63 protein-coding genes and 1 tRNA gene (2 of these 64 cut by a window edge) are annotated in these 56,071 nt (G+C 52.0%); 18 read left to right on the top strand and 46 right to left on the bottom strand.

Annotation, left to right across the window (positions count from 1 at the left end):
* A protein-coding gene (locus ACW44H_RS08430; protein WP_457508414.1) for a recombination-associated protein RdgC crosses the window boundary here: on the bottom strand, positions 1-395 show its 5' portion. 535 nt of this gene lie to the left of the window's left edge; only the first 395 of its 930 coding nucleotides appear in the window; it begins with the start codon at positions 393-395; its stop codon lies off the left edge, out of view.
* 176 nt (positions 396-571) lie between these two features.
* Here ACW44H_RS08430 and ACW44H_RS08435 point away from each other — a divergent pair, with 176 nt between their 5' ends.
* The 9 genes from ACW44H_RS08435 to ACW44H_RS08475 all read left to right on the top strand — a co-directional run bounded on the left by ACW44H_RS08435 (position 572) and on the right by ACW44H_RS08475 (position 13,184).
* Positions 572-1,006: an acyl-CoA thioesterase gene (locus ACW44H_RS08435; RefSeq protein ID WP_113267948.1), complete on the top strand. Its 435-nt coding sequence runs from the start codon at positions 572-574 to the stop codon at positions 1,004-1,006.
* Positions 1,007-1,158: 152 nt separating this feature from the next.
* On the top strand, positions 1,159-3,873 hold the full coding sequence (gene gyrA, locus ACW44H_RS08440) for a DNA gyrase subunit A (protein ID WP_457508416.1): 2,715 nt from the start codon (positions 1,159-1,161) through the stop codon (positions 3,871-3,873).
* Positions 3,857-4,960: a 3-phosphoserine/phosphohydroxythreonine transaminase gene (serC, locus tag ACW44H_RS08445; protein WP_457508418.1), complete on the top strand. Its 1,104-nt coding sequence runs from the start codon at positions 3,857-3,859 to the stop codon at positions 4,958-4,960. Before gyrA ends, serC begins: the two co-directional genes overlap by 17 nt.
* Before the next feature lie 6 nt (positions 4,961-4,966).
* Positions 4,967-6,058 carry a prephenate dehydratase gene (pheA, locus tag ACW44H_RS08450; RefSeq protein WP_457508420.1) on the top strand — a complete coding sequence of 364 codons (1,092 nt, stop codon included), beginning with the start codon at positions 4,967-4,969 and terminating at the stop codon, positions 6,056-6,058.
* Between the two features lie 5 nt (positions 6,059-6,063).
* On the top strand, positions 6,064-8,343 hold the full coding sequence (locus ACW44H_RS08455; RefSeq protein ID WP_457508422.1) for a bifunctional prephenate dehydrogenase/3-phosphoshikimate 1-carboxyvinyltransferase: 2,280 nt from the start codon (positions 6,064-6,066) through the stop codon (positions 8,341-8,343).
* Entirely contained in the window at positions 8,336-9,040 is a 705-nt protein-coding gene (cmk, locus tag ACW44H_RS08460; RefSeq protein ID WP_457508424.1) for a (d)CMP kinase, read from the top strand. The genes ACW44H_RS08455 and cmk overlap by 8 nt, the downstream gene beginning before the upstream one ends.
* 183 nt (positions 9,041-9,223) lie before the next feature.
* Positions 9,224-10,903 (top strand): 30S ribosomal protein S1, encoded by a 1,680-nt coding sequence (rpsA, locus tag ACW44H_RS08465; protein ID WP_113267942.1) that lies wholly within the window; start codon positions 9,224-9,226, stop codon positions 10,901-10,903.
* Positions 10,904-11,209: 306 nt separating this feature from the next.
* Complete coding sequence (locus ACW44H_RS08470) at positions 11,210-11,584, top strand: histone-like nucleoid-structuring protein, MvaT/MvaU family (RefSeq protein ID WP_447044023.1); 375 nt, start codon at positions 11,210-11,212, stop codon at positions 11,582-11,584.
* A 1,258-nt stretch (positions 11,585-12,842) separates the two neighbouring features.
* Positions 12,843-13,184, top strand: coding sequence for a hypothetical protein (locus ACW44H_RS08475; protein WP_113267940.1), 342 nt, complete (start codon positions 12,843-12,845; stop codon positions 13,182-13,184).
* A gap of 30 nt (positions 13,185-13,214) precedes the next feature.
* Here the strand turns inward: ACW44H_RS08475 and ACW44H_RS08480 are convergent, their stop codons facing one another.
* From ACW44H_RS08480 to pilB, 6 genes are all read right to left on the bottom strand, one after another.
* Entirely contained in the window at positions 13,215-14,090 is an 876-nt protein-coding gene (locus ACW44H_RS08480) for a DNA replication terminus site-binding protein (RefSeq protein ID WP_113267939.1), read from the bottom strand.
* A 66-nt stretch (positions 14,091-14,156) separates the two neighbouring features.
* Positions 14,157-14,390, bottom strand: coding sequence for a DNA gyrase inhibitor YacG (yacG, locus tag ACW44H_RS08485; RefSeq protein ID WP_113267938.1), 234 nt, complete (start codon positions 14,388-14,390; stop codon positions 14,157-14,159).
* A 32-nt stretch (positions 14,391-14,422) separates the two neighbouring features.
* On the bottom strand, positions 14,423-15,025 hold the full coding sequence (coaE, locus tag ACW44H_RS08490) for a dephospho-CoA kinase (RefSeq protein ID WP_457508427.1): 603 nt from the start codon (positions 15,023-15,025) through the stop codon (positions 14,423-14,425).
* 68 nt (positions 15,026-15,093) lie between these two features.
* On the bottom strand, positions 15,094-15,939 hold the full coding sequence (locus tag ACW44H_RS08495) for a prepilin peptidase (protein WP_457508429.1): 846 nt from the start codon (positions 15,937-15,939) through the stop codon (positions 15,094-15,096).
* A gap of 33 nt (positions 15,940-15,972) precedes the next feature.
* Entirely contained in the window at positions 15,973-17,205 is a 1,233-nt protein-coding gene (locus ACW44H_RS08500; RefSeq protein WP_457508431.1) for a type II secretion system F family protein, read from the bottom strand.
* 3 nt (positions 17,206-17,208) lie between these two features.
* A complete protein-coding gene (gene pilB / locus ACW44H_RS08505) occupies positions 17,209-18,963 on the bottom strand; it encodes a type IV-A pilus assembly ATPase PilB (protein ID WP_457508433.1) in 1,755 nt (584 codons plus the stop codon).
* A gap of 238 nt (positions 18,964-19,201) precedes the next feature.
* Here pilB and ACW44H_RS08510 point away from each other — a divergent pair, with 238 nt between their 5' ends.
* The 7 genes from ACW44H_RS08510 to ACW44H_RS08540 all read left to right on the top strand — a co-directional run bounded on the left by ACW44H_RS08510 (position 19,202) and on the right by ACW44H_RS08540 (position 24,264).
* A complete protein-coding gene (locus ACW44H_RS08510; RefSeq protein ID WP_457508435.1) occupies positions 19,202-19,681 on the top strand; it encodes a pilin in 480 nt (159 codons plus the stop codon).
* A gap of 68 nt (positions 19,682-19,749) precedes the next feature.
* On the top strand, positions 19,750-20,205 hold the full coding sequence (locus tag ACW44H_RS08515; RefSeq protein ID WP_457508437.1) for a pilin: 456 nt from the start codon (positions 19,750-19,752) through the stop codon (positions 20,203-20,205).
* A 76-nt stretch (positions 20,206-20,281) separates the two neighbouring features.
* Entirely contained in the window at positions 20,282-20,710 is a 429-nt protein-coding gene (locus ACW44H_RS08520; RefSeq protein WP_457508439.1) for an anti-virulence regulator CigR family protein, read from the top strand.
* A gap of 94 nt (positions 20,711-20,804) precedes the next feature.
* Positions 20,805-21,620 carry an inositol monophosphatase family protein gene (locus tag ACW44H_RS08525; RefSeq protein WP_457508441.1) on the top strand — a complete coding sequence of 272 codons (816 nt, stop codon included), beginning with the start codon at positions 20,805-20,807 and terminating at the stop codon, positions 21,618-21,620.
* Between the two features lie 136 nt (positions 21,621-21,756).
* Positions 21,757-21,833, top strand: a tRNA-Pro gene (locus tag ACW44H_RS08530).
* Between the two features lie 221 nt (positions 21,834-22,054).
* Entirely contained in the window at positions 22,055-23,407 is a 1,353-nt protein-coding gene (locus tag ACW44H_RS08535; protein ID WP_457508443.1) for a tyrosine-type recombinase/integrase, read from the top strand.
* 281 nt (positions 23,408-23,688) lie between these two features.
* Positions 23,689-24,264 (top strand): hypothetical protein, encoded by a 576-nt coding sequence (locus tag ACW44H_RS08540; protein ID WP_457508445.1) that lies wholly within the window; start codon positions 23,689-23,691, stop codon positions 24,262-24,264.
* 42 nt (positions 24,265-24,306) lie between these two features.
* On the opposite strand, the gene ACW44H_RS08545 is transcribed toward ACW44H_RS08540, so the two are convergent.
* The 20 genes from ACW44H_RS08545 to ACW44H_RS08640 form a co-directional block, all read right to left on the bottom strand.
* Positions 24,307-25,635, bottom strand: a complete 1,329-nt coding sequence (locus ACW44H_RS08545) for an ATP-dependent DNA ligase (protein ID WP_457508447.1) — start codon at positions 25,633-25,635, stop codon at positions 24,307-24,309.
* Between the two features lie 24 nt (positions 25,636-25,659).
* Positions 25,660-25,947, bottom strand: a complete 288-nt coding sequence (locus tag ACW44H_RS08550; RefSeq protein ID WP_457508449.1) for a hypothetical protein — start codon at positions 25,945-25,947, stop codon at positions 25,660-25,662.
* A 4-nt stretch (positions 25,948-25,951) separates the two neighbouring features.
* Positions 25,952-26,395 (bottom strand): hypothetical protein, encoded by a 444-nt coding sequence (locus ACW44H_RS08555; RefSeq protein WP_457508451.1) that lies wholly within the window; start codon positions 26,393-26,395, stop codon positions 25,952-25,954.
* A gap of 8 nt (positions 26,396-26,403) precedes the next feature.
* A complete protein-coding gene (locus ACW44H_RS08560) occupies positions 26,404-26,637 on the bottom strand; it encodes a hypothetical protein (protein WP_457508453.1) in 234 nt (77 codons plus the stop codon).
* 15 nt (positions 26,638-26,652) lie between these two features.
* Positions 26,653-26,949, bottom strand: coding sequence for a hypothetical protein (locus ACW44H_RS08565; protein ID WP_457508455.1), 297 nt, complete (start codon positions 26,947-26,949; stop codon positions 26,653-26,655).
* A gap of 55 nt (positions 26,950-27,004) precedes the next feature.
* Positions 27,005-27,838 (bottom strand): TAXI family TRAP transporter solute-binding subunit, encoded by an 834-nt coding sequence (locus tag ACW44H_RS08570; protein ID WP_457508457.1) that lies wholly within the window; start codon positions 27,836-27,838, stop codon positions 27,005-27,007.
* A complete protein-coding gene (locus ACW44H_RS08575; protein ID WP_457508458.1) occupies positions 27,835-28,026 on the bottom strand; it encodes a hypothetical protein in 192 nt (63 codons plus the stop codon). Before ACW44H_RS08575 ends, ACW44H_RS08570 begins: the two co-directional genes overlap by 4 nt.
* Before the next feature lie 47 nt (positions 28,027-28,073).
* Positions 28,074-28,748, bottom strand: coding sequence for an Nmad5 family putative nucleotide modification protein (locus tag ACW44H_RS08580; RefSeq protein WP_457508460.1), 675 nt, complete (start codon positions 28,746-28,748; stop codon positions 28,074-28,076).
* 81 nt (positions 28,749-28,829) lie between these two features.
* Positions 28,830-28,997, bottom strand: coding sequence for a hypothetical protein (locus ACW44H_RS08585; protein WP_457508461.1), 168 nt, complete (start codon positions 28,995-28,997; stop codon positions 28,830-28,832).
* Positions 28,994-29,260, bottom strand: a complete 267-nt coding sequence (locus tag ACW44H_RS08590) for a hypothetical protein (RefSeq protein WP_457508463.1) — start codon at positions 29,258-29,260, stop codon at positions 28,994-28,996. Before ACW44H_RS08590 ends, ACW44H_RS08585 begins: the two co-directional genes overlap by 4 nt.
* A 3-nt stretch (positions 29,261-29,263) precedes the next feature.
* Entirely contained in the window at positions 29,264-29,389 is a 126-nt protein-coding gene (locus ACW44H_RS08595) for a hypothetical protein (protein ID WP_457508465.1), read from the bottom strand.
* An 85-nt stretch (positions 29,390-29,474) separates the two neighbouring features.
* Positions 29,475-29,972, bottom strand: a complete 498-nt coding sequence (locus ACW44H_RS08600; protein ID WP_457508467.1) for a hypothetical protein — start codon at positions 29,970-29,972, stop codon at positions 29,475-29,477.
* Positions 29,973-29,974: 2 nt separating this feature from the next.
* On the bottom strand, positions 29,975-30,772 hold the full coding sequence (locus ACW44H_RS08605) for a hypothetical protein (protein WP_457508469.1): 798 nt from the start codon (positions 30,770-30,772) through the stop codon (positions 29,975-29,977).
* A gap of 68 nt (positions 30,773-30,840) precedes the next feature.
* On the bottom strand, positions 30,841-31,920 hold the full coding sequence (locus ACW44H_RS08610; protein ID WP_457508471.1) for a toprim domain-containing protein: 1,080 nt from the start codon (positions 31,918-31,920) through the stop codon (positions 30,841-30,843).
* Positions 31,921-32,238: 318 nt separating this feature from the next.
* Positions 32,239-32,835 carry a class I SAM-dependent methyltransferase gene (locus tag ACW44H_RS08615; RefSeq protein WP_457508473.1) on the bottom strand — a complete coding sequence of 199 codons (597 nt, stop codon included), beginning with the start codon at positions 32,833-32,835 and terminating at the stop codon, positions 32,239-32,241.
* Between the two features lie 29 nt (positions 32,836-32,864).
* Positions 32,865-33,155 carry a hypothetical protein gene (locus tag ACW44H_RS08620; protein WP_457508475.1) on the bottom strand — a complete coding sequence of 97 codons (291 nt, stop codon included), beginning with the start codon at positions 33,153-33,155 and terminating at the stop codon, positions 32,865-32,867.
* Between the two features lie 153 nt (positions 33,156-33,308).
* Positions 33,309-33,518, bottom strand: a complete 210-nt coding sequence (locus tag ACW44H_RS08625) for a hypothetical protein (RefSeq protein ID WP_457508477.1) — start codon at positions 33,516-33,518, stop codon at positions 33,309-33,311.
* Positions 33,519-33,534: 16 nt separating this feature from the next.
* A complete protein-coding gene (locus ACW44H_RS08630) occupies positions 33,535-34,923 on the bottom strand; it encodes a DnaB-like helicase C-terminal domain-containing protein (RefSeq protein ID WP_457508479.1) in 1,389 nt (462 codons plus the stop codon).
* Between the two features lie 6 nt (positions 34,924-34,929).
* On the bottom strand, positions 34,930-35,253 hold the full coding sequence (locus ACW44H_RS08635; RefSeq protein ID WP_457508481.1) for an RNA chaperone Hfq: 324 nt from the start codon (positions 35,251-35,253) through the stop codon (positions 34,930-34,932).
* A 65-nt stretch (positions 35,254-35,318) separates the two neighbouring features.
* Entirely contained in the window at positions 35,319-36,137 is an 819-nt protein-coding gene (locus ACW44H_RS08640; protein WP_457508482.1) for a hypothetical protein, read from the bottom strand.
* Between the two features lie 215 nt (positions 36,138-36,352).
* Here ACW44H_RS08640 and ACW44H_RS08645 point away from each other — a divergent pair, with 215 nt between their 5' ends.
* Positions 36,353-37,012: a hypothetical protein gene (locus ACW44H_RS08645; RefSeq protein WP_457508484.1), complete on the top strand. Its 660-nt coding sequence runs from the start codon at positions 36,353-36,355 to the stop codon at positions 37,010-37,012.
* Between the two features lie 156 nt (positions 37,013-37,168).
* On the opposite strand, the gene ACW44H_RS08650 is transcribed toward ACW44H_RS08645, so the two are convergent.
* The 7 genes from ACW44H_RS08650 to ACW44H_RS08680 all read right to left on the bottom strand — a co-directional run bounded on the left by ACW44H_RS08650 (position 37,169) and on the right by ACW44H_RS08680 (position 42,383).
* On the bottom strand, positions 37,169-38,002 hold the full coding sequence (locus ACW44H_RS08650; protein WP_457508486.1) for a PhoH family protein: 834 nt from the start codon (positions 38,000-38,002) through the stop codon (positions 37,169-37,171).
* 40 nt (positions 38,003-38,042) lie between these two features.
* Entirely contained in the window at positions 38,043-38,210 is a 168-nt protein-coding gene (locus ACW44H_RS08655) for a hypothetical protein (RefSeq protein WP_457508488.1), read from the bottom strand.
* A 97-nt stretch (positions 38,211-38,307) separates the two neighbouring features.
* Entirely contained in the window at positions 38,308-39,612 is a 1,305-nt protein-coding gene (locus tag ACW44H_RS08660) for a radical SAM protein (protein ID WP_457508490.1), read from the bottom strand.
* A gap of 1 nt (position 39,613) precedes the next feature.
* Positions 39,614-40,534, bottom strand: coding sequence for a hypothetical protein (locus ACW44H_RS08665; protein WP_457508492.1), 921 nt, complete (start codon positions 40,532-40,534; stop codon positions 39,614-39,616).
* The gene (locus ACW44H_RS08670) at positions 40,527-41,351 is read right to left on the bottom strand and encodes a hypothetical protein (RefSeq protein WP_457508494.1); all 825 of its coding nucleotides are present in this window, start codon (positions 41,349-41,351) and stop codon (positions 40,527-40,529) included. The genes ACW44H_RS08665 and ACW44H_RS08670 overlap by 8 nt, the downstream gene beginning before the upstream one ends.
* Positions 41,335-41,526 (bottom strand): hypothetical protein, encoded by a 192-nt coding sequence (locus ACW44H_RS08675; protein ID WP_457508496.1) that lies wholly within the window; start codon positions 41,524-41,526, stop codon positions 41,335-41,337. The genes ACW44H_RS08670 and ACW44H_RS08675 overlap by 17 nt, the downstream gene beginning before the upstream one ends.
* Entirely contained in the window at positions 41,523-42,383 is an 861-nt protein-coding gene (locus ACW44H_RS08680) for a Hint domain-containing protein (RefSeq protein ID WP_457508498.1), read from the bottom strand. The genes ACW44H_RS08675 and ACW44H_RS08680 overlap by 4 nt, the downstream gene beginning before the upstream one ends.
* A gap of 16 nt (positions 42,384-42,399) precedes the next feature.
* On the opposite strand from ACW44H_RS08680, the gene ACW44H_RS08685 reads away from it, so the two are divergent.
* Entirely contained in the window at positions 42,400-42,633 is a 234-nt protein-coding gene (locus ACW44H_RS08685) for a hypothetical protein (RefSeq protein WP_457508500.1), read from the top strand.
* Here the strand turns inward: ACW44H_RS08685 and ACW44H_RS08690 are convergent.
* The 12 genes from ACW44H_RS08690 to ACW44H_RS08745 form a co-directional block, all read right to left on the bottom strand.
* Complete coding sequence (locus tag ACW44H_RS08690; protein WP_457508502.1) at positions 42,575-44,983, bottom strand: tail fiber domain-containing protein; 2,409 nt, start codon at positions 44,981-44,983, stop codon at positions 42,575-42,577. The two genes, ACW44H_RS08685 and ACW44H_RS08690, sit on opposite strands and share 59 nt — an antisense overlap.
* Before the next feature lie 103 nt (positions 44,984-45,086).
* A complete protein-coding gene (locus tag ACW44H_RS08695; RefSeq protein WP_457508503.1) occupies positions 45,087-45,461 on the bottom strand; it encodes a hypothetical protein in 375 nt (124 codons plus the stop codon).
* Positions 45,462-45,534: 73 nt separating this feature from the next.
* The gene (locus ACW44H_RS08700; protein WP_457508505.1) at positions 45,535-46,011 is read right to left on the bottom strand and encodes a D-Ala-D-Ala carboxypeptidase family metallohydrolase; all 477 of its coding nucleotides are present in this window, start codon (positions 46,009-46,011) and stop codon (positions 45,535-45,537) included.
* Positions 46,012-46,023: 12 nt separating this feature from the next.
* A complete protein-coding gene (locus ACW44H_RS08705) occupies positions 46,024-46,344 on the bottom strand; it encodes a hypothetical protein (protein ID WP_457508507.1) in 321 nt (106 codons plus the stop codon).
* Positions 46,345-46,426: 82 nt separating this feature from the next.
* Positions 46,427-47,722 carry a radical SAM protein gene (locus ACW44H_RS08710; RefSeq protein WP_457508509.1) on the bottom strand — a complete coding sequence of 432 codons (1,296 nt, stop codon included), beginning with the start codon at positions 47,720-47,722 and terminating at the stop codon, positions 46,427-46,429.
* A gap of 97 nt (positions 47,723-47,819) precedes the next feature.
* On the bottom strand, positions 47,820-48,653 hold the full coding sequence (locus tag ACW44H_RS08715) for a hypothetical protein (protein ID WP_457508511.1): 834 nt from the start codon (positions 48,651-48,653) through the stop codon (positions 47,820-47,822).
* The gene (locus ACW44H_RS08720) at positions 48,650-49,381 is read right to left on the bottom strand and encodes a hypothetical protein (RefSeq protein ID WP_457508513.1); all 732 of its coding nucleotides are present in this window, start codon (positions 49,379-49,381) and stop codon (positions 48,650-48,652) included. The genes ACW44H_RS08715 and ACW44H_RS08720 overlap by 4 nt, the downstream gene beginning before the upstream one ends.
* A gap of 256 nt (positions 49,382-49,637) precedes the next feature.
* Positions 49,638-50,516: a tail fiber domain-containing protein gene (locus ACW44H_RS08725; protein WP_457508515.1), complete on the bottom strand. Its 879-nt coding sequence runs from the start codon at positions 50,514-50,516 to the stop codon at positions 49,638-49,640.
* Between the two features lie 4 nt (positions 50,517-50,520).
* On the bottom strand, positions 50,521-50,982 hold the full coding sequence (locus tag ACW44H_RS08730) for a hypothetical protein (RefSeq protein WP_457508517.1): 462 nt from the start codon (positions 50,980-50,982) through the stop codon (positions 50,521-50,523).
* Between the two features lie 35 nt (positions 50,983-51,017).
* A complete protein-coding gene (gpJ, locus tag ACW44H_RS08735) occupies positions 51,018-55,481 on the bottom strand; it encodes a TipJ family phage tail tip protein (protein ID WP_457508519.1) in 4,464 nt (1,487 codons plus the stop codon).
* Positions 55,456-55,911 (bottom strand): NlpC/P60 family protein, encoded by a 456-nt coding sequence (locus tag ACW44H_RS08740; RefSeq protein WP_457508521.1) that lies wholly within the window; start codon positions 55,909-55,911, stop codon positions 55,456-55,458. Before ACW44H_RS08740 ends, gpJ begins: the two co-directional genes overlap by 26 nt.
* A gap of 15 nt (positions 55,912-55,926) precedes the next feature.
* On the bottom strand, positions 55,927-56,071 hold the 3' portion of the coding sequence (locus tag ACW44H_RS08745; protein ID WP_457508523.1) for a hypothetical protein. Its footprint extends 479 nt past the window's final position; only the last 145 of its 624 coding nucleotides appear in the window; its start codon lies off the right edge, out of view; the stop codon is at positions 55,927-55,929.

Raw genomic sequence — 56,071 nt, forward strand, 5'->3', positions numbered from 1 at the left:
GTATCCCACCATAGGTCGATTTTCTGACTGCGGACAAAGGCACGCGGCAGTAAGTTTTCGGTGACCTGCTCTTTTAATGCGGTCTTCTCTTTGCGGGTCACTTTGCGGCTTTCGCTGGCTTCAATATCGGCGACTAGCTCGTCAACTTCTTCTTTTACCACGGAAGCAGGCAATAGACGCTCTTGGCGCAGCGCGGAAAGCAGGCGATGTGCTTGAATTTCGTGAACGAGCTGACCACCGCCTAAACGTCCTGCTGGCGCCGTCCAACCTAGGCGGCGCGCATCGGCGTTGCCAAGTGGTTTGGCGGCATGCTCTTGTAAGGCGCTAGCGAGCGCATCGCTGGTTATCTCGGGCGCGTCGTGTAGCCGGTATAAATGCAAGTGCTTAAACCACATGGAGCCAATCCTGTTCAAAAGGTGGCACATTATGGCGAAAGCGAGGCATTCCTACCAGCGGCTGGCGCCAATCGGTTTTGTTGCGTGTGTTTAAAACTTATGTTTGATTATGGTTTTGGTAATCACTGCTTTTTTCTAACCTTTATTTTCTCTCCAATCTAAACAAAGGAGCTGTTATGACTGCATCACTCTCTAGAGTGCAATTGCGCGTCCGAGGCTATCACCTGGATGGCTATGGCCATGTTAATAACGCTCGTTACCTGGAGTTTATGGAAGAAGGGCGTTGGGACTTTTTTGATCATCACCCTGAGATGATCAAAGAGCTTCATCAAGCCGGGCGAGCGTTCGTCGTCGTCAATTTGAATATTGATTATTTGGCCGCTGCACGTCACGGGGATGATTTAGAGATAATGACGGGGATTGTTGAGGTCGGTGAGCGCAGCGGGCTCTGTCATCACCGTATTGTGCGCAAGGATGGCACCGTAATAGCCCAGGCGGATTTAACCTTCGTTCTGTTGGATATGCGGGCTAATAAGGCCGCTGCCATTGAGGGAGAGGTGCGTGAGGCATTAGCTGCATTAACGTTGGCGAAAGAGGCATTTACCCCCTAAATGGCTTTGGTGAGCTCCCTGGCTGCCCTTGCCGCTTTTGCGGTGGTATGATGGCGTCGTATTTGCGCGCTGTTCTATTGTTTTAATAGGGCGGTGTTTTTAAGCGCTTTCAACTCTCGCAGTGCCAATGCAGTGCAAAGGATCTAACTTTCATGGGTGACATCGCCAGAGAAATCTTGCCCGTCAATATTGAAGACGAGCTCAAACAGTCGTATCTCGACTATGCGATGAGCGTCATTATCGGTCGCGCGCTTCCTGATGTGCGGGATGGCCTTAAACCGGTTCACCGGCGTGTGCTGTTTGCCATGCATGAACTGGGTAATGATTGGAATAAACCGTACAAGAAGTCGGCGCGTGTCGTCGGCGATGTCATCGGTAAATACCATCCGCACGGCGATAGCGCGGTATACGACACCATCGTACGGATGGCGCAGCACTTTTCGATGCGCCATGTGCTGGTCGACGGCCAGGGTAACTTCGGTTCAATTGATGGGGATAACGCAGCCGCCATGCGTTACACCGAGGTGCGTATGTCGCGCCTTGCCCATGAGCTGCTCGCTGACCTGGAAAAAGATACCGTCGATTGGGTGGATAACTACGACGGCACCGAGCGTATCCCCGCCGTATTACCTACTAAAGTACCCAACCTGCTGATCAACGGCTCGTCGGGTATCGCCGTCGGCATGGCGACCAATATACCGCCGCATAATATGCGTGAAGTGATTGACGGCTGTTTGGCGTTAATCGATGACTATACGCTGTCGGTGGATGATTTAATGGAATACATCCCCGGTCCTGACTTTCCTACCGGCGCGATCATCAATGGCCGTGCGGGCATTTTGTCCGCCTACAGAACAGGCCGTGGGCGCATTTATGTGCGTGCTTGTCATACCATCGAGCACCACGATAAAACCGGTCGTGATCACATCATCATTACCGAGCTACCTTACCAGGTGAACAAGGCGCGGTTGATCGAGAAGATCGCCGAGCTGGTGAAAGAGAAGAAGATCGAAGGCATCGCCGAATTGCGCGATGAGTCGGATAAAGATGGCCTGCGCGTAGTAATTGAAATCAAGCGCGGCGAGTCCGGTGAAGTCGTGGTCAATAACCTGTTTGCTCAAACACAGCTGCAGAATGTGTTCGGCATTAACATGGTGGCGCTGGAAAATGGTCAGCCGCGCACGCTCAATCTGAAAGAAATGCTGGAAGCCTTTATTCGCCACCGGCGCGAAGTGGTGACCCGGCGTACACTGTATGAGCTGAAAAAAGCCCGTGAGCGTGGGCATTTGTTGGAAGGTTTGGCTGTCGCGATCTCTAATATCGACGAAGTCATTGAGTTGATTAAAGCCTCGCCCAACGCGGCAGAAGCGCGTGAAAAACTGCTCGCCAAGACGTGGCAGCCGGGCCAAGTAACCGCCATGTTGGAGCGGGCAGGGGCTACCTCTTGCAAGCCGGAAGAGTTGGATGAAGGGTTTGGTTTAAACACCGCAGCTACTTCTTATCGGCTTTCGCCTGCTCAGGCGCAGGCGATTCTTGAGCTACGTCTGCACCGCTTGACGGGGCTTGAGACCGAGAAGCTGCTCGACGAATACTTAAATATTCTTGAAAAAATTGCCGAGCTCACCGAGATTTTGGCGTCTGCGGACCGCTTGATGGAAGTGATTCGTGAAGAGCTGCACGCCGTACGTGATCAGTTTGGTGATGATCGCCGCACTGAAATTCAGGCCAGCCATTTAGATCTTTCCATTGAAGACTTGATCGCCGAAGAAGACATGGTCGTGACCGTGTCGCGCTCAGGCTATGCCAAAACTCAGCCGCTGTCCGATTATCAGGCTCAGCGTCGTGGCGGCCGTGGTAAGTCTGCCACCGCAATGAAAGATGAAGACGTCATTGAGCACCTGCTGGTCGCGTCTACTCACGATACCGTGTTGCTGTTCTCTAATCGCGGCAAGGTGTACTGGCTGAAAGTGTACGAAATGCCCAACGCCAGCCGCGGTTCGCGGGGTAAGCCTCTGGTTAATATGTTGCCGCTTGAAGAGGGTGAGGCCGTTAACGCTATCTTGCCGGTACGCGACTACGACCCTGAGCACTATATTTTCTTCGCGACGGCCAAGGGCACCGTGAAGCGGACCAGTCTTGAACAGTTCTCGCGCCCACGCAGTGTTGGCCTGATTGCGATTGATCTGGAAGAGGGTGACCGCTTAGTTGGCGCTGCCATTACCACCGGTAACGACCATGCCATGCTGTTGTCCTCAAACGGCAAGGCGATTCGCTTTGAAGAGGGCAACGCCCGCGCCATGGGCCGGACTGCTCGCGGCGTGCGCGGTATGCGTTTGGCCGGTGACGCGGAAGTCATCAGCTTGATTATTCCGAAGAGCCAGCAGATTGACGCCGAAGCGGATATTGACAGTGAAATGCCAGAAGGCGCTGTCTCTGAAACCGCTGAAGGTCAAATCTACATTATGACAGCCAGTGAGAACGGTTACGGCAAGCGCACCCGTCTGGAAGAGTTTCCGCTGCGTGGCCGGGGTGGCCAGGGTGTTATTGCCATGCAGACCAGTGAGCGTAATGGTTCCCTAGTGGCGGCGATGCAGGTTTATGACAGCGATGAAATGATGCTGATCACTGACCGTGGCACGCTTGTGCGTACGCGTGTTGAAGAGGTCTCGACAACGTCGCGTAATACTCAGGGTGTGATGCTGATTCGACTTGGTAAAGAGGAGAAGCTGGTCAAGACGGTGCGTGTTGATGAGCCGGAAGAGAGCGATGAAATAAGCGTTCTTGAGGAAGTCAGCCCTGACGGCACCCAGCCCAGTGAATCATCCGATGACGCACAGGAAACAGGGTCCGATGACACGTCACTATAATTTCTGCGCAGGGCCGGCGGCCCTGCCAGTCGCCGTGCTAGAACGTGCCCAGGCAGAGCTGTTGGACTTCCAGGGTCGTGGCCTTTCCGTGATGGAAATGAGCCACCGCAGCGATGAATTTGTCGCCATTGCTGAGCGTGCCGAAGCGGATTTTCGCCATCTGTTAGGCGTGCCTGATAATTATCGAGTGCTGTTTTTGCAGGGCGGGGCCAGCATGCAGTTCGCCATGCTGCCCATGAACCTGTTGGGGCAGGGTGGCAGTGGTAACTTTATCCAGACCGGTATTTGGGGCAAAAAAGCGCTTAGTGAAGCCAAGCGTCTTGGTTTTGGTTGCCATGTGGCGGCCAGTAGTGAGCCTAACGGCCATAGGGAAGTGCCCGCACTGGATAGCATTGAGATAAGTGATGATGCTGCCTATTTGCACTACACCTCTAACGAGACGATTGGCGGATTGGAGTTTGATTATACGCCCCATGTGCAGCGTGCTGATGGCGCTAACGTGCCACTTGTTTGCGACATGTCGTCGAACATCCTTTCCGGGCCGATCGATGTCAATGAGTTTGGTGTGATTTATGCCGGTGCACAAAAAAATATAGGCCCCGCCGGTCTGACGTTGGTGGTTGTGCGTGATGACCTATTAGGTAAAGCGCAGCCGGGCATTCCTTCACTGTTTGATTATCAAATGCTGGCTGACGCCGGCTCGATGGTGAATACGCCGCCCACTTACGCCTGGTATTTGGCCGGCTTGGTGTTTCAGTGGCTAAAAGAAGATGTCGGTGGTGTAGCTGCCATGGATGCCATTAATCAGCGTAAAGCCGATAAACTTTACGCGGCGATTGATGCCAGCGATTTTTATAGCAACCCCATCGCTAAGCACAATCGCTCTCGGATGAATGTGCCTTTTGTGTTAGCCGATGCGGCGCTGGATAAGTTGTTTTTACAGCAGGCCGATGCGGCGGGGCTGCTTAATTTGAAAGGCCACCGCAGCGTGGGCGGTATGCGGGCCAGCCTATATAACGCGGTGCCTGAGTCGGCAGTCGATGCGTTGATAGCATTTATGGCCGATTTTGAACAAACAAGGGGCTAAACCACCATGTCCGACACGTCGATCAAACTGGATGAGCTGCGCCAGCGTATCGATCAGCTCGATAGTGATATCCTTAACCTGATTAGTGAGCGCGCCAGCTGTGCCCAGCAGGTGGCCCACGTTAAGCTGAATGAAGATAAGGATGCGGTGTTTTACCGTCCTGAGCGAGAAGCACAGGTTCTGCGTCGCATTATGGCGTTGAACAAAGGGCCGCTCGATTCAGAAGAAATGGCGCGCTTGTTTCGTGAAATCATGTCGGCGTGTTTGGCACTTGAACAGCCTGTCAAAGTTGCTTATCTGGGCCCTGAAGGCACCTTTACTCAACAGGCGGCACTTAAGCATTTTGGCGAAAGTGCTATTAGTATGCCCATGGCAGCTATCGATGAGGTGTTTCGTGAAGTGGAGGCAGGCGCCGTGCACTACGGCGTTGTGCCAGTGGAAAACTCCACCGAAGGTGTCGTCAATCACACCCTTGATACCTTTATGGACTCCTCGATCAAAATATGTGGCGAAGTAGTGCTGCGTATTCACCACCATCTATTGGTCAGTGAAACGACCCGTCGCGATAAGGTTTCGCGAATCTATTCTCATCCTCAGTCATTCGGCCAGTGCCGCAAATGGCTGGATGCGCATTATCCCCATGCCGAGCGAGTGCCGGTCTCTTCCAATGCCGAAGCGGCTAAACTAGTCAAAACCGAGTGGCATAGCGCAGCGATTGCTGGCGATATGGCGGCTAAGCTTTATGGTTTGGACTATATCGCCGATAAAATTGAAGATCGGCCAGATAACTCCACGCGGTTTTTGATTATTGGTAATCAGGATGTGCCCATGGCAGGCGAGGATAAGACCTCGATTGTGGTCGCCATGCGTAATCAACCGGGTACGCTGCATGCGTTGCTTGAGCCGTTTCATCGCCACCAGGTTGATTTAACGCGCCTGGAAACGCGCCCTTCGCGCACCGGTGTATGGAACTATGTCTTTTTTATTGATTTTAAGGGCCATCGCGATGATCCGCGAGTCGCCGCTGTGCTTGAAGAAGTACAGCTGAGAGCGGCGGATTTACGTGTGCTGGGTTCCTATCCGATAGGCGTGCTGTGACATTAATGGCCGACGAAAACCTAAAAACCCCTATCTGCCATGAATCACGTCTTCTAATTGTTGGTCTGGGATTAATTGGTGGTTCGCTAGCCGCAGCACTGCGCGAGTCAGGGTTTAAGGGGCAAATTGCAGCCTGCGACCCTGATGGTAATGAGATCGCTCTCGGTATCGAGATGGGCTTAATCGATACTGGAGGTACGCATCTGTACGAACAGTTGCGTGACGCATCCATGGTAGTGCTGGCGGTGCCGGTGCTCGCTATGGAAAGCGTCATGGCTACGCTAGCTGAGGCACTGCCTTATGCCGCCCGGAACGTCGTATTGACCGATGTCGGTAGTACTAAAGCGACCATCCGTGCCTACGCTGAGAAAGTATTTGGCCAAGTACCCACTAATATGGTGCTGGGGCATCCCATTGCTGGTTCTGAAAAAAGCGGCGTGGCGGCGGCTAATCCTCGTCTTTATGTAGATCACAAGGTCATCCTGACGCCTGAGCCCAACGTGGACCGCAACGCATTAGAGCGTGTCCGCCTTTTATGGCAAGCCTGTGGCGCCGATGTGTTGGAAATGGACGTAGAGCGACATGACCAAGTATTGGCGCGTACCAGCCATTTGCCGCATCTGCTAGCCTTTTCATTAGTGGATACGCTGGCGCGTCAGGATGAGCGGTTAGAAATTTTTCGTTACGCGGCAGGCGGTTTTCGTGACTTTACCCGCATTGCAGGCAGCGATCCTGTCATGTGGCGGGATATTTTTATCGCCAATAAACAAGCGGTGCTGGCATCGCTGGATGATTTTGAGGCAGGGCTTAAGCGCTTGCGCTATGCGGTAGAGACAGATGACAGTGATGCGCTGATTGCTACCTTTGATCGGGCGAGCCATGCCCGGCACTATTTCGACTCTTTATTGAACAAAACCAGTTATCAGGCGGAATATCATATGCAACCACAAGGTGAGGTCACCTACCGTGTGCAGCCGGGCGGTCAAGCCAAGGGGCGTTTGCGCGTTCCCGGCGATAAATCCATGTCGCATCGTTCCATTATGTTGGGTGCACTGGCGGAAGGTGTCACCGAAGTAAAAGGTTTTCTTGAAGGCGAAGATAGCCTGGCGACGCTGCAGGCATTCCGCGAAATGGGCGTGGCGATTGAAGGGCCGCACCAAGGGCGAGTGACGATCCATGGTGTCGGTATGCATGGCTTGAAAGCCCCCGCCGGTCCACTTTATGTGGGTAACTCGGGTACCGCCATGCGGCTTTTCTCTGGATTGCTGGCTGGTCAGGCATTTGATAGTGAATTAACCGGCGACGAGTCATTGACCAAGCGGCCAATGGGGCGTGTGGCTGACCCGCTACGCTTGATGGGGGCCACGATCGATACCGCTGATGGTGGGCGCCCACCGCTCAAAATTCACGGCGGCGCTAACCTTAAAGGCATTCATTACGATATGCCTATGGCCAGTGCCCAGGTTAAATCCTGTTTGTTACTAGCCGGGCTGTACGCTGAAGGCGAAACTCGGGTACGTGAACCCGCGCCTACGCGTGACCACACCGAGCGTATGCTCAATGGTTTTGGCTACGCGGTTGCTCGTGAAGGTGATACCTGCTGGCTACAGGGTGGCGGCAAACTTACCGCAGGCCCCATTGATGTGCCTTCGGATATCTCTTCGGCGACGTTCTTTTTAGTTGCCGCCGCGATTACCCCAGGCGCTGATATTACCCTTGAGCACGTGGGTATTAACCCTACCCGGATTGGCGTGATCAATATCCTTACCCTGATGGGGGCTGATTTAGCATTAGAGAACGAGCACGAAGTAGGTGGCGAGCCAGTGGCCGATATTCGTATTCGTTACGCGCCGCTGAAGGGCATTGATATTCCCGTCGATCAAGTGCCGCTAGCGATTGATGAGTTTCCTGCACTGTTCATCGCGGCCGCTAACGCCCAGGGTACGACGCGTCTGCGCGGCGCCGAAGAGCTGCGAGTGAAGGAGTCTGATCGTATTCAGGCGATGGCTGACGGCCTGGCCATTCTAGGCGTCAAGCATACGGTCGTTGAAGACGGTATCGATATTGTCGGTAACGGTGACGACAGCGTACCAAGCTATGGTGGCGGGCGTATCGACAGCCTGGGCGATCACCGTATTGCCATGGCGTTTGCGATTGCATCGCTCCGTGCTAGCGAAGAAGTTGTCATTGAAGACTGTGCCAATGTGGCCACTTCTTTCCCTGATTTCGTTGCGCTAGCGACACGCATTGGTATGGCCGTGAGTGTGGAGGGTGCGCATGAATGATCACGCTGCCACGCTTGTCGTTCCTGTTCTTACTATTGATGGCCCCGGTGGCGCAGGTAAAGGTACCATCAGTGGTTTGGTCGCGGAGCGCCTGGGCTGGCATCTTCTCGATAGCGGTGCACTTTATCGGCTGACGGCTCAGGCGGCGGTTAAGCACAATGTTGCCGTTGATGATGAATTGGAGTTGGCACGCTTGGCCGAACAGCTTGATGTGTCGTTTCCGGTTGAAGATGGCCAGCCACGTACGCTGCTAGAAGGTGAAGATGTCGGCCAGATCATTCGCACCGAACAGGCCGGAGAGCGGGCTTCCCAAGTGGCGGCGTTACCCGCCGTGCGCCAAGCACTGCTGCAGCGTCAACGCGATTTTTGCCAATCTCCCGGGTTGGTGGCTGACGGTCGTGACATGGGAACGGTGGTCTTTCCTGATGCATCGCTCAAGATTTTTTTAACGGCGAGTGCCGACGAACGGGCACGTCGACGTTATCTGCAGTTGCAGGAAGCCGGGGTGGATGCTAGTCTTTCGAGTCTTTTAAAGGAGATTCAGGCACGCGATGCACGCGACACGCAGCGCAGTGTGGCTCCTCTCAAGCCGGCAGATGATGCCATTACGCTTGATACCACGCGCCTGAGCATACCGGAAGTGGTAGATCGATTGACCGAACTGCTCGCCCAAAGAGGGCTGGTAAGCGGCGTGTGATTCTCCCTTGCGGCGCTTTTGGATAGGTGTCACGACGTGGCAGGGCACTAAACTCACATCGGTGAGCCCGGTCAGGTCTAACCAGCGTTAACACCCCCAAAGGCTGAGTGACATTAGGCCCGCACTTGCTGGTGGTGCGGAGAAGGCATTTATGCCTCAACAACGTAATTACGTAGGAACACCATGAGCGAAAGCTTTGCTGAGCTGTTTGAACAGTCTCTTAACGACATCAACATGGAGCCAGGCGCTATCGTCGCGGCCCAGGTTGTCGACATTGACGGTGACTGGGTTACTGTCAACGCTGGTCTGAAATCTGAAGGTCAGATCCCTGCGTCACAATTCCGCGATGAGCACGGTAATCTGAACATCGCTATCGGTGACGATGTGCACGTTGCACTTGAAGCCGTTGAAGATGGCTTTGGTGAGACGCGTCTGTCCCGTGAAAAAGCCAAGCGCGCAGAAGCTTGGAAGATTCTGGAAGCAGCCTTCGAGAAAGACGAAATCATCAAGGGCGTTATTAACGGTAAGGTTAAAGGTGGCTTCACGGTTGAAGTTGACTCTATCCGCGCCTTCCTGCCAGGCTCCTTGGTTGACGTTCGTCCCGTTCGCGATACTGCACACCTGGAAAACAAAGAGCTGGACTTTAAAGTCATCAAGCTCGATCCGAAGCGCAACAACGTTGTGGTATCACGTCGTGCGGTTCTGGAAGCAGAAAACAGTGCAGAGCGCGAAGCGCTGTTGGCCACTCTGCAAGAAGGTCAGCAAATCAAGGGTATTGTTAAGAACCTGACAGACTACGGCGCTTTCGTAGACCTGGGTGGTGTTGACGGCCTGCTGCACATCACAGACATGGCGTGGAAGCGTATTAAGCATCCGTCTGAAATCGTTGCTGTTGGCGACGAGATCAACGTCAAGGTTCTGAAGTTTGACCGTGAGCGTAATCGCGTTTCACTGGGTCTGAAGCAATTGGGCGAAGATCCGTGGGTCAACATTAAAGAGCGTTATCCGGAAGGCATGAAAGTACACGCTGTCGTCACAAATCTGACTGACTACGGTTGCTTTGCCGAGCTGGAAGAGGGTGTTGAAGGTTTGGTTCACGTGTCTGAAATGGACTGGACTAACAAGAACATCCATCCGTCTAAAGTCGTTCAAGTGGGCGATGATGTTGACGTCATGGTGTTGGATATCGACGAAGAACGTCGTCGTATTTCTCTGGGTATCAAGCAGTGCACTGCTAACCCATGGGAAACCTTCAACACTGATTACAACAAGGGCGACCGCGTTTCAGGCACCATCAAGTCGATTACTGACTTCGGTATCTTTATCGGCCTTGAAGGTGGTATTGACGGTCTGGTTCACCTGTCTGACATTTCTTGGTCTGATACTGGCGAAGAAGCCGTACGCAACTTTAAGAAAGGTGACGAAGCTGAAGCCGTTATCCTGTCTATTGATCCAGAGCGCGAGCGCATCTCGCTGGGTATCAAACAGATGGATTCTGACCCCGTTGCTGAGTACCTGTCAGTTAACGATAAGGGCAGCATCGTAACGGGTCGCGTCATTGAAGTTGATGCTAAAGAAGCGCAAGTTGAATTGGCGACTGACGTTGTTGCTGTGCTGAAAGCTTCCGAAATCAGTGCTGACCGCGTAGAAGACGCGCGCAACGTACTGAATGAAGGCGACAGTGTAGAAGCTCGTATTGTCAGTGTTGATCGCAAGAGCCGTCAGATTAACCTGTCGGTAAAAGCGAAAGATCAAGATGATACGCGTCAGAACCTGAAGAAGATGCGTGAGCAAGAGCCGGAAACAGCAGGTGGTCCGACCACCATCGGTGATCTGATCAAGCAGCAGATGGGCCAAGACTAATACCTTATTAGTTATTGGTTTGTAAAAAGCGCCGCCCTTATGGGCGGCGCTTTTGTTTGTATAGTAGAGTGCCTGTAATAGCCGTATAGATAGTTCCCATAGAGTGCATATTTTATTCGGTTCGAAACACTTTAAATAACAATTGTGTTTTTAAAACGATTAGTAATTGAGTAAATATCAACTAGACTATTGTCAGTTAGCCTTTTTACAGGAATAATGTCACAGCATTCTGAACTAGTGGGTGCCAAGTATGCACCTAAACCAGTTGGACCCCGTTCAGTTGGATACGTTACTAAAGGAACCCCAATGTCATTACTTAACGAATATATTCAAAAAGAGCAGCAGCTAAAGCAGCTTCAAGAAGACCTTCAGCGTTTAGAAGGCGACCAGCGCCTAAAAAGCGAGTTAGAATTTAAGGCCAAGCTTGAAGCGCTTATGACTGAGTTCGGCAAGCGTCCTAGCGACGTCATTGCTTTATTAGACCCTGCAGCTGACCAGCGCAGTGCTAAAACGACAGCAAGTGGTAATGCTCGCCGTAAGCGTCGTCTTAAGATTTACAAAAACCCTAAAACAGGGGAAGTAATCGAAACCCGCGGCGGCAACCATAAAGGTCTACGCAGCTGGAAAGACGAGCATGGCGATGAGGCCGTTGAATCATGGCTGGTGCGCATGGAAGACTAAGTAATTAATGACCGGCATTTCTATTCAGAAATGCCGTTTTTTATTGTTCACCCTATGCTCAGCTAATTATCAAAGACATTACCACTGATAAATGCCTGCTGGTGTGGGTTACGAAGCTCTAATCGGTTTGTTCGCCATAACGGCGATTGAGATGGCCGCTAACATGACAGCTACCCTATCTGCATAGTGATTTAAATTGCATAGTAGTTTAGTTGGTAGGCTTCAGATCCCCATAAAGATCAGCTAAATCGCCAACCGCATGCTTGCATCGTCATAGGTTGGCATGTAGCCATGTCGATGAGGAGCTGGCAAAGTAATGCTTTTTGTATTTGTCTGTATGTTCGGGTGAAAGGACATTGGCGGTACGACAAGAATCCCAGGAATAGTTAACAAGCACATTTGCTTGCTGAAAATATGTCAGGCAGTGCGATGATGGTCTTAGATAGGCGTAGTAGCGCCTATAACACGGTTATTGCTTGTTGTGATATCCTGACATACCCTAACGTTTTGATACGTTCTGACGCTTTATTGAAGCCTTTTAGGCCTGTTTGTCGGATGCTGGGTTTTCCAATACGCATGTCGTACTATTGTTAAAACCACAAAGAGCCAACAAGTGATAGAAGGCGGTCTCCTCGTTCGCCGAAAATTGCGGGGCTTTAAGTGATAGTAACGCCGAAACGCCTTAAAAAAAGAAGAGCTGTTAGGGGCTTTCCGCAAGGTATCGCAATTTGAGCTATATTGAGGGGAGGACGCTAGTCGCCTTCGCCGCGCGTTCTAAATCGCTTTCTTCACTAAGCCCTTCACGGAGCCCTTTAAGATAGGCATTTGGTGAGATAGGAAAGCTTTGGCAGACTAGCGTCGAAGTTGAGAAGTCAATATCCTATGTGGGTAGCAGGGTTTTCATGGGCAGCAAAGTCTTCGTGGATAGCAAGGCTTTCGATTCCTAGCGGCTTATTAATTGTTTTTCTCAGCCAGAACTTAGCTTGAGTCATCGCTTTAAACTTTATCTGGCCTTCGTGAGTGATTCGTACAGGTCGTCATTATCCCACCTGTCGTGACTCTGCTAAGCGCTTTATTGTTGGTGACTTGCCTGAGTAGCTTGCCTGAATAGAGAGAAGCGTTCGGACTTTATGCAGGCAACTGAGTGGTAAAGTAAATTTTCTGATTTTATACGCGTTTGTGCGCAATTTTTTGTGGGTAAAAACGCTACGTTAGCAGTCATTTCGACCATTTAAAGCAAGGTGTAAATGAAACATCGATGAAATATCAAAAGGTTCAAAAGCCAGTAGATGAGCGTGAGAAGCTGCGGAAGTTTCGTGAGTTGGATGACGCCTTTGCGCAGGCTTTACGTCAATTAGATGATCCGAATAGCGATTTTGATATACCGACAGGTCCGCCGGTACGCTCGCTTGCGGCATTGGAAAAAGAAGACGTAGAAACTCAACATAAGGAACAGCAACAAGAGCAGGAGCGTATTTTCAAACAGCGCTTTGAAGCTTTGTTGAGTGAATATGATGTGGGCCATTACGATCTGGCCGAATTGGTTGAAACGTTACTTGGTTATGGTCTATGGCAGCAGGATATAGTGCCTGGTAGTTAGCGCCTTTGAATTTACTGATGGCTATACGTGCTAGCGGTAACGGTAAACACGGAGGCTCGGCAGGAACACTTCATGTTCTAACTTTTCATCGCGCCGTCGCGCTCTTGTGCGAGTGGTCGGTGGCTGCAAAGCAGGCAGGTTAATATGAGGTAGCCGTTGACCATTGGCGGGCACGAAAATTGGCATGGCAGCATTCAGCGCCCGTCTCGTATGTCCATCGGCGAGCGGCTCGGTAAAAAATAGATTTGCCCGCATAAGCGGAGCCTGGGTTTGCACTTGGGCCAGGATTTCACCGCTGGGAATACTGGCTAATTTACGCAGTTGAATCCGGATATGCGGCGCATCAGTATCAAGTTGAATAAGCTTACGTTCGGCTTCTTGCACGGTTAACCGCTTAATTGAACGACCACTGCTATACCAGGCGAAGCGAACACGTGAGACTGGCGCCTGCGCGATAGGTAATTGCCGCCAGCTCTGTTTAAGGTGCAGGCGCGCTAGCCCATTACGACGTAGCACCTCATCGACATGGGGGTGGCGCTTGGGCAGACGGCTTTTTGCATCGCTGAGTGCCCCTGGGAAGCTCTTTTTAATATCCTGCAATAGTTCGCTAAAGTTGGCTTTAGCTTGGTTGATAGCGTCTATCGCCGTCAGCAGTTCCTCGTTGGCAGCCACTATCGCGATGTAATTGCGCGTTTCACGCCCATCTTGATCTTGCTCATGCCACATATCGAACAGTGCTTCCCGCAGCCAATGGGTAGTGGGTGTCGTTTGATGAAAAACCCACGTAGGCGGTTGCTGCTGTTCGTATAGCGAGACGGCGGCCTCAATTGTTTCAAGTAAATAGTCAAATTGCTGCTCCAACTGAAGCAGCAGACGATAGGCCGAAGGCGATGGTTGGTCAGACATTGTCTCCGCCCTGATCGGTTACGGGTTTGGGAAGTCAGCTATATGGCTTACTAAGAGAGCTGCGCACTAAGAGAGAGGCGCATCCTTGTCAGCTTGCGCCAGAAGCGTGTCTATATCGGCTTCATCCATCGCGGATTCGCCTGAGATACGGTGTGACTCATCGGCCCACGCGCCCAAATCTAACAGTTGGCAGCGCTTACTGCAGAAAGGGCGGTAAGTACTTTCGGGCAACCAAGGCACTTGCTTAGCACACTGCGGGCAATTAACTTCAAGTGGGGAATCGTTTGCAGGGCGAGTCATAAAAACTCCAATAGGTTGTCAAGCGCGATATCTTAGTCGTTAAGCAGCTGGCGATAACGTTCATCAAGCCGAACCACTTGTTTCAGCATGCTGGCATGGTCACCGCTGTTATCTATCACGTCATCTGCCTTTGCCAGCCGTTGTTCACGAGAAAGTTGGGCGGCGAGAATAGCATGCACTTGGCTTTCACTCACTCCATCACGCTGTAAGGTTCTCGATAATTGTACCGCTTGCGGCACATCCACCACTAGGCTGCGGCTAACCAGTGCATCTTGCCCCGACTCAAATAATAGGGGTGACACTAGCAATACATAGGGCGCCCCTTGAGTTTTAAGTCGCTCCAAATGCTGCAATAGCCGCTCTCTTATTTTGGGATGTGTTAGTGATTCTAACCACTGCCGGTGTTCGGGATGCTTAAATACAATGTCGCGTAAGGCCGCGCGATTAAGCGTACCATCCAGATGAATGATCTGGTCACCGAAGCGCTTTTTGATGGCTATTAGCGCGGGTTCCCCAGGTAAGACAATCTCTCTGGAGACATCGTCGGCATCAACCCAGGCGACACCGAGTGTTTCAAAGGCGCGAGCCACCGTCGATTTACCCGAGCCTATGCCGCCGGTTAATCCGATAATCATCTGCTGCCCCACATAGCTAAGTTATCTGCCGTTAGCTTAATAATAGCTAGGTTATCAATGGTTAAATTTTAAATAAGTAGGCTGAGGTACAACGCCATTAGCTCGTCACCGACTAATAACGCTATCCAACCAGCGAGAGCGAGAAAAGGGCCAAAGGGAAACGGTGCGCCGCGTAAGCGGGGTGAGCAGGCTTGGGCCATCAGGCCAACAATTGTTCCAAGCCCAGCGGAAAGTACCAACACTAACGGTAAAAAGCTCCACCCTAGCCAAGCTCCCAGCGCTGCCAGCAGTTTAAAGTCCCCAAAGCCCATGCCCTCTTTGCCAGTGATCAGTTTGAATAACCAATAAAAACTCCATAACGAAAGATAACCCACCATGACGCCAATCACCGCATCGGACAGCATGAATGGCTGGAAGAAAAGCTGAAAAAGTAAGCCTGCCCACAACAGCGGAAGGGTAAGAACATCAGGCAATAGCTGGGTACGAAAATCGATAACGGCGAGCGCTAACAGCGTCAAGCAAGCACCGTAAATGAACAATGACTCAGGGGTAAGTCCATGGAGCGCCAGAACAACCAAGGCAAGTAGTCCAGCCGCCATCTCTACTAATGGATATTGAATGCTAATGGTTTTTTGGCAGGCAGCACAGTGACCGCGGCGCTTTATCCAGCCAATAAGCGGTAGGTTGTCGTGCCATGCGATAGGCGTTTCACAGCGCGGGCACATGGAGCCAGGGGTTGCCAAGTTAAAGCGTGGAGCGTGTTCGTCACCTAGCTCAAGCGCTGCGCGTGCCTCGTGGCGCCAGCGACGCATTAGCATCACAGGCAAGCGTGTAATTACCACGTTGAGAAAACTGCCTAGGCACAACCCGATTAAAAAAATGATTAGCCACGCGATGAGCGGAGGGTGATGCATGTAGCTCCTTGGGAATTTAATGCGTTAGAAAACTTAGAGGGCAGCGCCCAAGTCAAAGATAGGTAAATACATGGAGACGACAACACCGCCGACTAATACGCCCAGTACCACAATGATGATGGGTTCCATCAGCGACGTGAGCGCATCGACTTTATTATCCACTTCTTCTTCATAGTAATCAGCGACACGGTTCAGCATAGCATCCAACGAGCCCGCCTCTTCACCAATGCTGACCATCTGGATCGCCAATGGAGGGAAGCGGTTGGTCATCCGCATAGCGAAGTGTAATTGCTGCCCAGTCGCAACATCCTGGCGTGTTTGCACCACCGCACGTTCGTACACTTTATTGCCCGTGGCGCCGGCGGCAGTGTCTAAGCCTTCGACTAGCGGCACGCCGGAGGCAAAGGTAGTTGCTAATGTACGTGAGAACCGAGCAATAGCAGATTTGTGCATAATATCGCCAATCACCGGTAAGCGCAGCAATAAGGCGTGCATACGATAGGCGATGTTGGGTGAACGCTGCATACTTATTTTGAGCAGGAGTACGGCGGCAATCACGGTACCAAGCGCGATTAGCCAATAACGCTGGGCAAACTCGGACAAACTCACGGTCATTTGGGTTAATGCAGGAAGCTCCGCACCAAAACTTTGAAACATATTTTCAAATTCAGGCACCACTTTAATTAACAGCAGCATGGTAACGGCGATGCCAATCGTCATAACGGCACACGGATACCAAAGCGCTTTCTTTACCCGCGCTTTAAGCGACTCTACCTTCTCTTTGTAAGTCGCAATCCGGTCCAGCATCTGATCCAACGCACCTGATTGTTCGCCAGCGTCGACTAAATTAACGAACAGACGATCAAAATGCTTAGGGTGGCGGCGTAATGCATCGGAAAAGCTAGCGCCAGATGACACATCGCTCATCATATGCTGGACAAGCGCGACCATCGCTGGTTTTTTAAGACTCTCGGCAACTACCTGCAACGCCTGCAGCAAGGGGATGCCCGCTCGAATCATGGTGGCCATTTGGCGCGCAAAAACCATAACGTCGTTGGGATTAATACGACCGTTACCGCCCAGGTTGCCTTTTTTGTTTATACGGCGGATAACGATATTTTGTTTCGTAAGCTCAGCGGCTACTTCAGTTTTGCTCCGACCAATCATCTCACCGCTTAGCGGCCTATCCTGCGGGCCTTTACCACTCCATTTCCAGCGGGCTAACTTGATGGGAGGCGATTGGCGTCTACGTGCTGTTTTCGCCATGCCTTACTCCTTACTCACTCGGTTAATCTCTTCTAGGCTGGTAATACCTTGCATGACTTTTAACAAGCCGCTGCGGTGAAGGCTGGGATAACCCTCTTTACGCGTCTGATGGTCGATATCTAACGCATTAGCATCACGCATGATCAATTGACGCATTGCTTCCGTAATAGGTACGACTTCATAAATGCCAATACGGCCTTTGTAGCCATGGGTACAGTGTTTACAGCCAACTGGCTTGTAAATAGTGGCTTGGTGAATTTCCTCACTGCTGAAACCCTCTTTGCGCAGTGCTTCGTGAGGAATATCAATAGGCTCTTTACAATGCATGCAAAGTTTACGAGCGAGACGTTGGGCGATAATCAAACTAACGGCGCTAGCAATGTTGAATGAGGACACGCCCATGTTAGCCAAGCGAGTGAGCGTTTCAGCCGCTGAGTTGGTGTGCACGGTAGAGAGCACCAAGTGACCCGTTTGCGCAGCCTTAACTGCAATTTCTGCCGTTTCAAGGTCGCGAATCTCGCCCACCATCACGACGTCAGGGTCTTGGCGAAGAAACGCACGCAAGGCACTGGCAAAATCTAGCCCTATTTTGGGCAATACGTTTACCTGGTTGATGCCGGCTACTTTGATTTCAACCGGGTCTTCGGCTGTACAAATATTTCGTTCAACTTTATTCAGGATGTTAATGCCGGTATACAGCGAAACGGTTTTACCGCTACCGGTCGGCCCGGTTACCAGAATCATACCCTGGGGCTGTTTTAATGCTTGCTCATAGTGGCCACGCTGCTCATCGGTAAAACCCAATTGTTCAATCCCTAACTGCGCAGCGGTAGGGTCTAAAATACGTAGCACTATTTTTTCGCCATACACCGTGGGAAGTGAGTTAACACGAAAATCGAGTGAGCGTATGCGTGAAAGTTTAAGTTTGATCGCCCCGTCCTGAGGTAAACGACGTTCAGAAATATCGAGGCGCGCCATGATTTTTAGGCGCGCCGCGATGCGGCTGCGCATGGCAAAGGGGGGACGTGCGACTTCAATTAGCATGCCATCAACACGAAAACGCACCCGGTAGAGTGTTTCGTAAGGCTCAAAATGAATATCGGACGCGCCACGACGGATGGCATCTAGCAGGATTTTATTCACAAATTTAACGATAGGCGCGTCCTCACTGTTTTGAGAGGACTCTTCTAGCGGTACTTCGTTATCATTGTTGTTAACGATATTGAGCGAGCTGACAGCATCATCAATATCGTCTAGCTCATCCAGCATGCCGCGTTCGTTTTGAGCAAGGTAGTTATTCAGTGCAACGGTAATTTGGTCCACGGGCGCGAGGACGCCTTCAACACTAAGCCCAGTGGCAAACTGTAGCTCATCCAGTTGAGTCAGTGTCGCGGGGTAGGGCACTGCTACCGTGAGGCGATGGCCGTGGCGTGCTAATGGCAATACGTTAAGGTTCTGCAACACTTTAATGGGGTAGTCAGAGGCGGGCGGCAGAGTGTTCAGGCGTAACGCTTCTAAATCAACGACCGGAAGCCCGTACTCCCAGCCTGCCGCCAAGGTGGCTTGAATAGGGTCGACCAAGCCGCTTTCAATCACATGCTGAAGTAACGATATTTCCAAATCCGACGCCGTTGTGCCCGCTGTTGAGGCCTGGGCATCAGTCAATAACCCGTGCTTAACCAAGCGCTGCGCAATGCCGCGCAGTCCACCGCGAGAAGCTGCGTGGCTTAAGGTTGACTCAAAAGGGGGCTGGCTCATCAAAAAAACCTGTTTTACATCAGCATAGGCGAACTACTTGTACCACACATTAGCGTTTACAGGCACTAAATGACTGGTTATTAAAAGCAGCTAAAGTAGTGCGAAGCTGGGCCGATAGGATTAAGAACGCGTGTTGTAAAAATAGATCGTGCAAGCTAATGTAGCGTCTATTAATTCTAATTCTTTTTAAGGGATTCATTCCCTTACAAAGGCTTGCCTTTTCCCAGGAGATGCCTTCATGCAGGACTCTGCCCAGCCTATCACTCGTAATACGAAGCAAAGCGGTTTTACGCTGATTGAACTGATGATCGTCGTCGCGATTATTGGTGTGCTAGCTTCTCTAGCCGTGCCCCAGTATCAGAATTACACCGCCCGAGCTCAGGCGAGTGAAGGACTGACAATTACTGGCGGTCTGCGGGCTGATATAGCTGAGCAATACTCTCTTACAGGTGGAATGCCTTCTACAATCGATGATGATGATATTACAGGTCGCTATGTGTCGGGTGTTAGTTATGAAAGTGAAGAATTGCAAGTAACTTTCAACAATGATAGCGCTCTTAACGGAGCCATCATGATTATTGCTCCTAACAGCGATGCTGCCGAGGGAGAGGGTGAGCCTTCCCGCAACCCGGGTAATGGCTGGACGTGTTCTTGGGGTAATGATAGCGATGATGCTCAAGCAAATTGGTTGCCCGCCGGTTGCCGAGATGATGATTAAAAAACTGAAAATTAATAGTTGAGGGCTTTATTAGCCCTTTTTTATATGTTCTGTGCGGAGTAAATGAAATGCCGAAGTTTCAGAAGGGTTTTACTCTGATAGAGCTAATGATTGTCGTTGCAATTATCGGTGTTCTGGCTGCCATTGCGGTACCCCAATACCAAAACTACACTGCTCGGGCTCAGGTTTCTGAGGCTTTGAACGTGCTTAGCGGTGTTAAAAGCGAACTCGGCGAGCGCTACGCCATGGAAGGTAGCTTTGGCTCTGGCAATCTCCTCAACCAGTCTGAGCTAGTCAGCCAAACCCAATACATCGATTCTATTGACTATTACACTACTGATGGTGGGCGTGGTGTCGATATTGGTATTCGAATGAAAAACGCTGCGCCGGTCTCTCAAGCAATTCGTAACAACCGTTTTCGCATTGAAGTAAGAGCAAACGAAGGTTCCATTACATGGGAATGTATGCCTGCTCAACAGCAGCCTATTGACCCAAAATACTTGCCTGGCAGCTGTCGCTCGTAAACTCCTTCTTCCTTCCTTAATCCCTACGCATTTGCTCTTTACACTGTGAGTTCTGAACCAAAGTGAGGAGCTTACAGTGAATCCTATCAAGCTAGTTGCTCTGAGTGCATTTGGCGTACTGCTACTTAATAATGCTGCCTTCGCTCAGCCTGACCATGCCCAGGCCCATGGCGCCCGTGACAAAGGCCAGCAACACGAATCTAACCAAGCTGGTCATTCTCGCGATGAGCGGGTCGATTTACCACGCATCAATGAGCGTGAGCTTCGCCAACTATTGCGCCAGCATGACGCACCGCGAGCTGAAGCATTGCCGCCGGGTATTCAGCGCAATTTAGAGCGTGGTAAGCCTTTGCCTCCGGGCATCGCCAAGCGGTTTGACGCCCAGTTAGCATCACAATTGCCCCGCTACCCAGGCTACGAGTGGGAGCGTGTCGGTGCTGATGTAGTGTTAATCGAAGCTGCTACGCGCATTGTGGTGGATGTACTGGTAGACGTATTGCGCTAACGGCCGTGACTGGAAGTCGACATGACTCGAAAATTACCGCTCGGCGGCTTATGGTAGAAGCTCTTGGCATCATCGCGTTCTAAAGGGAGATTCAATGAGCGATTACACATTAGCCGCACGTCTTGAACGGGCTATTTCCATCGCCGAAGAAGCGGGGCAGATGATTATCAAAGCGCGGGAACAGCAAGACTTTGCCAAGCGCTTAAAAAAAGATAATGAATTGGTTACCGATGTCGATGTGGCCGTGGATGAGCTTATTCGTCAACGTTTGGAAGAACACTTCCCTGGTGAGGCGCGGCTAAGCGAGGAACTGGCTCCTGAAAGTGCCTTGCAGGTGGAAGCCCCAAGGCTATGGGTAGTAGACCCTATTGATGGAACGGTTAATTTCGCCCAAGGTTTACGCCATGTCGCGGTCTCCATTGGCTGGATGGAAGCAGGCGTGGCAAAAGTGGGGGTTGTCCATGCGCCATTTTTAGGCGAAACCTTCAGCGCTGCTGAAGGCACTGGCGCTTTTTGCAATGGTCAGCCTATCCATCCCAGCAACGCGGATTCGTTGGCGCACACCCTGGTAGGCACCGGTTTTCCCTATCGAAAAGAAGGGCGGAAGCATCTTTTAAAGCGTTTAGAGGCTGTGCTTATTGAGTGTCAGGATATTCGCCGTAACGGTGCTGCGGCGCTTGATCTGTGCGATGTTGCCTGTGGCCGTTTGGATGCGTACTACGAAAGCGTCTCACCCTGGGATTTTGTCGCGGGTTGGGTCATTGCCCGAGAAGCCGGTGCGCGCGTTGGACACTTGTATGAAGCCCCCCAATCGGTGCCAGAAGATCTCTACCCAGAGCATTTGTTAGTCGCAGCCCCTAGCGTCTATGACGCCATGGCTTATCTGTTGCTCGACGCTGATCAACACTAGCAACAAGCATTTTCCATTTAAAAGGAAGGGCGACAAATACTTGATAAGAAAGCGCTATAGGGGCTTTTCATTTAAGCAAGAAACCGCTAGTATACGCACCGTCTTGAGGCAAAGATGTAGCGGCCAAGAAAGACAGCGGAGCGTGGCGCAGCTTGGTAGCGCGTTGCAATGGGGTTGCAAAGGTCGCAGGTTCGAATCCTGTCGCTCCGACCAAGGAATTCAAGGACTTACGGGAATTGGAAGTTCGAAAAAAGCTCTGATGATCCACTCGTGAATCCCTATTGAATCCAAAATCAACACCTCCACGGGGTGCCCTGATTTTGAAATTCAGACACTAAACCAGCCTCAAACGGGCTGGTTTTTTGTGTGCGCGTGAAAAACGTAGCATTATTTACCCATGGCCAATATAACTGCTCTGTCCGGGGAAGAGTGCAATGGGTAGTCTTACGTCGCTTACCAAAAAAATTACCACCACCTCGCTAACCAACGCTAAACGCAGCCAGATCGATCGTCTCTACGATACCGAGATTAAGGGCTTCTTTGCGCGCTTTAATGTCGATGGCACCGCCACCCTTAATTTTCGCTACCGCTCAAAGGTCATCGCCAATCGCAGGCCGGTGATCAAAATAGGCGTGTGGCCAACGCTCAGCGCGGATATGGCCCGGAAGACAGCGGTAAAGTGGGTAGAGCGTCTGTCCAATGGCATTGAGCCCAAGTTCGAGATAGAACGCCAGCGGCAGGAAGAGACCGCCAAGCGTAAACAAAAGGCGCTTAAAAAAGCCAGCATCCTTGGCACGTTTATCGATACCCACTATGAAGCTCACATGAGCCGCAACAAGCGGGGCGATCAGGACGTGAGTCGGCTTAAGCGACGGTTCGCAAATTTCCTGTCGATGGATATGAACGAGCTGACCAAGGTGCATGTATATGAGGCTCAGGATAAAGCCGAGAAAAGTGTCAGCTTCCACACCTTCAAACGTGATTACGCAGTGCTACAGGGCACTTTAAATTACGCCGTAGAAATGGAAGTGATCAAAACCAATCCAATCAGCGGTGTTTCGTTAAAGCGGCCTAAGTCAGTTGCCGACGATTTAATGCGCAATGATTTTGAACTCGGCGAAAGAAGGGCGTTAAGCGAACAGGAGGTTGTGGGTCTTTTCCGTGGCTTAGACGGCTATACCGAAAGCATGAAAGATATGCGTCGGCGTTCACGGCTTAAAAAGTCAAATAGACATTTGCCCAATTGGGATGAAGTTACTTATGTCGACCATGTCGTTCCCATTATCCTGTTTATTTATTACACCGGGTTTCGAAATGGCGACGTGTTGGGTTTGCGATGGGAACATTTAAACGCCGACTTCAGTCAGGTGGGCAAAGTGATCGAAAAGATCGCACATCACGGTAAGGGCAAAATGTATTTCCCATTAGTAACGCCCTGCCAGGAAATGATCAGAGTGTGGTGGGAGCAAGAGGGCAAGCCGACTGAAGGGTGGGTATTTTGCTCCCCGAGGCACCGCGACCAACGACGTCGGTTATCGGAAAGCGCTATGCGTAAGGCGTGGAAAAAGGTTAAAGAGTTCGGGGGCTTAGACGAGTCGCTTGATCTTTATACGCTTAGGCACAATTTCGCGTCTCAGCACCTTATGGCAGGATCGGACGTGCAAATGGTCAGTAAATTAATGGGCCACTCGGACATTCAGACCACCATGTCCCATTACAGCCATTTGACACAAAGCCACCTTGCGGAGACCCTGAAGAGAGCAGAGCGTCTGTTTAACCCTCAATAACGCAGGCAAAAAAATAGAGGCACTGTCCTAGTGCCTCTGTCTCCCAAATCACAACACGCGACTGCGCCTACTGTTGCTTTGCCTATAATAGTCGGCGCTTTATTAGTAAGCAAGTGCTTACTTACATTGTGGCCTTTTATTTTCCTTGTCTTACACTTGGCTTTAATAGAAACTCTCCTGGCGGTGAGGGGCAAAGCGCTCTTTGATCAATTGCATGTTGGCAATCATGAGCACCTTACGCTCAATAATAGTGGTGTCTAAAAATTAATAAGGGAAGCGTGGTGGAAAATTCAGTCAGTGGGAATGAAACGGTAGATCATGAAGAGAAAGTGGCCGATGGGGGTTTCAAGCAACTGGCTTATAAACTGCCCGCGATTTTAGCTGTTTTGTGTGTGATGGGTTTTTTATTGCAAGCATCCGCGTCTTCAGGGCTGCCTATGCTTTTATCGACACTGAGCTTTTTGGGCATGTTGGTCGTGTATTTAGGCTTCACCCTTTTTGCACTCTATCGCTCAATTGCTAGTAACGGCGTGCGGTCAAGGGCTGTTGCTGCGTTAGTTGCTTTGTTTGTTTTATGCGCATCATCTATTAGAAATACTGTAGAGGTGATCTTAGGGGAGTTTAAGTGGGAGCATGTTGAGCGCATCTGGGAAATGGGTGACTTTGATACCGTCCTGATCAGCAGTTTGACGAATTCCGCCTTTTTTGTTGTCGTCATTCATCTATGCGTGATGCTGGCATTCAAAAATAAAAGAAACGTAACCTCCATTTTGAATGTCACGCTGTATTGGTCAATCGCACTTCTCATTTATACCAATATTGACCCCTTCCGGCAGGCGATGTTTTCAACCCTATAGAAATAAAAAGAGCCGCTTATGCGGCTCCTTTCGTTATAGCTGTTAAATCTTTATCCCTGGGCTTTCCGGCAAGTCACGGAAGCAAACGAACCGAGGATGACGCAGCGAGCCGTCCGGGGTTACTTCCATATACTCCACCTCGACCAGTCGGCCGATCAAGCTAGTCTCCTTGTCCTCCCACATGGAGCGTCGTAGAGCGTCGGTAAGACCAGACCCTACGTTGACCTCAACCCCATTGAAGTCGACGATCAGTGCGCCCATTTGCCCCTCGTATTTGCCTGTCCCTTCCTCATAACCGACGATCTTCAGGTCAGCACTTTCCTCTGACTTCATTTTCATCCAGTTATAACTGCGGCGGAATGAATAAGAGGCTTTAGGGTTCTTTAATACTGCGCCCTCGAAGCCTTCTTCTTGATAAGAGGCGAATTCATTTTTAGCCGAGTTTTCATCATACACCACAACCGTCGGCACCAACTTAATGCGACTATCTGGGTGCTGTTTAATATGAGCAGTGTGGGTATGTAATAGCGTTCGTGTTCGAATAGCTTGATTAACCGGGAAGTCGCCATCAAAGAACGCTTTCGCGGGAATGTAATCGTAAATATGGAAGTCGGTATTACTTGTTGCGGCGTCCTTTTTGCGAGCTGCACTAATGGTCTCTTTAAAGTCTTTACCGAAAACTTCGCCATCTAAGAAGATACCGCTGTGTTCAAGCAGGTCGTGACATAGCGTTTTGGCAAATGCCAATATGCTCTCGTCCAAGTGACCATTGGACGTAAAAAGAAGCCCCGCTCGGCTGTAATACGTCACCTTGTTGGTTGCCAACTCAACGTGTGCAAGGGTTCGCACGCCATCAAGTTTCGGCTGAATGATCATCGGCCACTCACAGCGAGCGAAGTCCACTGGCTCAGCCAGGGAACAGTCAAACTTGGGTATGTAGTGTTTGAGTTCCTTGTTGATGATGGTGGCCCCCATTCCAGCGTCAGGGCGCTTGTTCAGGCAACGCAGGAACAGATCAGCGGCCCAAGTAGGCAATGACGCTGCCATGTCTTCTGCGGCCTGTTTGGCGGCATTACCAGTGATCTCCCGAGACTCCAGCTTGAGCAGTAGTTCGAAGGCTTCGTCCCAGCTTTGGGTAGGCTCATCAGTGCCGACAACCCAGCCTTTCTTCGGCTTTACATTGAACACGCGCAGCGGCGAATAGAGGCAGTGCATGATCTCCTTGGCAGCTTCACAAACGGTTCCAGCATCGTCACAGAGGTTGCGCCGGATTAAGTCTTTACGTGTCGCTAGGTTTGCAGGCTTCGCTGCCACAATAAGGCGGTAAACGCGCTGAGCGGGGGTCATTGCAATTTGGACGGGTGCGTTCATATAAGTCACCTATTACTTACTGTTTTAGATAATAGAAGAGAGCATTACCGACAGCATCGCTGATGTCGTCTTTATGATGACTGGAAAGCTAATGGCGAGCATCGCCCCCAGTAAACAAACAGTATTCATCCGATAGCGTAGGGGCATTCCCCCTGGGTGCTTGCGGAAGACCGACCAAATGAAGTAGGGGAGGCTCAGTGTGATAAACGTGTAGTAAATCACCGCCAGACTGACGTCATTTGGGTTATCGACGTTGATATGGTTGAAGGCGAAAAGCCCATAGACAAAGCTGAGTGCAAACAGCGGGAACATCGGTTCATCCTCCTGGCGAGAATGTCTTTTTAGTAAATTGGGCATTCAGCGCGTTACGGGCATGCGCCTGTATCTGCTGTTGTTTGGCGATAGCTCGCACGGCCAACTCTTGATAACGGCGTTCATACACATGAGCCAGCTCATCCACGACAAACTCAATGCGATCAACCGGAACCCTGACCATCATGGCCAAGCGAATCGCGGCTTCTGGATATAGATTTGCATCGATGTTGGTGACCCATTGGCGAATGACCTCTAACGCATATTCACCCCGTTCCCGGCGCAGTTCGTCTTCTCTGTCGGCAATCTTCACAGGGTTGGTCAGATAGGGCCGATCTTGCATGGTGTCGAGTATGCGAATGATCAGGTCGAGGTCTTTCATCATCGAGTCCAGCTTGTCCGAATTTCTAGCCAGGTAGGACTTACCCATTCTGCGAGGCTGAAGCATGATCATGGTCATGGTTTGGCTGTCTCGCTTAGGCTGTCCGTCCAGATTGCTCGACTACCGTCATTCGGCTTAATGCGGAGCTGATAGGTGTCGCTGTTCACTTCGCGGGTATGGATATTCGTCAGGGGTCTACCGCGAAGAACACCGGTCACTTTCCCTACAATCCGACGGTGCTTGGCTTTAACGACAGTTTCGTATTCAACTTCGGTGCCTAACATCGGATGATTTTCGATAAGGTCCATGGCGTCTCGCCCTCGCTAAGCGTCTTTGCCTGAACGGTGATCGTTGATGCTGATCTTCTCGAATTCCCACCCCTCAAACTTGGTCTTGATACTCTCTTCCGGCCCCCACCAGCACTCGCAGCCGAAGACCTCAGTGCCATCGTCCATCTTCAGGCAGATGTTCGTGTGACCCATTTCATTCAGCATTTGCCCGAAACCGCCTGCGTTGGCGGGTGGGACTTTGTCTTCGATCCGGGTGCCGAATCCTAAGAACTTCACGACACCGCCATTCGCGCTTATCAATGCGCCTACCCGCTGACCAACTGAAGTCATTGTCTTTACCTCTGGGGAGAAGAGAGCCGCCCGTAGACGGCTCTCGTATCTGGGATTAGCGACCGGCGATGCGGTTGCTGTTCATCATGACGGCGGTGGCCACCGCTTCCAGACTGGCTGCATCTGCATCACTGCGAGCTTGAACCAGGACGTCGGTGCAGGGCACTTCCACGGTGGTGTCGATAAACTTGTCCTCGATCACCACGTCTTGGAAGGTGTAGACCGAATCGCCGTTGGGCAGCTTGTCGTTAAGGCTCCAATCGTTGACGTTGATAATGCGCAAACCGCTGTCTTTGGCATTAACCGCCTCTAGGAACTTGTGGTTTAGGTTGAGCGGTGACGTTACCCACAAAAAGGCGTCCATTTGGCCAGTTTTTACTTGGGCAAGCGTGCGAATGCCGCCCTGGTAGAAAGTGCTGGCTTTCATGTAGTCGCTTTCCAGCGTGCGTAGGTAATCCCACGTTTCCGCCGATCCGGTGCCTTGCTCACCCACCGCGATCTTCACGCCTTCTTTACCCAGGTCATCTTCATCGTCAATCGGGCCATCGACCGCTGTTGCGATGTAAACGCACTCCTGGCCCAGCGCACCGATAGTCTCTACGGCCGCACCGGGGTTGTGATTCAACCAAGCGGCGAGGGCGTCGGCTTGAGTAAAACCCACGTCTACTTCTCCGGCGCCCAGACGATCCAGGTTCTCGACCGACCCGCGTGAAGCGACCAGATTGTTCTCGACGCGCTGCTCATGAAGAATTTTGCTGAGGTTTGCCCCGAACACGTTGTGGTAGGTGCCACCGGCCACACCGGAACTGATCACTAATGGCTCAGCGTGAGCGCTTAAAGAAGCAGCCAGAGCGAGTGAGACTGTGAGAGCGATAACGGTTTTTTTCACGATACTTTCCTTTCATCCAGGTTTTTGGCCAACTTGACCAGGTAGTGAGCTATGACGATCAGCAAACCGATTGCTATCAACGCCATAACGGTCTTCTTAATGACTGCCGCAAACATCACGCTGAAAAAGACCAGCGCAAAGAGTGCGAGCAGTGAGAAAAGCCCAACCTTCTTCAAACTTCGTTTCATGGGTGGCTCCAACTACCGCGCACTCGGAAGCACGCGGCATCGTTTGGTTATGCTGCTGCGGAATACTTGGTGAGTTTTGCGTTCAACGTGTCGATAGAGACCGGCAGGTTGATCGATGCCTGAATATTGGCGTTCTCGATGCCTTCTGGCAGATAGGCGTCACATTCCGGCCACAATTCGCGCAGCTTCTTGATCGAGGTGCAGTTGTTGAGGATGCCGCGGATAGTCCCGCCGATTTCCTCGGCTTCTTTGGTAAGCTCTTCCAATGCGGTGTGGTTGTTCAGGATGGCTTCAGCCAACACCGGGTTCTTCACGATGATTTGGTCGCTGCGATGGTTGTAGCGAACAATGCGATACTCGGTCTCGGTCTTCACATGGAGAAACAAGTTGTCGTAATCCATGCAGGAAAAGCTGTGAGAGGTGGTGAAGCTGAGGCAGATAGCCATGCCGTTGCAATTCAGATTAGCGCTGGTATCGGTGCAGTAGTTTGTCTTTGCTGTTGCATTGGGGCCGAGAATGCTGCTCAACACCTTACTGGCTGCTTTGACGGAATCGATCGCCGCTCGGGCTTCCGCTTCACGACCATTCAGTGACTCCAGGCGGGCTGCCTCTGCCAATCGCGCTGACTCTTCAAGTAATTCCTTACGACGCGGCCATAGGGTCTTTTTGATTACCGATGACAGAATTGCGCCCTTAGCGGCTTTGTTTAGGCGTGTGCTCATGATTTCGTTCCTTGCGTTTGGGTATTAAGTCAGTTGTTACTTACTACTACAGTTACAAAAATAGCGCGTTAAGCACTGGTGTTACAGCATTCCAATAAGTTGAAGAAGCGCGATAATTGCTAAGCCAGCGATGAAAAACCCGACGAGGGTTACCACCGCTAAAATGGCCCCGATAATCCAAAAAGCCATTCGCGCCTGCTCCTTGCGACCACGCATCATGCTGTCGATTTTACGTTCGAAGTCGGTCATTGCATGATCGCCTGGATACGTGGATACACGCGGTCTTTCGGTGCGCGTTCCGGGTCTAACCGAGACAGCTCATCCAACACTTTGTCGGCGTCTTTGGCCATCTTCGCGATATGCGGACGCATCACTAACTTCATGCGATTGCCGCCATCACCACCGCAGGAGTCGAACTCCGCATATACCGCTGAAACCAAGCGCTTGGCTTTACGGCGAAGGAGGATCAACCTCACGCTGCGCCAGATACTCTTCCAGGTTATGTCGTTCATTTCTCACCCATATAACAAATGGAATGCTACGTAGCCGATCACGATGACCGGGGCCATCAGCAGCAACTTAACGGCTGTCCAAAAAATACCTTTCATCAAGCGATCAAATCCCACCATTAACTCAATCATCGCTGCCTACTCCAGTTAGTGTCTAAAGTAAGTATCGCTTGAGTCGTTGAGGGTTGAAAGCGTCTCAATGACTGGCATTAAAGCGCTATGCCGCCCCGTCCTTCATCATTTCGTTGATCACATCGGCGAACATATTGCCGGTGGGTTCAAACGTCTCAGACTCGACCCTTTTGGGCTTCTCAATCGACGTCTTGCTAGCCGCCGCTTGCGTTGCGTTGGCTATCTGTTCCTCGTTCATCGCGGTGCGGCTGGTGGCGATGATCGCAGTGCGACGACGACGACTTAGCCGCTCGCTCTCTATACGATCTTGATCCCGTTTCTCACGGGCCTCGACCAGTGCCGTATACGATTCAAAGAACAGCGCCTTGCCGGCCTTTTTCTCTGCGAGCATCATCTTGATGGCAGGGCAGGTGCGAGCATCAATGGCCGCTCGGCAATCATCGAAACCTCTTAGTCTGTCTTCCTTATAGGCGTAGACAGTGCGCTGGCATACCGCATAAGTCGGGTGACGGTTAGTGCATTCGCAAGAGAAGCCGTAAAGGTTATCTCCGGTCATCGAGAGCGGAATCTTGGCTCGCGTCATGACTATCTCCGAATGACAGCGGTGAGCCCTGCCAGAGCGCCCCAAGTGTTATTGGTTTCAGCCATCAGAGCGCTCTCATGACGCATCACCAAGTCTTGGATGGTGGGCACTAGCTGCGGGAACAGATTTCCGCGGGTGTTCTTGGAGAGATACTGAGCCGACAGCCAGCGCATATCCCGGTGGTAGCCAGTGGGAATATCCAGATCGTCAGAATTCCACACGGTCATCAGCGAGTTTTTAAGCATTGCCTCGATAACGTGGCCGTTTTGGTAAAAGCCTTTGGCATCGACCACTTGGCGGGTCTCAGCAACGTCATCTTGTGGATTGCCAATGAGTATTTCGTAGCGCATCTGCTTCAACTTGTCGCTCAGCGGCAACGAAATGAAATTGGTTGCGTCTCGCGGCACCAAAATATTGACCTGCAAGCTGCGATTGATGGCCAGTCGATCACCAAAAGACGTGGCAATCTCTTCGGTATATTCACGCACTTTCTTCGGCGACTCGGGTCGACTGAAGTTGGCACTGAAAATACGGAACCATTCTGGCAAGAAGGTCGGTATGTTTGCGTGATAGACGGCTTTCAGCGTGTTCGAACTGTCCTGATCCTGATAAAGCGGCAGTAGGGCGGACTTGTTAGAACCCAGCTCGTTATGAATGGCAAGTGCGCCAAGAAAGATGCCATCCATGATGGGCGACTTGCCCGTTGAATCTGGAAATTCACCTAGCAGGCGTGCAGTCACGAACGGCACGACGTAGCTATCCTCGTTGGTGTATTCAGGTTTTATCTGTGCAGCTTCCATGTTGTTCCTCGTGTGTATTTGGGAAGTAACGAATTACTTACTATATTCTAACTATAAGAACACTGGTGTCATAGCATTTGCAAGCGCATTTTCATCTGCAATGCCTTTGAGTAAGGCTGCGCCTGTGAAATTGCCCGTCCGACTTCGGCTGGCGTGGCTTCATTGGGGTCGAGTCCGGTTGGCAGAAGAGCCATACGACAACTGAAACCGTGCTGAGTCAGCAGATCGCAGGCTTTGAGAGCGTCGCGGATCGCTGCCGGTTCGGAGTCCCACATGAAGGTAACGGTTTTGAGGCCCGCTTCTTTGAGCATCAGAAAAGCGGATAGCTGATCCTCGCCATCGTCACTTGTTTGCGACAAGTGCTTGCCGAAGGTGCCGACTGCCTCGACATCATCCATACCCTGATCCCACAGATATTGGCTGAGTGACCAGACGTCGAATGCGCCTTCACCGACGATAACGTGCTGCTTGCCCAGTGCGTTATGACCGTTGTAGAGATAAGCCCCGGACGCTGGCATGCCCAACGCGAAGCGATATTTGTCCTCCTGAGTGCCGGTTATGTCACGGCCCTGAAACGTCTTCAGGTCGCCGGTTATGTCAAAGACCGGAATGATCACGCGCTGATAAAAGTCCTGCTGACTCTCGTAGCCGTTCAGCTCGTAACGGAACACGCCGGTATCCGAGAAGTGGAGCTTGAACTTGGCGCAGGTTTTCGCTGTGACTCCACGCTCCCATAGATACGTGGGAATGGAGCCGCCTTCAGCGGGCAGGGTGATGATGGGGTCGGGCAGGCCGCTAAGCGCTTTAAACGTGGTCTCCCGATGTTCGCGCTCAACGACATACCCCATTGCATCGAAGTAGCCCTCAAGGTGATCGATGACCTGCTTACCGCTGGGGGCGTCAATGGTCGCTTTTACAAACGACCACTTGTTGAAGTTCTCTCCAGGCGGATGGTCACCTGCAAAGCAGTTCCCAAGCCCTGATTGTTCGTTAAGATAAACCTTCCAGCTATCGCTACCACAAACAGGGCACTCTTTAAGGATGAGTTGGGTGCCTTTCCGTGAGCGCGACGTTTTGTAGGTGATGCCCTGGGTGTCCAGGTAGTCTCGAAGATCAAGGTCTTCGAGCATCTGCTTCAAATTTGCCATGATAGTAACTCGTTACTGATATAACTGGATGCAAGGATGCACGAAGAATCGTTGGGAGTATCGCTAATTAACCTGGCTTTCCGTCCGGGTTTATCAGTTGTTCACCAATTTCTTCATAGTCGCTGTCGTTGAAGCCGAAGTGGTCGTCATCCTCCCAACAGTGACCGTCCCATTTCGATGTAATCCATCGTCCTTGATCCTTAACCCAGTATTTTCCCGCCTCACGCTTTATCTTGGGGTTCGCCACGACCTTTGTCCGCCATTGAGTGTTTGTTCTATTTGCTAATTATTCGCTAACGATCATTGGGGTTCATCTGCTCAATGCAGACGTTTTTTGACAACAATGGTTAGACTGGTAGGGCTAGGCTGACTGTATTTCTCGACGACAAAGTGAGCCTCAACCAGCGCGATCCACACGTCTGGCGACAGCACCGATAGGTGTAGCGGTTGACCAATCGTGACTCTGCCCAGGTTATCGGGCACCACGCAGATTTCGAACACGCCGTTATCGCGTGTTTGGCTAGCAATGGCAGCCAAGACAGCTTCAACTTTTTCAGGCGGTATATGCTCCATCACATCGATGCAAATGAAGTGGTCTGTCTCGATCCCTTCCATTAGCCAAAGATTCTGATGGGAGAACGTAAGCTGCTCGCTCAGACGTCCTCTAACAGCCTCATCAAGCGCGTTATCGCAGTGATCAACCATCGTCACCACATAGCCCATATCGTGCAGCAGAAGCGATCCTCGACCCGTTCCCGAGCCATACTCTGCGACGGTGGTGCCAGTGAATAAGCCTCGGACAAACGAGGGGTTTCGTTTTACGAACTTCTCGGCAGGCGAGTAGTCGCGGTAAACATCAAACCCCCACACCCTTTCATACTTCTCACGCTCAATAGCGGCAAGATCGTTCGTCATGATTCGCTCTGATCACAAACTACGTTGGCTTACAGGACGTCGTCGGGGTCGATGACGTCGCTGAACTGGGCTTGGAGTCCTTTGTAATCAATCAAGCCTGCCGAGAAAGCGAGTCGAGCAATGATAGGCACGCGGCCCACTTTGAGCTGGAAGATCAGAGAACCGGCACAGACAGAATCTTTCGACCCTGGCTGATAATGTTCACCTTCCTCCCCATCTTCATCGTGGTCTCTACTGCCGCTTAACGTCTTGTGGCAGTAGAAGGCTTTACCGTCGTCCTGTATCAGATCGTTGGCGATCTGCTCGATACGTCCCGGCATCAGATCGATAGCCTGGTCGTCGTTGCGGAACGGGCAGTTTGCACACGGTTTCTTTAGCCTAAAAGGGTGATCTTTTGCCATGACTATCCTATTAGTAAGTAAGCGATGAGTCACTATGCTATGAAAAAAATAGGGGGCAAATGCCCCCAAGATTTACAGCTTATCTTTGAGTTCTATATAACCTTTTGCCAGCGCTTCTAGTAACTCCTTAATACTGGGGTAGCCGTAATCTTCGGCGATTTCCAATAAAGCGTCGCGATTTTCAACACTGGTAGCAAAAGCAACATTGACCTTGCCCTCGCGATACCTTGCCCTTCGGAGCCTCGCCTGCTCGCGTTGACGGGTTAATTTATCCTCAGTCATAAGGTCTCCCTGACTTTTACGTTACGTCAAGTATCTTGGTTAAGAACTGCATGCGCTCTAAGTCTTGCTTGATGCGAATGGTAATGTCGCTGCGCTGGTTACGAGACGCGGCAAAATACAACCTCGCTTCTTGATTAGCCTTCTCTTCCTCGGTCTTGTTGATCGAGATAACTAAGTCGGCAATACGTATTTTGTTAAAGTCCTCAGCGACGTCGGTCATCGTGGCCACTGAAGAACGAGCACCCTCGCGATTGGTCTGGGTGGCGGTGAGCAAAGCTACGTCATACTGCATGGCAATCGCCCGCAGACCGACATAGATACTCTTGCTGTTTTCGATGGGGTCTTGAGTGCGGAAATCGGGCGCCATTATGTCACCGTAGTCCACAATAACCATATCAAAAACGATCCCGCGCGCCTTGTAATGCTCAATAAGGCGAGCGAGCTGCTTAGGTGTGAAAGAGCCAGTAGGGAACTGATGAAGGATAAACTTGCCAGCCTTGCCAGCTAATTTCTCAATCTCATCCCTGACTTCATCAGACTTATCGGTCAACTCAGCCATTGCCACGCTGGAGAGCGAGGCATCGATACGATCCGCCAATACCAAATCACTGACTTCCAGCGATACGTAAAGCACATCGTATCCCGCCACACAGGCGTTCGTGCCAAACTGAGCTAAGCCGGTGGATTTGCCCGCTTTCGGGCCACCCATGAGCAGCACCATTTCTTTCCTGGCCCATCCACCGTGATATAAAAGCGAATCGATCCCAGGGTAGCCGGTGGTAATGCTCACATCAGAGGCGCTTATCTTGCCACTCTTACGATCTTCACGAACTTCCGTCCGAGAAGCCAAGCGCTCGAAATAATCGTAACCTTGATTGGCGTCGTTAGCACCTACCATTATGGCTTTTTGAAACACTTGTTCGACTTGACCATAGTCTAAATCGACACCTGCTTTCTCTGCACGCTCCATATCCTCGACGACCTTGAACAACGCCGCTTGCAGAGCCCGATGGCGTGCAAACGTCGTGACCTGCTCGACGAGGTATTTCAAATCCCCCAGCGGCTCGTCATAGACTTCTTTCATGACGCGCTTGATGTCGGGGATCAGTTCTTTCTTCAGGCGGCCAGTCTTGATAGCCCCTTGAATATATGACGCCAACGTCCGTGTGCTGGGTGCGCTTTCATACTTTTTGAAGTGATTTTTGGCAACGGCAACAAGGAAGCGGGAGGCCGCATCGGTGAAGAAGTCCTTGTCGACCAAATCCTCACACTGCTGAAGAAACGAGGTGTCTCGCAGCGTGTGACTCACCACTTTTACCTCGAATTCAGGCGAAAAGGGTGAGGTAGAACTGCCGGACGTGCCGGCGGTTCCAATGGAAGCGATTACGGAAGCAGCGCTGCTCATTACGGTTTAACCCTCAACCGGCATCACGATTCGAGCGATGGCTGACTTGAAGATAATCTCGCGATCCCCGCAGTGCTCGATGGCGACGGAGTATCGATCGAAGCCGATCGGTTTGACTGCGCTCAGCACGGTGCCATCTAGCAATACGATGGCAATCGGGGTCTGATTGCGGATCATCCCCACAAGGGCGGATTCGTGTTGCTCAAGCTGGCGACGAGCGGGCGGCTTGGCCTTCTTCGCATCTTTGAAGCTAGGCTTGCTCTGGCTGTGAGCGTCCACACGGCGAGCGACGCTAGTGGAAAGGATTGGGCGACTGGCGGTGCTTTTCATTGGTGCTTCCTTGATTTCAGTGTGTTGAGTGCTGCAACTCAATAATAAGTAACGACTGACAGGGGTTAATCAGCCCCATACAGTTCTTTTGCGACGCGGAGAGCCTTCTCCACGACTGCCTTGCCGAAGCGCTGTGCAGCCAGTTCTTCAGAGAGGTGTTCGTAACGGTGAATGAGCGTGGCCAGGGCGAACTCTTTGTGAGCCTTCGTCTCAACCTGATCGAGTAGATAATTGCGGTATTCGACCTGATGCCATTCGTCTCCCGCGTCCCGGTGGTAACAAGGCTCGTAAGCAGTGCGAATCCGAGTGCGGAGGCTGTCGTTCCAGGCAGTCAGGGCAACCTGAATGTGGTCTTCGTGATAGAGCTGGCTAACGCGGGGTAGCTGCGTCCAGTTACGTGCTTCTGCCCAGTCCATGATCGTGCGGCAGTAGTAGTCGTAAGTGACACCGATGCTGTCTGCGGCCTGTCGCGCTTTCCAGAGCGACGTCATTTGTGTAGGAGTAGAGCGACACAATGAGGTGGCCTTAATTCCCTTGTGGAACCAGTGAGAGTTCACATCTTCACGTTTTCGCATCACCCAGGCGTGTTCCGAGCGGTAGGCTTCTAGAAACAGGGCTGTCGCCTGCCAGGGGTGCAGGATGCGATAGTCGAACCACTTGGATGCCATTAAGTCCGCTTCCCGCAACAGCAGGTCACGCTTAATTTCACTCATGACAACCTCATCCATATCCGAAGTGGAGAGGTCTTCGTAGAGTTCAACGCCTTTGCGTCCCCGATACCTGTCACGTAGATTCTCAGGCAGCTCAGCAAGCGGAATATGCTTTACCGGACGGCTATTCATGTCATGAACGGCATGATCTCTACGAGGTTTTGTGGCTGCCATGATTCTCACCTTATGAAAGTAAGTTGTTACTTACTGGAATGATCTTACACTAGCATTCAATCGTTAGGTAGCGGAAGCTGAAAATCTTGTTTTTTGACGTCGAGCCGAAGGCGAGGCTGACCCTCATCCGAGGATTAGTAGAGCTGAGGCAAAGTTGTTGTATTGAATGCCTTATTCCCTGTATATAAACCCCTTATCCGAAGAATAGAGTAATTATGTTTAAGGAACATTTAGCAGAAATTGCGCGGATCGGAGCGGCGGCAGCGGTTACGTCTTTCATGATCACGTTCGGCATCCGTGCTTTTGGCTTAGGGCTACTCGGAGACGGCGCTTTTGTCAGTTTCGTGGGTCTTACACTGATCGTTTGCACCGTCATCCTTCTGTGGAATCGGCTATCCGAGTTGAGTCTACTTGGCAGTCGGGTGAAGCTGAGAGACTTAACCAACAGTGCGGAGGATGCGATCAAAAATCTTGAGCGCGGGCGAATCAATCTTTACCGCACCATCCTTGGTTTAAAGATGCGATTTAGTGGTGGACTCGGTCGTTTGTATTTGGATGATCGTGCCGAGGGGTTTCTGGATGCTGTTGAGGTAATTCGCCAGGAGGGGCTTTTTGCTGACCTGTCGCCAGATATATACCTGCATACCAACGCCTTGATTGCATCGATCTATATGAAACTGAGTAGTAATGCAAATTCAGCGCCGCCCTTCGACAAAAGCGATTTGAATCCGACTGAGCTTGTGAGTGTCTTCGAAGGCTGGGCTGCTTCGGATGGTCGCGATCATCTGGAGACCGGGAACATCCCCGATTACATGAAAAGCATTAATTACCTCAAGCGGCTTATTGCGATAAACGAAGAGTCGGCGCCCAAATAGAAGACCCCGGACGCTTTGCCGGGGTCTGTTGGGTGATCGTTTGAGAAATCGCGTATAAGCTCCGTTCCGTATACCCCTAAGTCATCGCACTATGTCGGATACGAACGCGCTCAGGGACGCTTATCTGCTCGATCTAGCGCTATTTAGATAGCGCTTTTACACTGCGACGCTTAACAGCTCGGGATACGTCTCGTAGTTCTCCACAATGCGTCGTGTTAGGTCAGAGCGAACCGAGTCGCTTGCCTCAAAGACGACTGCCCCAAAGCCTGGGGAGCGGCTGAACCGTTGATAAGCATCATCGAGACCGTTACGAGCGGCGCGAATGTCCTGCTGCGTGCTGTCGCCGTTAATCACGACTCGCACGTTTTCACCTAAGCGGGTGAGGAACAGCTTCATCTGCTTGGTGGTGGTGTTCTGCGCTTCGTCCAGAATCACGAAAGCGTTCTTGAAGGTGCGGCCCCGCATGTAAGCGAAAGGCGCAATCTCGATCTTTCCGGTGCCAATCAGGTATTGAACGAACGACTTACCCAGACGCTCTTCAAGCACCTCACGAACCGGCACGAAGAAGGGCGCAAATTTCTCTCCAACGTCACCGGGCAGGAAGCCCATGTTTTCGTCGGCCTCTACCACCGGGCGAGTGATGACGATCTTATCGACCTCTTTAGCGAGAAGAGCGTCACAAGCCATTGCCGTGGACACAAACGTCTTTCCGGTTCCGGCTGGGCCAATACCGAACGTGATGTCATTGCCGCTGATGGAGCAAGCGTAGTGACCTTGTGCTTCGGTGCGGGCTTCAATGGGCTCGCGCACACGACGGGTCTGCGCTTGAGCCAGATAGCGGGCGACGTCTTCGGTAACTACAGCTCCGGCTTGGGTGCGGTGATGGCTGGCGTATTGCTCAGTCGGCTGACTATTGCGGCAATTGTGCTTGTCGCGACGGTCAGCTTGGCGCTGGTGGTTCTTCTGTTGCTTGCGGTTTGATCGAGACATTTGAAAGTCCTATGAAAAAGGCGGCCGAGGCCGCCCTAGATCACTTAACGCCAGCCGCTTCTTTCATAGCAGCGACAAGTTTGTCATCGACCTTATTGGTCGTGTGGGTTGAGATTTCTTCCACCAGAGCAATCGTGACGACGGTCACTAGCTTCTGGGTCAGAAGGGTCTTCAGCATGCCAACCAAAAGAACAGGGATGATGTTCATCGATCTCTCTCCGCTAGTAAGTAAGCGATTACTTACTATATCAGGCGGTAATTAAATAGACCATATAAGCACATGACATTATTGCTGCTACGCTTCGTTACCCGATGTTGAACGCAGGGATGATGCTGGTTTCCTTCCGTTTGGGACGCGGATGGTCACCGTGGAAGCCGACGACTTTGGCTCCGGTGATCGACTCAAGTGCGCCCTCGAAGATGGCCTTCGAGAAGTGATAGTGGTTGTGGCAGGTTTCGACCCAGTTATCGCCTTCCAGATACATACAGGCGCCCTTACAAATCTGGAGGTAGGGACACTGACTGCAATGCTCGCGCTGGCTCCAGTGCCAACTGGTGTTTAGCTTCACGTTGGCGATGTCATGGATGGTGCCGATGCCGTGCCCCGACTTCGGGCCGGTGTTCTGGCAGGTCACGACGTTGCCTTTCAGGTCAACCGCGATGTCCCCAGGACGGTCCATGCCGCACTTCTGGCCGAGTGCCACGCTTGGCTTGCGGGCAGCCAGCGTTCTCATAAACTCATACACCCGCGCCGACAGACTGAACGAGCGGTGACGGGTGGAGGTTAGATTCTTTTTGATCGAGTGCTCAAGTCGCTGGTAGTCCTCGGCGGTGAAGTGTCTGATCTCACCCGAACCGTCGAATTCGTAGTGACTGACCACGCCTTCGATGTTGACGAAGACCGCTGGATGCACGCGGGACTGGAACCACTTCACCAGTTCATCAATATCGGTGTTTCTGGGGGTGATCACCGAGCTGATGCAGATGTGAGCCTTGGAGCCGTTTTCAATCCGTTCGATCAGTAGCCGTCTTATCTGATCAAGAACGCCCGGCTTGTCGAAGGGGTCTTCGCCACGCATGGACTGTGCCGGGCCGTCGTGAGAGATGGCGATGTTGATGCCGTTGCTTATGATGACGTCAACTTTATCCTCGGTCAGCAGCGAGCCGTTAGTGACGATCGAGAGTTCGGCCGCAGGCCATTTGTTGACCAGCAGAGGGATTAGCGCCTCAATGCGACGCCAGTAGAGCAGGGGTTCACCACCCCAGAACTCGATCCGTTTTGGCGCGGTCGTGACCCACTTGTCGAGGTCGCTGATGAATTGCTGCACGTCACCCACTCCGGTCTTCACATCGCTCTCGGTGAAAGACGCCTGAGAGCAGTAGGAGCAGGAGTAGTTGCACTTTAGGCCAAGCTGAATCTTCAGGGTCTCCAAGTCGCCTGACTTGCCGACCGGATTTTCGGGGCTGAACACGGTCGCAGGGGTGTGATCCCTGTTGTAGACGCCGTTGATCATGTTATTGCCGTCGGCGTCAGTCAGCCGATTGGTGTGGTGGTCATAGTGGAGTGAGAACACCTCACCGCTGTCTCTCTGCATATCGATGACGAACATATCACTGCCCCATTGTTTCAGAAATGGAATGAAGTTCGACGATGGCGTCGACGACACTGCCGAAATACTGCTTGTGCAGGGCAGAGTTGCCTTTAACCGTCGAGAAAAAATCGTCAGGCAGCAAATCTTTGACGCGCTCGGCAGCCTCTAGATACGCTGGCATCGGGATTTGAAGGCACACGCGATCCATGCTCTCCACCACGCCCCAAGGTCTTGACCAGTTTGGAAACTGAACCACTCTCGAGCCCTTCACGGCGCTGGCGTATTTGACGATCTTCTCGATACCGAGGTGATCCTGAATCTCAACCTCCACCGCCGCGGTCATCCAGGTCGGCATATACATCAAACTATTGGGACCGATGACATGGTTGATCACGTCGTCGTAGCCTCGATCAGACATGACCGCGGCCCAGATGCAGAACGAAGACTTGTCCCGCTTGCGCATGCCATCCAGGGAGAGCATGAACATCGAGGTAGAGAAGTAGTTGGTGCTTACCTTTTCGCGCATCTCATCCAGGTGGAAGTTAGCTTCGCGGTAGATGAGCGCACGAACATCGTTATTCCAGAACGGCCAGATGCTCGACACCAGGGCCATCGCCGAGTCTGCACCCAGCTCGATGTCCCCAAGGTCTGCCACCGAGCCTTGCGTCAGGGTGTCTTCACCCATAAACAGCACCCGCTCAAGTTCCGTCTCGCAGATCATGTAGTCGAGGGCAGCCAGCTCTATATGTTTGTGACGCATCACGCGGATCGAGGCATCAATGTTCAGTTTTTCCACCAGTCGCTCTACGGCCTTTGGGTCTACTAGGTCGTCGCAGAACAAATGGACGCGGCAGTTCGGGTTGTGGTGCAGGAAACTGGACATAGCAACGGTCAGTTGCGGCAGGTTGTAGCTTTTCGCGCAGAACATAACATTAAGCATTCGCGGCATTCCTTATGGCAGTCACGATTTGCTCGGCACGGCCCTTGTCCTGCCATGTCCAGTAGAAACCGGCGTGACGGCTGCCAAGGACTTTCTCCAGGGCAATCTTGCGATCAGACTGGTGCATCACGGCATCGTAAATCTGCTTGTAGATGGGACGTTGAGCGTTGGAGCGATCGATCACCTCGACGTCTTTGTTCATGAGGATCGCCATGAGGCCCATTTCACTGTTGGTGGTCACACAGACGCGCTTCGCTCGGCACAGCATGTCGTAGCCGCTTTCACGGCGACTGGCCACGCGACCAGGGAACATGCTTTCAAGTCGGTGCATCAGGCCGGCACTTGAGATCGGGTGTGGCTTGACGATCGCATTTTCGTTGTAGACCAGCTCCCTGAGCCTTTCGAAGTCGACATACATATCGATGATGTTGGTGCCGGGCAGGAAGACCACTACATCAAGCTCGTGGGTTTCGAAGCCAGGCAGCAGCCGATACTTGTCGAGCCGTTCGCCGCTAAGGATCATGTCGGCGGTCACGGGCGCGTCGTCATCTTCCAGAGCCATCTCGGCAAGCCTATATCTGAGCTTGTCGTGGCACGGCGAGATCATGAGACCCTGGCTGAATATTTCCGTGTAAGACAGGCTCTTCAGCGTGTCGCCGCTGTAGTAGATGTCGAACAGCACCTCGTCTTCGAACGCCTCGTAGAGATGATCAGCGAGTGGGGAAAGGGCGGCCAATCGATGGCCGCGCACCACATCCCCGGTCTTGCTAAGCAAGGTGAACGAGTCGTCAATCCGATCGTCAGTCGGATTCAACATGGCCACGCTCCTTCAGACACTCGATCACGCGCTGCTCGACCAAAACATCGATCCGCTTCTCGATCAGAGCGATTACCTCTGACACCTTGTCATCGAAGTTGGTGATATGCTCCAGCAGAATGTCGCTAAGGACAGCAACGCGTTCTGCGGCGTTCTTGACGTCTTTCTCGGTCATGTGTTGTCTCCTGATAAGCGCAGCGCTTTTCTGATGCGGTGGGTGATGCGGCCCATGAGAGTTATGGGTCTGCCGAACTTTGAGTAGTCAACCTCTTCGTCATTGGCCCAGCCGGACACGACATAGCCGTCGCCGACCATAAAGGTGCGGTTGCCGTTGGTAACGAGTGCATAGACCAAGTGGTCGTAGCTGAAGGTGTCGATCTTCTCGATGGAAGTGATTTTCTTGTAGCCGCCGCGATAGCCGAGACGTGTTCCGACCCAATACTCGCCGACCTTCTCGGGCCTGACGCCAACGTATTTCTTCTTGAGGACGTTACCGTCTGCGTCGATGCACTCGACCATCGCGCCGTATTCGTGCTGGCAATACGCCTGCTTGTCGATGACCGCCCAGCCGTTCTCCGTCCAGGTAAGGTGATCGGCGGTATTCATGTAGTCGCCGTTGATGCGATACATCGGGCGACCGCTGAGCGTTGGCCGGTCGTAGAACAGCACCTCGGAGATGCCGCCGTAGCCGTCCATCAACTTATCGCCGATCTTAACGTCAGCGATGCGCTTCTTAGTGCCATCCGCCATCCAGACCAGAGTATCGGCATGGAAGCAGGTGCAGTCACAGTTACAGTTAGAGACGTAGTAGGTCGACCACGACGTTGTGGCACTGTAGCTGGTCGAAAAGCTGGTTGAGGCACTGTAGCTGGTCGAATAGCTGGTGGTGGTAGTCAAGCTGGTCGAATAGCTGGTGGTGGTGTTGCGGAAGACCGAAACACCCCGGAATTGACTGAAGCTGATTTCACCAGCAGAGGGAAGGACAGGGCTGCCTTTCCCGCGGAAGTCACTCAGCGACACCGTTCCCGACATGATGAATGCCGTCCTTATGGCACTCATTTCCATGGCTCCCGTTGAGGGGAGCGTGCCGCCGATCTTGGTTGATGTCGACTTGCTTGTCGCCTTCGTCGTGGTGGTCGACCTGGATGTCGTATGCGACTTGGCTGTCGACCTGGACGTCGTCTTCGTCTTGGTAGTCGACCTGGACGTCGTGCGAGTCGCCATTAACGAACACCCCCATGCTCAAGAGTGGCAATACGAGATTCCAGCACCTCTCGCATAGCTTTCTCTTCTTTGATGGCTTCGATGAGTAGACCGACAAGGTTGCCGTATGCGACGGAGTAATGACCATTAGGGCTGGTTTTGGTAGGCCCACCAGTAACCGCTTCCGGCAAAACCTTGATAACCTCCTGAGCAATAACACCGGTCTGTCTAAATGGGGTGGAGCGATTTCCCTGTTCGTCGTAGGTAATATCGGTTCGCTCAAAAGTGTAACCGCCAAGTCGAGAGACTTTATCTAGCGCGTTGCGAATCGGTTCGATATTGGTCTTTACGCGAGCGTCGGAGTAAGCCGTAATATTTCCCGACGTCCAAATACTATCGCCAAGTGAGCATCGCGGAACGCCGTTGGCACACCACACCATTTGATGGCCACCGCCCATCGTGCCGCCCGTGGCGTTATTGGTATGCTTATAGGCGAGGCCATATAAGTTGCCGAAATCCTCCCCAGTGGCAGGAATAGCGTAGCCAGACCCCATCGACCATATATGACCGGTGCGAGTAGCGTCGTAGGTGCCATACAAGCCCGCCTGACGGAAGTCTGTATTGTTGACCACTAGCTTGCCGTCACTTTCTACGGTCAGCCGATTTCCCAGCGTCTTTACTTCATGTTGATCATGCGTATGAGCCGCAGGGGTGAACGATGCGGGTTTCGAGCCGACGTCGGCCCAAACAATACCCAGCGCAGTTTTCACCTGATCGGGGGTAGAAGGGCGCATATAATCGCCACCAATAGTCTTGGTGGTGTAGATGCCAGCAATATCTGCGTTTGTGGAGGCGTATGTAGAGCGGAACAAACGACACCAAGTATCGCCACTCGCGTCGCGAATCATCGGGGCGCTGCCGGTTGCCTCAAATGCAAAGTCGGTCTTTAAGTGAAAATCAGAGGCGTGTTTACCATCAAGCAGATCGGCATTAAGGCCGGAACTTTCACCGTGAACGCGCTTAATCGATGCCATCAATTGGGAGTCAGATACATCACCAATAAAGCCACCAACGGACGTCACGCGCTCAGTGTTGTCGACGTGGTCCCAATCCGTGCCGTTAAAGATGATCTGATCGCCGGTCAGAAACTCTTCGCCGTTGATGGTGCCAGCGACTGATACCTTGTAGAAGTGCCCGATAGAGGGAGCAATTGCACTGGGATAGACCCCTGTAGAGGCATCCCAGGAGCCAACATAAATCAGTGTGCCGGTAGCAATCGTGCGCGTCTTCAGCATATAGTGCTTGGCGCTGAAAAGGCCCGGTGCGATCTCAATATCTTCGTCTTGGGCTGCCCACATCATTGCCTCAATACGGGCAATGTTGGTGTTGGCTTCTGACGCGGATGCGTTGGCAGCGCTAGCGGCAGAATTATCAGCGCTATTTTTAGACGCAGTTGCCGCAGCCTCAGCGGTTTGACGCTCAGCGAGTGAACGATCAGCCTCTTTACGAGCGCTGTAGCGGTTCTCAGCGTTGACCACACCCACCACACCATCGCCAGTTGCCCATTCGCGTGACTCATCGCGAGCTGCTTCAGACGCAGCTTTGGCCGTAAGCGTGATGTTTTTATGTTCGTTTACCGTGACGACATTGGTGGCGACATTGTCGGCACTGGTGTTGACTTCAGAAGCTCTCTGGTCGATGTGCGCTCGCTGCGCATTGATGTGTTCAGCCTGGGCGTCGACGTGAGTCACTTGCTCGCCAACATGGACGACCTGCGAATCGACGTGCGCTTTCTGCTCATCGACGTGCGCTTTCTGCTCATCGATGTAAATTCTGTTGTTAGACGTGACCGACTCTGATGCCGAAGCTGAAGCCGAAGATGCCTGCGCGCTCAACGCCGCCTGATTAACGGCAGACAGGTCTTCGTATAGCGCCTCAGCTTCTTGTCTCGCTATCTCTGCACGCTCTCGATCGGCAGTCACAGTCAAGAGATCAGCGGCAACCTGCGTGGCGTCTTCCCGCACCTGGGTCGTCTGGGCGTCCACGACACTGCGTTGAGAATCGACATGCGCACGTTGGCTATCCTCATGCGCACGTTGAGCATCGAGGTGAGCCCGCTGCTGGTCTAAGTGCGCACGCTGATCATCAACGTGAATAACCAGCTCTTCAATATGCGTTCGATTGGCTGTGGTAGTTTGGGCGTTATCATCGGAGGTAGCGACAGCCGCTTCGATCTCCGAGAAGTCCCTGAACCTCGCCAACATCAGATCACGGGTTTCTTCTGTGGTGACTGCTGCCGTTTCAGCTCGATCTCTCGCAGCGACCGCGACATTTTGGGCTTCCGTCGAAGTAGTCTTGACCAGAACAACCTCTTCGACCAGTTGTCTGTTGGTCGCCTCAAGAGCAACCAAAGTCGTTTCGATGGTCATTTACCGCGTCCTCTTGATGATCAACGTCAGAGCCAGAGAAATACTGATGATGGCCCTATTGGCGTATGCAATTTGCTCCGCTTCGGTCATGGCTTACTCCAATTCACACGATGATCTGCGGCAGAATGTCGAAACGACCCTCGATAACGCGGAACGCCTCTTTGGTAGCGCCGGTATGCAGGTCGTATATCTCCGCCAGCTCGATCGCGTAGTAGTTTTTGCTCTCAGGCAAAGTGAGGGTGTAGGCGGACGTCAGCGTTACAGTGATTGTTCTGGCAGCTCGATCTACATTTAATCTGCCGTTGCTCTCGTTGAACGTGGCAATCAAACGCGAGGTGGTAGCGCGGGTCATCCTGACCTTCATGCTCACCTCAAACCTGCCTAAATCGATGTTTAAAAAGGCGTCGTTAGCCATGTAAATGACGAACGAATATGCCTTTCCTTTGTTACAGCTCAGTTGGTAAATTCGCTCGGCCATCCACTGTCTCTATAAAAGTAAGTGCTTACTTATTCTATAGGCGAAACTACTTCAGTGGAAGGCCGTTATGCGATCAGACGACCGCGAGAGGGGAGTAAACCGTCTTGCCGTTTACCTTACGGGCAGCTAGCACCGAACCACGCGGTTTATCAGCAATGCTTACATGCACCCAGCGACCAAACTCTTCAATAAGTTGATCGTAATTGGGCATGTGTTTGGCGATAAATTCGACCAGCTCTTGCGAGGTCATTCCGGGCACACTGATGTCGGCAGCTTGTGCGGCACTATGCTGAGACTTGGTGGCACCGCCGATGGCTTTGTTCAGCTCCAAACAGCGATAGCCAGAGCTGATAATCACCGGCAGCTCGCGGGCGCGAGTTTCAGAGCGATGAATGCGGTTGATCTTGTTGCGAAGCTCCTGAAGAAACCACGATAACTTGGCGGCGTCGCCAAGCAGATCATCAGGAATAGTATTGTCGATGCCACGACGGGTAGCCGTTTGTGAGGCTTCGAATTCATGGCGTGGGAAGTTAGGTGCGAACTGCGTCATGACAGTCTCCTATCAGTTGAGGTTCTTGACGGCTTTGTAGATTTTCGCGACCCACTCCAAGGCTCGGATACCGCCAAGACTGGCGAATACACCGACCAGCATGATCTCCACTTCCGATAAGCCTTGGAGCAGGCCCATCGTGTAAATGGCAACCGCGCCGAGGCCAGAGAGGATCATTTCACCCAGGAATTTCTTTAGGTTGAAGGGTTCATCTTTCACCAGGTTTCGAGCCAGGTGCCCAAGCATCACGAAGCCGACGAGAATCCAAAGAACACGGTCTTCCCAATTGATTGTCGCTGAGGCTTCGGCGATCTCGTTGATTTCGTTTCTCACGAAAGCGCCCTCATAGGGTGAGTTGTCTACGAGGGCGATGGTATCACAGTAGGTAAGCGCTTACTTACTATTTTTTGCCTAGTCAAGCAATTTCAATGGCGGCTATTCGTTGTATTGATGAGGGTGCGGAAGGGCGGGTGTGTTCGCCATAGAAGCCGATCACTTTGGCACCTGTGAGCATTTCCAGAGCACCTTCGAAGATTCCCTTTGCGTAGTAATACTCATTGTTGCAGGTATCCACCCAGTTTTTATCGGTCAAATACATGCAGCCGCCGCCGCAAATTTGCAGGTAAGGGCAGCCGCCGCAGTCAGGACGCTCTTTCCAGTGCCATGCGGTATCCAGCTTAACGTTCTCCATATCAAACACGGTGCCGATACCATGTTTGCCTTTTACGCCGGTGTTTTGGCATGTCATCGCGTTACCTTGAAGATCGACTGCCAAATGACTGGGCTTATCCATTCCGCATTTCTGGCCCAACACCGTCGCAGGGCGCTCGTCGACCATAGACTGTAGAAAACTGTATACCCGACTTTCAAGCCCCGGAGAGCGCTTCTGAGCGTCGTTAAGATTGCTCTTAACCGATGTCACCAGAAGATTGTAATCGCTCTCTGTGAAGCGCCTGGAGACGCCTAGATCGCCCTCTTCGTAGTGATTCACTACGCCTTCGAAATTTACCGGAGCGTTGGGATGCACTCGCTCATGGAACCAGTCGATAATTGCATTGATGTCGGCGTTATCCGCAGTTATAACCGAGTTGATCGAGAAGGCATGCGGGCGCTCTTCGATGAATCGGCGAACCACGTCGAGAATACCTGGCTCTTCAAAAGGGTCTGGGCCACGTAGATGCTGACCTGGGCCGTCGTGCGACATGCCGATAATAATGTTGTGCTGCTCGATAAAGGCGAACTTCTCGTCATCCAGAAGTGAACCATTGGTGATCATCATAAACAGGGAGTCGGGAAAGCGCTCACGCAATGCCGGGACCAGTAGCTTCAGCTTCTTCCAGTAGACCAGCGGCTCCCCACCCCAGAACTCGATACGCTGCGGTTGGCCGACCAACCAGTCATTCAGACCATCCAAAAATCCCTGAACGTCATCAAGGCGCGTGTGCGTTTCACTCCCGACGTGGATGGCCTGATTACAGTAAGAGCAGGAATAGTTGCAACTTAACCCAAGCTGAATTTTCAGTTTCTTGACTTCGCGGCTTTTTCCAACAGGATTCATTGGGTTGAAGCTCTCGAAGACCTTCCATCCCGACTTGCCAGAATAGTGCGGTAGAGCCGGAATTCCGTCTTCGGTGACGAGAGAGCTGGCAGTCTGGTCATAGAACAAACTGAACTCTTCGTTATCAGGGTGCCTAAAGCGAATCTCAAACATCGCAAGTCTCTTAGTGGTCGTGTTGGGAGCGGTCAGAGTTGACATTAAGCGTTCGCAATATCATAAAAATATCGCAGCTCTTACTTACATCGCCAACCTACCCAAAGGTAACGATGCCTTGCTCCACCATGTCGTAAGGGTGAATCTTTCCGAAGTATTGGTTTGGCTTCCATCCATCGAGAATCGGATCGTAGTCATACCAAGGAATAACATCGACTATTAGGTTTGTGCGTTGAAAATTACATCGCTCGCTGGCATACGCGGAGTGGTGACGCGCCGTGCAAACCATATGCGCGTCCCCCGGCTCGAACATGACGACCGGCCCGTTCTGATATGAGAGTCCAAATTTGCCATTGGTTGAAAGACAGAAATTTAACCGGATGCTGAAGGTATCTTTTGAGTCAATGTGATAACCACCGCCGATATTAAAGAGTCCGTTGAGAGTCCTTGCCGTCACTCTGGTGACAGGGAAGTTAAACGACTCAAAGAATGCTCTTAAATTTGGCAGCCGTTCGGCAATAAAAGGGTGTTGCTTTCGAAAAGCATAGGGGTCTATGTAGTCTGCCTTGCCACCGCCATATTTCTCTACTTGCACCGGGGCATTGTAATACTCGCTCTCTGGCAGATTGGAAAAGCGCGGCGTGCCGAATGATCCCAGATGCCACATGCTGGGGTCATGCGCTGGATTGTAGTAGAGCGAGGCGCCATAGAGCGACAGCCTCCCACGGGACTGCCAGCTCGTAACCCCTACGTTGCGATAAAATTCCCAAACCTCATCGAAAAGTGCAGGTGCGTCTATCGCATTGTGCTTGGTAAACTGAATAAAACGATCATGGATTCCTACACGAGCCTTAGCTTCGGCGATATTGTATCGCTCACCAAGATAATCACTGGTTATTCTATCGTCAGGCACTTCGGCATACGTGATCATACGGTGACACTCACAGAATCGATATTGGAGTAGTGGCGATAGCCGAATTTAAGCGTCGCCACCTCTCCTTTATCCATCAACATGCCGGTAAATTTGAATTCTGCGATACCATCATGATTGGTAAATCCATAGCGCCTATTGAGGTATCCAGCGTCGGATTTCACCTCGATGCGCATACCTTCTCTTTGGATTGGCACTCCGCCGAGCATCGCCTGGACCCGCACAACAACATGATCCGATTGGTGCAGAGACTCGATGACTTTTAGTGACGGGAGGAAGCGGCCAGCCACATCATCGTATGCCTCCGAGGTATTCTCTATGCGTTCGGTGCCTAGAAGACCACTGTTATGAAAGTCTTCTTCTCTGACATTGAAGCGAACTACGGCATTTTCTATTTTTCTGTCAGAAAATGGGATTTGTATCTGACCAACATTTTTCATGGCTCCACTGGTATACAGCCACCCCATTTCTCGAAGATATAGCTTGCCGCCGTATTTTGATAGGCCAGTGTCCATCGTCTTGTTTTTCAACAACAATCCCCATTCTGTAGCGAACATATAGAGATTGTTTTTCTCTGAAGCGGCGCTATCAGGGACGAAGTCATTAAGAATTTTCTGATCAATGACGTGTGCGACGCCATCGATGCTGAATTTGATAGAGTCAGGAGAGACTAAGACCTCTGTCAAAGTAAAAGGTATATCGCAGATGGTATGAAGCGGATTCTTCATGTTCAATTTTCCCGGCGCTATGTGTTCGATCACCAATTAGCTGTTACCGCAATCGCAGTTACAGTTGCAGTTGCAGTTCGTGTTAGCCAATTTCAGCGTAACGCTTCGTCCAGATCGAGTTACCTGAAGAGCGCTACCAGAGCCGCAGTTCGTTACGGATACGGTATTTACGGCAGAGGCGACATAGCTCGGGACATTGATTAACCTTCCCCAATCTACTTGCGAGCTGTTATTGATTACAGTCGTAGAACCTATCTTAAATGCCATTGACAGCCTCCAATTTTTGAACCCGATTGGTGAGTTCTTTAACTGCTTCCACGAGAAGGGCGGTCACGTTTCCGTAGGCAACCGAGAGTTTCTTATCCGGCCCTTTGGAGACCAGAACAGGCACCACTTTCATCAAATCCTGCGCGATGAATCCGATACCGGGTCGATTGGTTATTTTGTGGTGATAGGAAACGCCCTGGAGCTTATTCACCGTCTCCAGCGCGTTTTCTAGGGGAGCGACGTTTTCCTTCAGACGAGCATCTGAAGATGAGGTGACGTCACCTGAGACGGTAGCGTTACCCTGCACCACAAGGTTGCTAGTGATGGTGAGGGCGCCATTGAAGGTTGAGCTGACGTTAGAGCGCAGATAGTTACTCGCAGCAAGGCCGTTCAACTTGGTGGCATTAGTCGCATTGTCCGCCGTTGAAGCGTGCTCTACCTGAACACCGGCATGCTCGACATCACCGTTGTAGCCAAACAGACGCCAGTAGGTGCCCGTCCAGTTGGTTTGAACGTTATAGCCGTTGTCAGAGTCACGCCGGTATAGCTTGGTGACTCCAGGGCGAGCGTTACTCTGCCGTGGAGCGAAGTCGCTGGTATGGGTATGACTGATAGAGGCGAACTTCTGCTGAGCCTCTTCGAGCGATATTGCGGTTTTACTGGCGTCAGCGATCATCCGCCAAGAGCCATTCGACCGAAGAACAAATAGGCGCTCTTGGTCGATGCGGTAGCACGGCGTTCCAACATCGGCATACGACGGAAAATCGAGCCCAGAATTCAGGGTGAGCGCCGACATATCATTGTCGAGAAGCAACTGACGGCTGGCGTCAATGTTGTGGTTCTCGGTAATCGGGGTGTATTTCTGCATGTGGTTAGTAGCCTGTCGAAGTCCAAGAGATCGTGCCGGCCACTTTTTGGTTGGCCGCGTTCAGAAAACAGAACACAAAGCCCTCTTCGGTCAGACTCGTGATATTCACCACGGCGTATTCCGACATTGCGACGACGGTATGCCCAACTTCTGGCGTCACCACATATCGCTTGTTGAAGAGAACTTCTTTGACTCCCCCAGCGGCAACCGATGCGCGTCCCTTATCGAGGACGTCAGGCATATCGGCGGTATAGACAAGCCCCGACAGAATCGGGGTGCTTATTTTTGACCGGACGATGTGCTTGATTAGCGCACGCTGGAAGTTGTAGTAACCCGGCGTGAAAGGGCGGAACCCCTCGAAACCAGGAGGGGCGTTTCGCTCGGCCATCGTGCGCAGTTCTGCCAAACTAGGGCTATCTGCCAAATTCTTAACGGCAATGTCCGAGATGACGGCGTTAACACGCATGACAAATACCCATAAGTAAGTGGTTACTTATTCTATCAGACATACTTAATACCACTCAAGGAGCCAATGTCTGCCGACAGCTCAACGAAGGCTTCATCTTTCGATTCTAGGCATCGAATGTAAACCTTCGTGTTGCCGCTGGCATAAAACACCGACACGTTGTAGTTGTTACCGTCTTGGAGAGTCATGAGGGTTGAAGCCCGTTCGGTTTTACTAGCAGCACTCATTACCAGATCGTTACCCTCTACTCGCACTAATACCCTGTCGGTTGATCCGATGACTTCACAAATGTCGGTAACGATCGTTGTTGGCCGCATCCACCAGCTAACAAAGTTGGCACCGCTAAAGTGGGCCTGTAACGTCGAAGACGGGCTAACCAAGAGTCCATGACCGAAGCGACCATTGGGCGTATCGGATGCGTTTTCGATCTTGATAGTTCCGGTGCCGTATTCCTTAGCCCCTGACGTGTCTTTCAGCGGCCAAGCGACGATGTCCTCGTCCCGTTTACCCACATAGAGCGAGATTTCCTTGAGCAAGCTGATGTCATCGGCATCCACCGTTGGGAACCAGGGGGCTGACGCCTTGCTTGAGTTCCAGCCGAAGCGCATATCTTTCCAGGTGCGCACTTCGTCGGACTTGGCGGTAACGATTTCCTGCGTCGTAACCATGGCGTTGTAGCGCTTTTGCATATCCATTTCTTGGACATACTCGGCATACTCGGTCTCAGTGGCATCTTCACCTTCCAGACGACTGCTCACCCGAGAGAAGCCCATCATGGCCCCTGGATAGCCCAGCGCTGTCGCGTCGACCACATGCACCGCGTTGTAGGATTGGCTGCGCGTTACCTGTTGGTTAACCCGTGCTGCGACCAGTGATTCCACGCCTGCGGTGTCGTAAGCCTTGATCAAGTAGGAGTCGATCGCGGTTGCACCCACTGGGATCGAATACGACGTGCCCGAGACATACACCACATGCTGAGAGTTCGCCCAGCTAATGCCAGAGCGGATTTCATAACCGATGACGTCGACTTCAGGGTTCTTACGCCATTCAAGAACCGCATGATCTCCGTTCTGCACCGACGAGAAGCCCATAACGATACTGGGAGCGATCAGCATCAAGGTCGCGGTAGCCGCCTGCTCAGACACGTTGCCGAGCATATCGATGGCCTTGATGTGATACATATACAAGCCGCTGTTCTTCTTCGTGGTGAAGAAACGCGTTCCTGCATAGTTCTCAACGACCGTGGTGGCACCTTCCCAGAAAGAGCCCTCTCGAATCTCGTAGCCAGTCACGTCAAGCTCAGGTGACTTATCCCACGAGAACTCGATACCGTTCATCCCCTTTTCGACCTTGAACCCTTTCACCTGGGCGGGCAGGGCGCTGGCACCTTCGACGAGATATTCCCAGTAGGGCGCAGTGTTATAGGAGGCCGTGCGGCCCGCACCGTCATACGCCACCACCTTGAATTCAAGCGTTTCTCCCATGTTGGCGTTAATGTTGTAGAACACCGCTCCGGCAGTGGTTGTGCCGTGGAATTCCATAGCACCGCCATTGCGAGCGATAAACACCCGGGCGCCCGCATAATCACCTTCCGTTGGAGCGTTCCAGGCGGCAATGATGTTGCTGGTCAGCGAGCCAGACCGCATCGACAGCTCTTCGTAAACCCGTAGGTCTTGAACGTGGCCAATTCTGCGCACTGGATCAGTGTAGAGCGGCGTTTCCTGCACGTTGACCGGGTCGAAGATAGTCTCGTTGTATTCGATGAAACTGAGGGTGCGCTTGTAGTCACCACTTCCAGCAACAGAAGTGACGGATACCGGCTTAGCTTCACGATTAGACTCGCCGACCATGTAATTGGCGAAGTCCTGCGGATCGGTGGAGAAGGGGCCAGCTAGGGTTAGCTCATCGGTTTCGTCATTGTAAGCGTGAATCTTACGGGCTTCGATGACATCAACGTCCCATAGCTCGACAGACGCGCCCACCACAAGGCCAGCGGCGTCTTCTACGGCGACTTCAAGATACCCCCCTGACGCATTCATGCCCAAAATTAGCAGGTCTTTATCGCCCGATTTGAAGCGTTTGGCGCGGATGCTAGTGGCGATGCCGGTGAGGTAGACTGTTTTGGAACTGGCCACCACACTACTGATCGTTGCCTGACCGCGTTTAACGGCAGGGTGCATAATCAGTAGCGAGAAGTTACTAGGGTTGGTAGGGATCGAAAGCGGCCGATCAATCTTGATCTTTGTGCGCGTTGAACCTGGCTGAATACGGCCAGACTCTCCCCATTCCGGCATATCGTGTTGCAGCAGAACAACGTCGCCAACACCACACGCCAGCGCCTCGATAGTTGTCTCGAAAGAGCCGGACATTACCAACGCTTCGTTGAGTGCCTTCTGGAAGTGCGCTTCGAACAACGCTTGACGCTGGTTATCGATACCCACCATGCGCGTAGTGGAGATACGCTGCATTTCACCGCGAGCGATAGCCGCTTCGTTGACTACTCGAACGGTATTTTGCTTATTGCGATTTTCTCGGTCGTAGAACTCTATCTCAAATTCGTTCGCTCGGTCTTCCAGGTTTTGCCATTCGAGCTTGAGAGAGCCTTCGAGAATATTGCCCGAGCCAAACATCATGACCGGATCGGATTTGCGATAGATCGATACACTGGTCATGTTGCCGATTGTGACAAAGCGTGCATGACCCACACGCAGCACCAGTTGGCAGGCATCCCAAATGTTCGTCATGGAGTCGATGACGCCATTGAAATAGAACTTGTTCTTATCGCAGAACTCAGCCCAATCAACGAACATGCGAATGTCGATGCTCGAAACAGACTTACCAGCACCGTAGCGAGTGTTCGTCAGCATATCCAGCGTGATCCAGGCGGGGTTTGCTGACCATGCACGCTTCACCAGCTTGCCTGACCAGTCGAAATGCGGAACCTTAATGCCTTTGATTTTCGCGGTGATCTTCGGAAGTCCGCTGAGCTGATCGGACAAACGAACCATCACGCCATAGTAAGCCGTGAAGTTGTAGCGAACTCGCTCACTGATGATTTCGCCGACATCCGTCAGGGTGACGCGGTCGAGGATATTGTCAGCGGTCGACTCTGCGCTGGTTCGACGAATCCGAATCTCGTAGACGCCCTCTGATAAGAGGCCGGACTGGTAGGACTTACGTAGCGGCTGCGCTGTTTTATCCGTGACCTTTGGCGACAGTGGATAGCGAGCAGAAGCCAATATCGTCGGGCTTGCGCCTTCCCAATCGATTTTGTATTCCATACTGCCGCTGGAAAACTCGGAACTGAGACCGACCGAGAATGAGCCCGACAGGAACCCCTTTCCAGAGTGCAGCGCAACACTGGCTTTTACAGTCTGCATCAATTTCCAGCTTTTGCCGACGTTACGCACGTAGAGACGCCCAGTGACGTTACGCTGACCGGTGCCAGTGAAGCTCTGACGATACTCGACTTTCAGATGGTCTGAGTGCTGGGGAATCGCAGTCGTGGTCAGTTCGCGAAACTGATTGACGAACAGGTTGGTCCAGGCGGTTGTATTGACCTTGCGGTATTGGATTTCAAACGAGACAGAGCGACTTTCTCGCTTACCTTTGTTGTTGATCACGCTTAGGCCATTTGGCCACACAAGATCGATACGGAAGCCGTCAACTTCACCGACTGTTGTGTGAGTCGTCCATCCGGTATCGAGGGTGACACTTTTGTTCTTCATCGCCATCGACGCGGCGAACCAGCCAACGATTGTCTGGTTGTCGGTTCCGCGGCGAACTGCCGTCGACACGTCTTCGTAGTTTTCAATCGGTTGATCTTCGATTTCGAAGTCGGTAATGCTCTCGATTTCACCTTCAGAAACGACCGCCTGGGCATAGACAAGCTGATCCCGGCCACGATTTTCGGTGCGCACGTTGACGTAGTTACCCGCATAGCGATATTCGCCATAGATCAGCGGGATAATTGTGTCTTCTGCCTGAGTGTTTTTGGCACCGTCGAGACCGTAGGTGGGCGACTCGCTGGCATCACCGATATTGTTCGACGAGGGTTTCGGTGGTGGCAGCAGGGCGTTGACCAATAATCCACCAGCCATCGTGAAAGCCGCTGTGGTGGCAGCGAAGGCCGCCGTGCCAGTAGCGAACATCATTCCAGCGGCATAGGGCGCAGCGACCGCTACGGCGATCATAGCCACCATACGAAGCACGTTCTTAGAGCCCTTGCCGCCGTAGGGGATCGGTATGACGACAATGAAGTCATTGGGCTGCGGGTAAATATCCGCCCATTCTTCAGGGGCGTAAGGTTCCGCATTAACACTTACTGACCACAGGTGCGGGTCTGGCAAGCCGACCATGTAGTCAGCCAGCGTCTTATTGCGGTCGTAATTCAACTTCGCGGCTTCGCGATCCGACATATCAAGCGCGTTGTAAATGATCAGCAGGTTGAGGTGCTGACCAATTTCCAACTGCTTAACGGGAATCAGATTTGTGCTCATAGATGCCCACCAGACGATTTCTCCAAAGTGAAAGACGCTCTACGGCTACACCACCGGCCATTTCCCAGGCATGAATGAACCTGTCCGGGCCGATGATGATGCCGACGTGCGCCATGTAAGACTTGACGCGGAAGTAGGCGATAGCCCCTTCCTTAATGCCGTAGGTGGTCACAGTGCCGTTTCGACTGACACCCTCCATCGTTCCCCACATAGCGTCTTCAGGGGGAACGGGGAGCCAGCTTTCGCCACTCTCAGCTTCGCGTGATAACAGGGCTTCCATGTTGATGAAGCCCTCGGGCGTAGTGACATCCGGCAGCTCTTTACCGAGCCGCCTGGAAACTTCCATGCAAAGCCCGTAGCAGTCGAAAGCGCCGTCTTCACCACGAGCGTCATATTCGAAGCGAGAGGTTAGTAAATCAGTATAAGTCACCAATTACTTACTATATCACCGAGAGTTAATCCCTGGGAATCCGCCAAAGTTCTGTTCGTTGCGATGAACAGAGCAGCCGTTATTCCCTTGGAGGGTGTAATCACAGCCAGCAAGGCTCCCGGTGTATTTACACTCCGGTCCCTTGTAGCGCCACTGACAG

This window comes from Vreelandella sulfidaeris Esulfide1 (assembly GCF_054072535.1).

Excerpts from the sequence above, each read along its gene's own strand:
- ACW44H_RS08635 (WP_457508481.1), bottom strand. The coding sequence starts at position 35,253 with ATGAAAAGCACCGCCAGTCGCCCAATCCTTTCCACTAGCGTCGCTCGC.
- yacG (WP_113267938.1), bottom strand. The coding sequence starts at position 14,390 with ATGACTCGCCCTGCAAACGATTCCCCACTTGAAGTTAATTGCCCGCAG.
- ACW44H_RS08650 (WP_457508486.1), bottom strand. The coding sequence starts at position 38,002 with ATGTCTCGATCAAACCGCAAGCAACAGAAGAACCACCAGCGCCAAGCT.
- ACW44H_RS08610 (WP_457508471.1), bottom strand. The coding sequence starts at position 31,920 with ATGGCAAATTTGAAGCAGATGCTCGAAGACCTTGATCTTCGAGACTAC.
- ACW44H_RS08665 (WP_457508492.1), bottom strand. The coding sequence starts at position 40,534 with ATGCTTAATGTTATGTTCTGCGCGAAAAGCTACAACCTGCCGCAACTG.
- ACW44H_RS08695 (WP_457508503.1), bottom strand. The coding sequence starts at position 45,461 with ATGGCCGAGCGAATTTACCAACTGAGCTGTAACAAAGGAAAGGCATAT.
- ACW44H_RS08560 (WP_457508453.1), bottom strand. The coding sequence starts at position 26,637 with ATGGACCTTATCGAAAATCATCCGATGTTAGGCACCGAAGTTGAATAC.
- ACW44H_RS08470 (WP_447044023.1), top strand. The coding sequence starts at position 11,210 with ATGTCATTACTTAACGAATATATTCAAAAAGAGCAGCAGCTAAAGCAG.
- ACW44H_RS08660 (WP_457508490.1), bottom strand. The coding sequence starts at position 39,612 with ATGTTCGTCATCGATATGCAGAGAGACAGCGGTGAGGTGTTCTCACTC.
- ACW44H_RS08595 (WP_457508465.1), bottom strand. The coding sequence starts at position 29,389 with ATGATTGAGTTAATGGTGGGATTTGATCGCTTGATGAAAGGTATTTTT.
- ACW44H_RS08720 (WP_457508513.1), bottom strand. The coding sequence starts at position 49,381 with ATGAAGAATCCGCTTCATACCATCTGCGATATACCTTTTACTTTGACA.
- ACW44H_RS08715 (WP_457508511.1), bottom strand. The coding sequence starts at position 48,653 with ATGATCACGTATGCCGAAGTGCCTGACGATAGAATAACCAGTGATTAT.
- ACW44H_RS08625 (WP_457508477.1), bottom strand. The coding sequence starts at position 33,518 with ATGACTGAGGATAAATTAACCCGTCAACGCGAGCAGGCGAGGCTCCGA.
- ACW44H_RS08525 (WP_457508441.1), top strand. The coding sequence starts at position 20,805 with ATGAGCGATTACACATTAGCCGCACGTCTTGAACGGGCTATTTCCATC.
- rpsA (WP_113267942.1), top strand. The coding sequence starts at position 9,224 with ATGAGCGAAAGCTTTGCTGAGCTGTTTGAACAGTCTCTTAACGACATC.
- ACW44H_RS08555 (WP_457508451.1), bottom strand. The coding sequence starts at position 26,395 with ATGCTTCAGCCTCGCAGAATGGGTAAGTCCTACCTGGCTAGAAATTCG.
- ACW44H_RS08480 (WP_113267939.1), bottom strand. The coding sequence starts at position 14,090 with ATGTCTGACCAACCATCGCCTTCGGCCTATCGTCTGCTGCTTCAGTTG.
- ACW44H_RS08630 (WP_457508479.1), bottom strand. The coding sequence starts at position 34,923 with ATGAGCAGCGCTGCTTCCGTAATCGCTTCCATTGGAACCGCCGGCACG.
- ACW44H_RS08730 (WP_457508517.1), bottom strand. The coding sequence starts at position 50,982 with ATGCGTGTTAACGCCGTCATCTCGGACATTGCCGTTAAGAATTTGGCA.
- ACW44H_RS08620 (WP_457508475.1), bottom strand. The coding sequence starts at position 33,155 with ATGCCGGGACGTATCGAGCAGATCGCCAACGATCTGATACAGGACGAC.
- ACW44H_RS08675 (WP_457508496.1), bottom strand. The coding sequence starts at position 41,526 with ATGACCGAGAAAGACGTCAAGAACGCCGCAGAACGCGTTGCTGTCCTT.
- ACW44H_RS08515 (WP_457508437.1), top strand. The coding sequence starts at position 19,750 with ATGCCGAAGTTTCAGAAGGGTTTTACTCTGATAGAGCTAATGATTGTC.
- ACW44H_RS08590 (WP_457508463.1), bottom strand. The coding sequence starts at position 29,260 with ATGAACGACATAACCTGGAAGAGTATCTGGCGCAGCGTGAGGTTGATC.
- ACW44H_RS08690 (WP_457508502.1), bottom strand. The coding sequence starts at position 44,983 with ATGACCATCGAAACGACTTTGGTTGCTCTTGAGGCGACCAACAGACAA.
- ACW44H_RS08685 (WP_457508500.1), top strand. The coding sequence starts at position 42,400 with ATGGCACTCATTTCCATGGCTCCCGTTGAGGGGAGCGTGCCGCCGATC.
- ACW44H_RS08550 (WP_457508449.1), bottom strand. The coding sequence starts at position 25,947 with ATGTTCCCGCTGTTTGCACTCAGCTTTGTCTATGGGCTTTTCGCCTTC.
- ACW44H_RS08710 (WP_457508509.1), bottom strand. The coding sequence starts at position 47,722 with ATGTTTGAGATTCGCTTTAGGCACCCTGATAACGAAGAGTTCAGTTTG.
- ACW44H_RS08585 (WP_457508461.1), bottom strand. The coding sequence starts at position 28,997 with ATGACCGACTTCGAACGTAAAATCGACAGCATGATGCGTGGTCGCAAG.
- coaE (WP_457508427.1), bottom strand. The coding sequence starts at position 15,025 with ATGATTATCGGATTAACCGGCGGCATAGGCTCGGGTAAATCGACGGTG.
- ACW44H_RS08680 (WP_457508498.1), bottom strand. The coding sequence starts at position 42,383 with ATGTCGGGAACGGTGTCGCTGAGTGACTTCCGCGGGAAAGGCAGCCCT.
- pheA (WP_457508420.1), top strand. The coding sequence starts at position 4,967 with ATGTCCGACACGTCGATCAAACTGGATGAGCTGCGCCAGCGTATCGAT.
- ACW44H_RS08495 (WP_457508429.1), bottom strand. The coding sequence starts at position 15,939 with ATGCATCACCCTCCGCTCATCGCGTGGCTAATCATTTTTTTAATCGGG.
- gpJ (WP_457508519.1), bottom strand. The coding sequence starts at position 55,481 with ATGAGCACAAATCTGATTCCCGTTAAGCAGTTGGAAATTGGTCAGCAC.
- ACW44H_RS08725 (WP_457508515.1), bottom strand. The coding sequence starts at position 50,516 with ATGCAGAAATACACCCCGATTACCGAGAACCACAACATTGACGCCAGC.
- ACW44H_RS08575 (WP_457508458.1), bottom strand. The coding sequence starts at position 28,026 with ATGAAACGAAGTTTGAAGAAGGTTGGGCTTTTCTCACTGCTCGCACTC.
- serC (WP_457508418.1), top strand. The coding sequence starts at position 3,857 with ATGACACGTCACTATAATTTCTGCGCAGGGCCGGCGGCCCTGCCAGTC.
- ACW44H_RS08640 (WP_457508482.1), bottom strand. The coding sequence starts at position 36,137 with ATGGCAGCCACAAAACCTCGTAGAGATCATGCCGTTCATGACATGAAT.
- ACW44H_RS08435 (WP_113267948.1), top strand. The coding sequence starts at position 572 with ATGACTGCATCACTCTCTAGAGTGCAATTGCGCGTCCGAGGCTATCAC.
- ACW44H_RS08455 (WP_457508422.1), top strand. The coding sequence starts at position 6,064 with ATGGCCGACGAAAACCTAAAAACCCCTATCTGCCATGAATCACGTCTT.
- ACW44H_RS08475 (WP_113267940.1), top strand. The coding sequence starts at position 12,843 with ATGAAATATCAAAAGGTTCAAAAGCCAGTAGATGAGCGTGAGAAGCTG.
- cmk (WP_457508424.1), top strand. The coding sequence starts at position 8,336 with ATGAATGATCACGCTGCCACGCTTGTCGTTCCTGTTCTTACTATTGAT.
- pilB (WP_457508433.1), bottom strand. The coding sequence starts at position 18,963 with ATGAGCCAGCCCCCTTTTGAGTCAACCTTAAGCCACGCAGCTTCTCGC.
- ACW44H_RS08500 (WP_457508431.1), bottom strand. The coding sequence starts at position 17,205 with ATGGCGAAAACAGCACGTAGACGCCAATCGCCTCCCATCAAGTTAGCC.
- ACW44H_RS08545 (WP_457508447.1), bottom strand. The coding sequence starts at position 25,635 with ATGAACGCACCCGTCCAAATTGCAATGACCCCCGCTCAGCGCGTTTAC.
- ACW44H_RS08535 (WP_457508443.1), top strand. The coding sequence starts at position 22,055 with ATGGGTAGTCTTACGTCGCTTACCAAAAAAATTACCACCACCTCGCTA.
- ACW44H_RS08615 (WP_457508473.1), bottom strand. The coding sequence starts at position 32,835 with ATGACGAACGATCTTGCCGCTATTGAGCGTGAGAAGTATGAAAGGGTG.
- ACW44H_RS08655 (WP_457508488.1), bottom strand. The coding sequence starts at position 38,210 with ATGAACATCATCCCTGTTCTTTTGGTTGGCATGCTGAAGACCCTTCTG.
- ACW44H_RS08670 (WP_457508494.1), bottom strand. The coding sequence starts at position 41,351 with ATGTTGAATCCGACTGACGATCGGATTGACGACTCGTTCACCTTGCTT.
- ACW44H_RS08580 (WP_457508460.1), bottom strand. The coding sequence starts at position 28,748 with ATGAGCACACGCCTAAACAAAGCCGCTAAGGGCGCAATTCTGTCATCG.
- ACW44H_RS08645 (WP_457508484.1), top strand. The coding sequence starts at position 36,353 with ATGTTTAAGGAACATTTAGCAGAAATTGCGCGGATCGGAGCGGCGGCA.
- ACW44H_RS08600 (WP_457508467.1), bottom strand. The coding sequence starts at position 29,972 with ATGACGCGAGCCAAGATTCCGCTCTCGATGACCGGAGATAACCTTTAC.
- ACW44H_RS08605 (WP_457508469.1), bottom strand. The coding sequence starts at position 30,772 with ATGGAAGCTGCACAGATAAAACCTGAATACACCAACGAGGATAGCTAC.
- ACW44H_RS08510 (WP_457508435.1), top strand. The coding sequence starts at position 19,202 with ATGCAGGACTCTGCCCAGCCTATCACTCGTAATACGAAGCAAAGCGGT.
- ACW44H_RS08565 (WP_457508455.1), bottom strand. The coding sequence starts at position 26,949 with ATGACTTCAGTTGGTCAGCGGGTAGGCGCATTGATAAGCGCGAATGGC.
- ACW44H_RS08700 (WP_457508505.1), bottom strand. The coding sequence starts at position 46,011 with ATGACGCAGTTCGCACCTAACTTCCCACGCCATGAATTCGAAGCCTCA.
- gyrA (WP_457508416.1), top strand. The coding sequence starts at position 1,159 with ATGGGTGACATCGCCAGAGAAATCTTGCCCGTCAATATTGAAGACGAG.